General features: G+C 65.6%; 56 protein-coding genes (1 of these 56 running past the window's edge). 13 read left to right on the forward strand and 43 right to left on the reverse strand.

Annotation, left to right across the window (positions count from 1 at the left end; all coding sequences use genetic code 11):
• Nucleotides 1-218 precede the first annotated feature (218 nt).
• The 4 genes from ABJO18_RS16435 to ABJO18_RS16450 form a co-directional block, all read right to left on the reverse strand.
• Nucleotides 219-1238, reverse strand: coding sequence for a M48 family metallopeptidase (locus tag ABJO18_RS16435; RefSeq protein WP_348509281.1), 1020 nt, complete (start codon nt 1236-1238; stop codon nt 219-221).
• Between the two features lie 3 nt (nt 1239-1241).
• Nucleotides 1242-1793, reverse strand: a complete 552-nt coding sequence (locus tag ABJO18_RS16440; RefSeq protein WP_348509282.1) for a LemA family protein — start codon at nt 1791-1793, stop codon at nt 1242-1244.
• A gap of 46 nt (nt 1794-1839) precedes the next feature.
• Nucleotides 1840-4116 carry a DNA topoisomerase IV subunit A gene (gene parC / locus ABJO18_RS16445; protein ID WP_348509283.1) on the reverse strand — a complete coding sequence of 759 codons (2277 nt, stop codon included), beginning with the start codon at nt 4114-4116 and terminating at the stop codon, nt 1840-1842.
• 93 nt (nt 4117-4209) lie between these two features.
• Complete coding sequence (locus ABJO18_RS16450; protein WP_348509284.1) at nt 4210-4899, reverse strand: glutathione S-transferase family protein; 690 nt, start codon at nt 4897-4899, stop codon at nt 4210-4212.
• Between the two features lie 61 nt (nt 4900-4960).
• Between ABJO18_RS16450 and ABJO18_RS16455 the strand changes: the two genes are divergently transcribed.
• Nucleotides 4961-5401: a MarR family winged helix-turn-helix transcriptional regulator gene (locus ABJO18_RS16455; protein WP_348509285.1), complete on the forward strand. Its 441-nt coding sequence runs from the start codon at nt 4961-4963 to the stop codon at nt 5399-5401.
• 190 nt (nt 5402-5591) lie between these two features.
• Here ABJO18_RS16455 and recO read toward each other — a convergent pair whose 3' ends face one another.
• Complete coding sequence (gene recO / locus ABJO18_RS16460; RefSeq protein WP_348509286.1) at nt 5592-6320, reverse strand: DNA repair protein RecO; 729 nt, start codon at nt 6318-6320, stop codon at nt 5592-5594.
• 133 nt (nt 6321-6453) lie between these two features.
• Here recO and ABJO18_RS16465 point away from each other — a divergent pair, with 133 nt between their 5' ends.
• Entirely contained in the window at nt 6454-7353 is a 900-nt protein-coding gene (locus tag ABJO18_RS16465) for a hypothetical protein (protein ID WP_348509287.1), read from the forward strand.
• Between the two features lie 3 nt (nt 7354-7356).
• Here the strand turns inward: ABJO18_RS16465 and era are convergent, their stop codons facing one another.
• From era to folK, 8 genes are all read right to left on the reverse strand, one after another.
• Nucleotides 7357-8304, reverse strand: a complete 948-nt coding sequence (gene era, locus ABJO18_RS16470) for a GTPase Era (protein ID WP_348509288.1) — start codon at nt 8302-8304, stop codon at nt 7357-7359.
• On the reverse strand, nt 8297-8983 hold the full coding sequence (gene rnc / locus ABJO18_RS16475) for a ribonuclease III (protein WP_348516014.1): 687 nt from the start codon (nt 8981-8983) through the stop codon (nt 8297-8299). The genes era and rnc overlap by 8 nt, the downstream gene beginning before the upstream one ends.
• Nucleotides 8976-9404 carry a holo-ACP synthase gene (acpS, locus tag ABJO18_RS16480; RefSeq protein WP_348506920.1) on the reverse strand — a complete coding sequence of 143 codons (429 nt, stop codon included), beginning with the start codon at nt 9402-9404 and terminating at the stop codon, nt 8976-8978. Before acpS ends, rnc begins: the two co-directional genes overlap by 8 nt.
• Nucleotides 9401-10150 carry a pyridoxine 5'-phosphate synthase gene (locus tag ABJO18_RS16485; protein ID WP_348516015.1) on the reverse strand — a complete coding sequence of 250 codons (750 nt, stop codon included), beginning with the start codon at nt 10148-10150 and terminating at the stop codon, nt 9401-9403. Before ABJO18_RS16485 ends, acpS begins: the two co-directional genes overlap by 4 nt.
• On the reverse strand, nt 10147-10731 hold the full coding sequence (gene pyrE / locus ABJO18_RS16490) for an orotate phosphoribosyltransferase (protein ID WP_348508716.1): 585 nt from the start codon (nt 10729-10731) through the stop codon (nt 10147-10149). Before pyrE ends, ABJO18_RS16485 begins: the two co-directional genes overlap by 4 nt.
• The gene (locus ABJO18_RS16495) at nt 10732-12960 is read right to left on the reverse strand and encodes a bifunctional (p)ppGpp synthetase/guanosine-3',5'-bis(diphosphate) 3'-pyrophosphohydrolase (RefSeq protein WP_348508717.1); all 2229 of its coding nucleotides are present in this window, start codon (nt 12958-12960) and stop codon (nt 10732-10734) included. It lies immediately after the preceding gene.
• Nucleotides 12961-12966: 6 nt separating this feature from the next.
• Nucleotides 12967-13338 (reverse strand): DNA-directed RNA polymerase subunit omega, encoded by a 372-nt coding sequence (rpoZ, locus tag ABJO18_RS16500; RefSeq protein WP_291888384.1) that lies wholly within the window; start codon nt 13336-13338, stop codon nt 12967-12969.
• Nucleotides 13339-13413: 75 nt separating this feature from the next.
• The gene (gene folK / locus ABJO18_RS16505) at nt 13414-13944 is read right to left on the reverse strand and encodes a 2-amino-4-hydroxy-6-hydroxymethyldihydropteridine diphosphokinase (protein WP_348508718.1); all 531 of its coding nucleotides are present in this window, start codon (nt 13942-13944) and stop codon (nt 13414-13416) included.
• Nucleotides 13945-13978: 34 nt separating this feature from the next.
• On the opposite strand from folK, the gene ABJO18_RS16510 reads away from it, so the two are divergent.
• Both ABJO18_RS16510 and ABJO18_RS16515 read left to right on the forward strand, forming a co-directional pair.
• Entirely contained in the window at nt 13979-14518 is a 540-nt protein-coding gene (locus tag ABJO18_RS16510) for an NYN domain-containing protein (RefSeq protein WP_348508719.1), read from the forward strand.
• The gene (locus ABJO18_RS16515; protein ID WP_348508720.1) at nt 14515-15174 is read left to right on the forward strand and encodes a uracil-DNA glycosylase; all 660 of its coding nucleotides are present in this window, start codon (nt 14515-14517) and stop codon (nt 15172-15174) included. The genes ABJO18_RS16510 and ABJO18_RS16515 overlap by 4 nt, the downstream gene beginning before the upstream one ends.
• Here ABJO18_RS16515 and ABJO18_RS16520 read toward each other — a convergent pair.
• Nucleotides 15156-16589, reverse strand: a complete 1434-nt coding sequence (locus ABJO18_RS16520; protein WP_348508721.1) for a pyridoxal-dependent decarboxylase — start codon at nt 16587-16589, stop codon at nt 15156-15158. The genes ABJO18_RS16515 and ABJO18_RS16520 overlap by 19 nt on opposite strands.
• Nucleotides 16586-16783: a glutathione S-transferase gene (locus ABJO18_RS16525; RefSeq protein WP_348508722.1), complete on the reverse strand. Its 198-nt coding sequence runs from the start codon at nt 16781-16783 to the stop codon at nt 16586-16588. The genes ABJO18_RS16520 and ABJO18_RS16525 overlap by 4 nt, the downstream gene beginning before the upstream one ends.
• Nucleotides 16784-16865: 82 nt before the next feature.
• On the opposite strand from ABJO18_RS16525, the gene ABJO18_RS16530 reads away from it, so the two are divergent.
• Nucleotides 16866-17879 (forward strand): GlxA family transcriptional regulator, encoded by a 1014-nt coding sequence (locus ABJO18_RS16530; RefSeq protein ID WP_348508723.1) that lies wholly within the window; start codon nt 16866-16868, stop codon nt 17877-17879.
• 6 nt (nt 17880-17885) lie between these two features.
• Here ABJO18_RS16530 and smpB read toward each other — a convergent pair whose 3' ends face one another.
• Entirely contained in the window at nt 17886-18356 is a 471-nt protein-coding gene (smpB, locus tag ABJO18_RS16535; protein WP_348508724.1) for an SsrA-binding protein SmpB, read from the reverse strand.
• Nucleotides 18357-18367: 11 nt separating this feature from the next.
• Nucleotides 18368-19249, reverse strand: coding sequence for a 4-hydroxy-tetrahydrodipicolinate synthase (gene dapA / locus ABJO18_RS16540; protein ID WP_348508725.1), 882 nt, complete (start codon nt 19247-19249; stop codon nt 18368-18370).
• Between the two features lie 145 nt (nt 19250-19394).
• Here dapA and ABJO18_RS16545 point away from each other — a divergent pair, with 145 nt between their 5' ends.
• Entirely contained in the window at nt 19395-21587 is a 2193-nt protein-coding gene (locus ABJO18_RS16545; RefSeq protein ID WP_348516016.1) for a lytic transglycosylase domain-containing protein, read from the forward strand.
• Between the two features lie 49 nt (nt 21588-21636).
• Here ABJO18_RS16545 and ABJO18_RS16550 read toward each other — a convergent pair whose 3' ends face one another.
• Nucleotides 21637-22626: a threonine/serine dehydratase gene (locus tag ABJO18_RS16550; protein WP_348508727.1), complete on the reverse strand. Its 990-nt coding sequence runs from the start codon at nt 22624-22626 to the stop codon at nt 21637-21639.
• A gap of 165 nt (nt 22627-22791) precedes the next feature.
• Between ABJO18_RS16550 and ABJO18_RS16555 the strand changes: the two genes are divergently transcribed.
• The gene (locus ABJO18_RS16555; protein ID WP_348508728.1) at nt 22792-24435 is read left to right on the forward strand and encodes a long-chain-fatty-acid--CoA ligase; all 1644 of its coding nucleotides are present in this window, start codon (nt 22792-22794) and stop codon (nt 24433-24435) included.
• Between the two features lie 70 nt (nt 24436-24505).
• On the opposite strand, the gene ABJO18_RS16560 is transcribed toward ABJO18_RS16555, so the two are convergent.
• Nucleotides 24506-25273, reverse strand: a complete 768-nt coding sequence (locus ABJO18_RS16560) for an SDR family oxidoreductase (protein WP_348509305.1) — start codon at nt 25271-25273, stop codon at nt 24506-24508.
• 160 nt (nt 25274-25433) lie between these two features.
• Between ABJO18_RS16560 and ABJO18_RS16565 the strand changes: the two genes are divergently transcribed.
• Entirely contained in the window at nt 25434-26333 is a 900-nt protein-coding gene (locus ABJO18_RS16565; protein WP_348509304.1) for an AraC family transcriptional regulator, read from the forward strand.
• Nucleotides 26334-26487: 154 nt separating this feature from the next.
• Nucleotides 26488-26682, forward strand: coding sequence for a superinfection immunity protein (locus ABJO18_RS16570; RefSeq protein WP_291888338.1), 195 nt, complete (start codon nt 26488-26490; stop codon nt 26680-26682).
• A gap of 290 nt (nt 26683-26972) precedes the next feature.
• Here ABJO18_RS16570 and ABJO18_RS16575 read toward each other — a convergent pair whose 3' ends face one another.
• The 14 genes from ABJO18_RS16575 to hutI all read right to left on the reverse strand — a co-directional run bounded on the left by ABJO18_RS16575 (nt 26973) and on the right by hutI (nt 41717).
• A complete protein-coding gene (locus ABJO18_RS16575) occupies nt 26973-27647 on the reverse strand; it encodes a nitroreductase family protein (RefSeq protein WP_348509303.1) in 675 nt (224 codons plus the stop codon).
• A 231-nt stretch (nt 27648-27878) separates the two neighbouring features.
• Nucleotides 27879-28301, reverse strand: coding sequence for a hypothetical protein (locus ABJO18_RS16580; RefSeq protein ID WP_348509302.1), 423 nt, complete (start codon nt 28299-28301; stop codon nt 27879-27881).
• A gap of 2 nt (nt 28302-28303) precedes the next feature.
• Nucleotides 28304-29332, reverse strand: coding sequence for an L-threonine 3-dehydrogenase (gene tdh / locus ABJO18_RS16585; protein WP_348509301.1), 1029 nt, complete (start codon nt 29330-29332; stop codon nt 28304-28306).
• Nucleotides 29333-29351: 19 nt separating this feature from the next.
• Nucleotides 29352-30197 (reverse strand): hypothetical protein, encoded by an 846-nt coding sequence (locus tag ABJO18_RS16590; protein WP_348509300.1) that lies wholly within the window; start codon nt 30195-30197, stop codon nt 29352-29354.
• Between the two features lie 261 nt (nt 30198-30458).
• Nucleotides 30459-31568 (reverse strand): NAD(P)/FAD-dependent oxidoreductase, encoded by a 1110-nt coding sequence (locus tag ABJO18_RS16595; RefSeq protein ID WP_348516017.1) that lies wholly within the window; start codon nt 31566-31568, stop codon nt 30459-30461.
• The gene (locus ABJO18_RS16600; RefSeq protein ID WP_348509174.1) at nt 31565-32359 is read right to left on the reverse strand and encodes a hypothetical protein; all 795 of its coding nucleotides are present in this window, start codon (nt 32357-32359) and stop codon (nt 31565-31567) included. Before ABJO18_RS16600 ends, ABJO18_RS16595 begins: the two co-directional genes overlap by 4 nt.
• A 154-nt stretch (nt 32360-32513) precedes the next feature.
• Nucleotides 32514-33692, reverse strand: coding sequence for a hypothetical protein (locus tag ABJO18_RS16605; protein WP_348516018.1), 1179 nt, complete (start codon nt 33690-33692; stop codon nt 32514-32516).
• A gap of 189 nt (nt 33693-33881) precedes the next feature.
• Nucleotides 33882-34268 (reverse strand): membrane protease subunit, encoded by a 387-nt coding sequence (locus ABJO18_RS16610; RefSeq protein WP_348509259.1) that lies wholly within the window; start codon nt 34266-34268, stop codon nt 33882-33884.
• Nucleotides 34269-34746: 478 nt separating this feature from the next.
• Nucleotides 34747-34956, reverse strand: a complete 210-nt coding sequence (locus ABJO18_RS16615; RefSeq protein WP_348509260.1) for a hypothetical protein — start codon at nt 34954-34956, stop codon at nt 34747-34749.
• Between the two features lie 30 nt (nt 34957-34986).
• Complete coding sequence (locus ABJO18_RS16620) at nt 34987-36189, reverse strand: glycine C-acetyltransferase (protein WP_348509261.1); 1203 nt, start codon at nt 36187-36189, stop codon at nt 34987-34989.
• A 314-nt stretch (nt 36190-36503) separates the two neighbouring features.
• A complete protein-coding gene (hutU, locus tag ABJO18_RS16625) occupies nt 36504-38174 on the reverse strand; it encodes a urocanate hydratase (RefSeq protein WP_348509262.1) in 1671 nt (556 codons plus the stop codon).
• 1 nt (nt 38175) lies between these two features.
• Entirely contained in the window at nt 38176-38988 is an 813-nt protein-coding gene (gene hutG / locus ABJO18_RS16630) for an N-formylglutamate deformylase (protein WP_348509263.1), read from the reverse strand.
• On the reverse strand, nt 38989-40518 hold the full coding sequence (hutH, locus tag ABJO18_RS16635) for a histidine ammonia-lyase (protein WP_348509264.1): 1530 nt from the start codon (nt 40516-40518) through the stop codon (nt 38989-38991).
• On the reverse strand, nt 40509-41717 hold the full coding sequence (hutI, locus tag ABJO18_RS16640) for an imidazolonepropionase (RefSeq protein WP_348509265.1): 1209 nt from the start codon (nt 41715-41717) through the stop codon (nt 40509-40511). Before hutI ends, hutH begins: the two co-directional genes overlap by 10 nt.
• Nucleotides 41718-41795: 78 nt before the next feature.
• On the opposite strand from hutI, the gene ABJO18_RS16645 reads away from it, so the two are divergent.
• On the forward strand, nt 41796-43163 hold the full coding sequence (locus ABJO18_RS16645) for a formimidoylglutamate deiminase (protein ID WP_348509266.1): 1368 nt from the start codon (nt 41796-41798) through the stop codon (nt 43161-43163).
• A complete protein-coding gene (gene hutC / locus ABJO18_RS16650) occupies nt 43163-43900 on the forward strand; it encodes a histidine utilization repressor (protein ID WP_348516019.1) in 738 nt (245 codons plus the stop codon). Before ABJO18_RS16645 ends, hutC begins: the two co-directional genes overlap by 1 nt.
• Before the next feature lie 194 nt (nt 43901-44094).
• On the opposite strand, the gene ABJO18_RS16655 is transcribed toward hutC, so the two are convergent.
• From ABJO18_RS16655 to ABJO18_RS16665, 3 genes are all read right to left on the reverse strand, one after another.
• On the reverse strand, nt 44095-45288 hold the full coding sequence (locus tag ABJO18_RS16655; protein WP_348509172.1) for a serine hydrolase: 1194 nt from the start codon (nt 45286-45288) through the stop codon (nt 44095-44097).
• Between the two features lie 259 nt (nt 45289-45547).
• Nucleotides 45548-47536, reverse strand: coding sequence for a TonB-dependent receptor (locus tag ABJO18_RS16660; RefSeq protein WP_348516020.1), 1989 nt, complete (start codon nt 47534-47536; stop codon nt 45548-45550).
• 11 nt (nt 47537-47547) lie between these two features.
• A complete protein-coding gene (locus ABJO18_RS16665) occupies nt 47548-48348 on the reverse strand; it encodes a helix-turn-helix transcriptional regulator (RefSeq protein WP_348507579.1) in 801 nt (266 codons plus the stop codon).
• 112 nt (nt 48349-48460) lie between these two features.
• Between ABJO18_RS16665 and ABJO18_RS16670 the strand changes: the two genes are divergently transcribed.
• Nucleotides 48461-48865, forward strand: a complete 405-nt coding sequence (locus ABJO18_RS16670) for a hypothetical protein (protein WP_348516021.1) — start codon at nt 48461-48463, stop codon at nt 48863-48865.
• Nucleotides 48866-49031: 166 nt separating this feature from the next.
• Here ABJO18_RS16670 and hisIE read toward each other — a convergent pair whose 3' ends face one another.
• From hisIE to ABJO18_RS16705, 7 genes are read right to left on the reverse strand one after another with little or no spacing between them, the layout of a single operon-like run.
• The gene (gene hisIE, locus ABJO18_RS16675) at nt 49032-49664 is read right to left on the reverse strand and encodes a bifunctional phosphoribosyl-AMP cyclohydrolase/phosphoribosyl-ATP diphosphatase HisIE (protein WP_348507010.1); all 633 of its coding nucleotides are present in this window, start codon (nt 49662-49664) and stop codon (nt 49032-49034) included.
• A complete protein-coding gene (gene hisF, locus ABJO18_RS16680; RefSeq protein ID WP_348507011.1) occupies nt 49661-50428 on the reverse strand; it encodes an imidazole glycerol phosphate synthase subunit HisF in 768 nt (255 codons plus the stop codon). Before hisF ends, hisIE begins: the two co-directional genes overlap by 4 nt.
• Complete coding sequence (gene hisA / locus ABJO18_RS16685; protein WP_348507012.1) at nt 50410-51144, reverse strand: 1-(5-phosphoribosyl)-5-[(5-phosphoribosylamino)methylideneamino]imidazole-4-carboxamide isomerase; 735 nt, start codon at nt 51142-51144, stop codon at nt 50410-50412. Before hisA ends, hisF begins: the two co-directional genes overlap by 19 nt.
• Nucleotides 51141-51740, reverse strand: coding sequence for an imidazole glycerol phosphate synthase subunit HisH (gene hisH, locus ABJO18_RS16690; protein WP_348507013.1), 600 nt, complete (start codon nt 51738-51740; stop codon nt 51141-51143). The genes hisA and hisH overlap by 4 nt, the downstream gene beginning before the upstream one ends.
• Entirely contained in the window at nt 51737-53635 is a 1899-nt protein-coding gene (gene hisD / locus ABJO18_RS16695; RefSeq protein WP_348507014.1) for a histidinol dehydrogenase, read from the reverse strand. Before hisD ends, hisH begins: the two co-directional genes overlap by 4 nt.
• A gap of 8 nt (nt 53636-53643) precedes the next feature.
• Nucleotides 53644-54531 (reverse strand): ATP phosphoribosyltransferase, encoded by an 888-nt coding sequence (gene hisG, locus ABJO18_RS16700; RefSeq protein WP_348507015.1) that lies wholly within the window; start codon nt 54529-54531, stop codon nt 53644-53646.
• On the reverse strand, nt 54528-54845 hold the full coding sequence (locus ABJO18_RS16705) for a YerC/YecD family TrpR-related protein (protein WP_271185501.1): 318 nt from the start codon (nt 54843-54845) through the stop codon (nt 54528-54530). Before ABJO18_RS16705 ends, hisG begins: the two co-directional genes overlap by 4 nt.
• A 336-nt stretch (nt 54846-55181) precedes the next feature.
• Between ABJO18_RS16705 and ABJO18_RS16710 the strand changes: the two genes are divergently transcribed.
• Nucleotides 55182-55394: the 5' portion of a metalloregulator ArsR/SmtB family transcription factor gene (locus ABJO18_RS16710; RefSeq protein WP_271185500.1), read on the forward strand. Its footprint extends 90 nt past the window's final position; the window shows 213 of its 303 coding nt (coding positions 1-213); it begins with the start codon at nt 55182-55184; its stop codon lies off the right edge, out of view.

Genomic DNA, 55394 nt, shown 5'->3' on the forward strand with positions numbered 1-55394 from the left:
CGGCGAGGCCATCGGCAGGGACGACCGGCAAAAAGCTCGACCGGACCGTCCCCGCCGGTTTCGAGACGGGGCCCGCAAGGGACCCGGGTAAATCTCCGTGTGCGGGATGCCTCCGGCGCCACTCACACAAACACATAAAACTCCGGCTCCGGCCGGCATCCCGCACATCCTCATACCGCCAGGCGGAGACGCCGTGGCGCCATACCTGCTTGAAAAGGCTAGATTTCCGGAACGCTCGACCGGCCCAGCGACGGTGTGCCGCCGGCATATTTCACCAGCATCTCGATGCGTTTGGGGATTGGCGGGTGGGTGGCGAACAGGCCCATGAAACCGGTCTTCGGGTTCTCGATGAACATCTCTCGCACCTCGTCCGGCGCCGTCTCGATCTCGGAATGGCCGGAAATCTTGTTCAGCGCCGCGATCATGGCGTCCGGATTGCGGGTCAGTTCGACCGCCCCCGCATCGGCCATGAACTCACGGCGGCGCGACAGGGAGAAGCGGATCACGATGGCCAGAAGATAGGCGATCACCAGGATGGCCAGAGCCGCCACGATCACCAGCCCGCCCGAACGCCCGCCGGAGCGGCGATCGCCGCCCGAGCGCAGACCGAACCAGAAAATCCGCCGGAAGACGATCTCGGCAACAAAGGAAATGATCCCCACGAAGATGATCGCGATTACCAGCAGGCGCACATCCTTGTGCCGGATGTGCGAGAGCTCGTGCGCCAGCACGGCTTCCAGCTCGGCATCGTCGAGCCGGTCGATCAGGCCGCGCGTCACCGTCACGGTGTACTGCCCCTCCCGCAGGCCGGACGCATAGGCATTGAGCGCCGGTGTCTCGATCACCGCCAGGTGCGGCATGGTGAGACCGCGGGAAATGCAGAGATTTTCCAGGAGGTTCCAGACGCGGGTCTCGTCCTTGCGGGAGATCCGCCGTGCGCCGGTGGCGGCGTTGATCATGGACTGGTGGAAGAACCAGGCGATCACGAACCAGATCGCGGCAAGGCCCAGCGACCAAGCCGCAATGCCCGGCAGGCGGGCGAGTTCGGCGGCGACGAGATCGGGCTGGGCGCCCTTGCCGGCATAGCTGCCGGCATAAGGGTCTGCCAGGCCGACGGTGAGCCATGTCACCGCCAGCCCGAGCAGGATCAGGAGGATGGGAAACCCGGCCAGCAGCAGGACGGATTTGAGATTATTGTTCCAGATATGGGAGCGAAGTCCGGTCGCGCCCAGAAACATGGTCTAGAACTGCACCTTCGGGGCCGCGCGCTCGGCTTCGCCGACTTCGAAATACTCGCGCTGCTTGAACCCCATCGAGCCCGCAATGACGACAGCCGGGAATTGCTCGGTCGCCGTGTTGTACTCGTTGACCGCATTGTTGAAGAAGCGGCGGGCGGCGGCGATCTTGTTTTCCAGGTCCGCCAGCTCGTTCTGCAGCGACAGGAAGTTCTGGTTGGCCTTGAGGTCCGGATAGGCTTCGGACAGGGCAAACAGCTGGCGCAGCGCGCCGGAGAGCATGTTCTCGGCCTCGGCCAGGCCTTTCAGCGAGCTCGCATCGATGGCCTGCTGGCGCGCCTTGGTGACGTTTTCCAGCGTGTCCTTTTCGTGCGCGGCATAGCCTTTCACCGTCTCCACGATATTGGGCACCAGATCGTGGCGCTGTTTCAGCTGCACATCGATATCGCCCCAGGCCTGGTTACATGTCTGCCGCAGCGCGACGAGACGGTTGTAGACCATCACCAGGAAGATACCGATGCCGATCACAAGGATCAGAAGGATAATACCGGCGTCCATATGTCGTCTCCTGTCGGCAGGACGTTGAATGTCTTACGAGACTTACCTATTCCGCCTTCGCCTGTGAAGCGAGGAATTCCGAGCCGCGCGGCGCAAAGCGGAGCGAGCGCGGGAAGCCGCGCGGCGCCATCTTGCCGGCCTGCGCCCGTTTGGCGGTCCACAATTGCCAGTCTTCCAGATTGAAACGCCGCCCGGCCCCGTCGAGCCAGGTCAGGCCCTCTTCCGCCGAGAAAGTGGTGGCATCGGCGAGACGCGCACCCTTGCCGCCCATCAGCCGCACGCCCTTGCCGCGCGACATCTGGGGGATTTCCTCCAGCGGGAAGACCAGGAGTTTCTTGTTCTCGCCGATCAGCGCGCAGGTGTCGCCCATGGCCGGAATGCACAGCAGTGCCTCATCGCCTGCCATCAGGTTGAGGATCTGCTTGCCGCCCTTCTTCATGGCGACGCAATCCTTCTCCTGGATACGGAAACCGGTATTGCCGGTCGAGGCGACCAGCAGGGTGCGCTCCGGATCGTATTTGAACAGGCCGATCGGCGCGGCGTCCTCGGGCAGGTCGACATGCAGCCGCACCGGTTCGCCATGACCGCGCCCGCCCGGCAGTTTGGAGGCTTCCAGCGTGTAGAACTTCCCGTCCGTCGCGAACATCAGGAGCTTGTCCGTCGTCTCGCACTTCACGGCGAAGGCCGAGCGGTCGCCCTCCTTGAACTTCAGCTCGGTAACGTCGTTGATATGGCCCTTGAGCGCGCGCACCCAGCCCTTCTCGGACAGGACGGCCGTGATCGGCTCGCGTACCACAAAGGCCTCGATCGGGGCGTCGCCGGCAATGTCCGGCGCCTCGCCGAAAGCCGAACGGCGGCGGCCCAGCGGTGTGGATTGCGCATAATAATCGGCGACCTCGCCGATCTCCTGCCCGACCTTCTCCCACTGGCGTTCCGTGGAGCCGATCAGCTCCTTCAACACCTTGCGCTCGCCCCGGAGTGCTTCGTCTTCCTTGCGGATTTCCAGCTCTTCCAGCTTGCGCAGGGCCCGCAGGCGCATGTTCAGGATGGCTTCGGCCTGGCGCTCGGTGAGCGAGAAGGTCTCGATCAGCTTGGCCTTGGGCTCGTCCTCGAAACGGATGATACGGATCACCTCGTCCAGATCGGCATAGACGATGAGATAACCGGCCAGCACTTCCAGCCGGTCTTCCACCTTGGCCAGCCGCGTCTCGGCCCGGCGAACAGCCACCTCGCGGCGGTGCTCCAGCCAGATCTGCAGCACTTCCTTCAGCCCGATCACCCGCGGCGTACCGGTGGGATCGAGCACATTCATGTTCAGCGAAATGCGGGTTTCCAGATCGGTGAGCTTGAACACCGACTCCATCAGCATTTCCGGATCGACGAGCTTGGATTTCGGCTCCAGCACGAGGCGGATATCCTCGGCGCTCTCGTCGAGAATATCGTCCAGCAGCGGCAGTTTCTTGGCATCCATCAGCTGGGCGATCCGCTCGACCAGTTTGGACTTCTGCACCAGGTACGGGATTTCGGTGATCACCACGCGCCACATGCCGCGGCCGAGATCTTCCTTCTCCCACTTGGCGCGAACGCGGAAACCGCCGCGGCCGGTCTCGTAGGCCTCGCGGATCGATTCCGGCGATTCAACGATCGTGCCGCCGGTCGGGAAATCCGGCCCCTTCACATGTTTCAGGAGCGCGTCGGTTTCGGTCTCCGGATTGTCGATCAGCGTCAGTGCGGCCGCACAGATCTCGGCGACATTGTGCGGCGGGATAGAGGTTGCCATGCCCACGGCGATGCCGGTCGAGCCATTGGCCAGAAGGTTCGGGAAGGCACCGGGCAGGACCAGCGGTTCGCTTTCGGACCCGTCATAGGTCTCCTCGAAATCCACCGTGCCGTGCTCGATATCGCGCAAAAGGAGTTCGGCGGCCTTGGTCAGGCGGGCTTCAGTGTAACGCATGGCGGCCGCGCCATCGCCGTCGATATTGCCGAAATTGCCCTGCCCCTCGACCAGCGGATAGCGCGAGGCGAAATCCTGGGCCAGACGGACCAGCGCCTCATAGACCGACTGGTCGCCATGCGGGTGATATTTACCGATCACATCGCCAACCACGCGGGCCGATTTCTTGAAGGCCTGGTCCGGGTTCAGCTTGAGCTCGCGCATGGCGTAGAGCAGACGCCGGTGCACCGGCTTCAGCCCGTCGCGTGCGTCCGGCAGGGCCCGCTGGGTGATCGTGGAGAGCGCATAGGCGAGATAGCGCCGCGACAGCGCGTCCTCGAACTTCTCCTCGATAATGTGCCCGCCGTCCGGATCGAAATGATCGCCCATGCCTCAACGCCTCGTGATTCGGAGACGGTCAGTATAGCGGATGGGCGCAAGCGAGCAGGGTTCCGGCACAGGATTTACTGTGGGCAAACGCCGTCAGGCCACCGCGACCGGCGTCTCCAGCAAGGTCGAGACATAGCTTTGCTTCCTGAGGAGGAAGGCTCGCAGCAGTTCGGGATAATCCTCGGCGACAGCCCCGCGCACCGAAGCCCGCTCCGCCAGTGCCCGGCGCCAGTGCGCCACCTTGCCCAGCCCGGTGAAGATACCGAAATCGCCGATCGCATCGAACGTGTCGAAATATCGGAAGATCGGACCGTAGACGGCATCGACCAGACAGAAGGCCTCGCCGGCGAAATACGGCCCCTCGCCCAGCACGCCTTCCAGCCGGGCAAAACCGAGGGACAACGCATCGGCCTTGTCCTGGAAGCTCTTGCGATCCGGGGCGCTGTAAAGGCCGGCAATCAGATTGAGCTGGGCCGAACCGAACTCGATCCAGGAGCGGTGACGGGCGCGTTCGAGCGGGTCGCCGGGGTGCAGGGCCGGCGCGAGCGTATCCTCGAGATACTCCAGGATCACGGCGGATTCGAAGATCGGCGTGCCGTCCACCAGAAGAACCGGGACCTTGCCCAGCGGGGAGATGTCCAGGAACCAGGCCGGCTTGTTGGCCAGATCGATATCGACCCGTTCGAAGGGCACACCCTTTTCCGCCAGCGCAATGGCGGCGCGCTGGACATAGGGGCAGAGCGTGTGACTGATCAGGCGGAGCCGGGGGCGAGCGTCGGTCATGGGACTTCCCTTTTCATGCAGATGCATGAAAAATGGGATCCAGCAAACTATATGCAAGTGCATGGATCAGAAAATTTCCACCACCTCCGCCCAGATCCGCGCCTGGATCGCACTCAACCGGGCCTGGACCCGCGTGTCCGGACGTGTCGAGACGCGGCTGAAACAGGCCGGGCATCCGCCGCTGGCCTGGTACGACGTACTCTGGGAGCTGGAGAGGATGCGCGATTGCTGCCTGCGTCCTGTGGAGCTGGAGGCGCGCCTGCTGATCCGGCAGCACAACCTCTCCCGCCTCCTCACCCGGATGGAAACAGCCGGAATGGTGGAGAAGCTGCGTTGTCCGGAAGACGGGCGCGGCCTGCAGATACGGCTGACGGATACCGGCCGCGAAGCGCGCAAGGCCATGTGGGAGGTTTATCGCCCGGCGCTGGACGAAGCTCTGGGCCCTCTGTCGGTAGTTGAGGCCGAAGCGCTGGCCGAGCGATTGGATGGGCTGGGTGTATAGGCTTCGGCGGTCGCTCGTTGTCTGAAGCATCCCTTTTCAGTTTTCCCGGACTTGTTCCGGGACCTGGCGAACGTGAAGGCATTTCATCGATGCAGGAGGAATCATCGGTGCGCGCGCCTGGCCGCGTCGCTTCAACCCGGCCCCGGAACAAGTCCGGGGGAAGTGCGGGTGCGGAAGTAATCTCTCCCGGCTAGAGACGCCCGATCCGCTCCAGCTCGGCGATCAGCCGGGTGCGAGCTTCGGGCAGCTGACGGTCGACGGGCCAGAGGACGCGGCGTTCGAGGAAATAGCCGGTCAGTTCCAGCCCCTTCGCGACATCGCCTTCAGCAATCTCGCCGGAGCCGCGCATGAAACCCGGCAATTCCAGCAGCTTGGCCGCATAGGGCGCCGCTTCTTCGCGGCACACGGCGCGTCCGGTGCGCGGCGAGACATGACTGAGATCCCCGGTCTCGCCCGTCACGGCGCATTTCTTCAGATCGAGCCCGTAGCCCAGATCCGACAGCACGCCCGCCTCCCAGCGCACATAGAGCGCCGGCCAGACGTCCTCGTCCCCGAAGGCGGACAGCAAGAGCTCGAACCCGGCATGTACTGCCGGATGCGCCTCGCGCTCCGGCAGCGCCATCACGGCCAGCGCGCAGGCCGCATTGAGACCGGCCAGAGCGGCCCGGTCCTCCATCACGCCGCCGGCGCCGAGATGGTCGGCCTCGATCTGGAACATGCCCAGATGCTCGGCCAGCCGGGCACGCCAGCCGACGGTGACCTGATTGCCCGGCTGCAGGATCGGCCGCATGGATTTCGAGCGCGCCCCCTTGACCAGGCCGGCATGCCGGCCCTGGCTCTCGGTCAGGATTTCCACGATGGCACTCGTCTCGCCATGCGGCCGCACCGCGAGGACAATGCCCTTGTCACGCCATTCCATGGCGCATCCTTAGACGAGTCGGCGAATGGCCCGAAGGGCATATTCTCGCCGCACCGCGTCGGCTGCACGGCGGTTAATCTGCGGTTAGGCCAGCTATCCTAGCGTGCGCCCCGGGACAAATCGGGGGGTCGTCATGCGCGCATTCCATCTGCTTGCAGTTTTCGTGATTCTGGGTCTGACCGCTGGTTGCGCCAGCCGCGACGCCGTGGGCGCCCACCAGATCCCGGGCCCTTACTACGGCGCCGGCGTGCATGTCCCCACCACCTCGCCCTATTCCCGCCAGATGGCGCTGGGCGCCGTGACGGGCACTTCGCAATTTTCCTGGTTCCTGCCCGAACCCAACCGGACGGTCTTCCGTCCGCGTTTCCAGGCGGCTTTGGAATCAGCCGGGCTGGCGGCCCCGGATCCCGCGGCGGCGCGCTATATCGTCAGCTTCCATTTCACCGATATCGACGGCCCGGCAATCGGCTCGCACATGGATGCCGAGATGATCGGCCGGGTGACGGTGGTGGATCGCGCTCGCGGCATACGCATTTTCGACGAACCCGTCGCCGCCTATCGCGAAGCCTACTGGCCGGGCATTTTCGAGGATGACTGGCGCACCCCGGCTCCGCTGCATGTGCTCAACATCTTCCCCTTCTTCTTCGACAGCCCGTGGCTCAGTGTCGGTCCGCGCAGCGATACCGTCTATCCGCCCTATTCCGCTCCGGAATGGGTGCCGCTGGTGCCGATCCGCATGCGCGAAAGCGACGGCGTGCTGGTGCGCTCGGATACGGGACGCGTCTATGGTGCGCGGTCGGGGGCAGAGCGGGCCTGGCAGGTCAATGCCGCCGTATCAGACGCCCTCACGGCCGCCTTCCTGCGCGGCTTTGCCGATGCCGGCCATATCGAGGTGGCACGGGTCATTCCCTGCACCGGCGGCGCCGATCTGCGGGCACTGGAACTGGAGCTGATGCGCCGGGGCGAGACCTTCATCACCCGGCCGTGCGACGCCGAGTTCAGCGTCCGTCGCACCAATGCCGGCGGCTGGTAGTCCTCAGACGTCGAAATCCAGGCCGACATCCTTGTAGTGGGAGCGGCGGGCCATCCATTTCGGATCGACCTTCACATTGAGGAAGAGGTGGACCTTGCAGCCCAGCACCTCTTCCATTTCCTTGCGGGCCGCCTCGCCGATGGCCTTGATGGCGCTGCCGCCCTTGCCCAGCACGATGGGTTTTTGCGTATCGCGCTCGACGATGACGGACTGTTCCACCCGGATCGAACCGTCGCGCAGCTTCTTCCACACCTCGGTCTCCACCATGGAGGCGTAGGGCAATTCCTCGTGCAGGCGCAGATAGACTTTCTCGCGCGTGATCTCGGCTGCCAGAATGCGGGATGGCAGGTCGGCGACCTGGTCTTCGGGATAGTGCCAGACACCCTCGGGCATCAGGCCGGCGAGGAAGGTCTTGAGCTGTTTGACGCCGGAACCGGTCTTGGCGGAGATCATGAAGACGTCCGAGTAGACGCCCGTCTCGTAGAGCTCCTGCGACATGGCCAGCAGATAGTCCCGGTCGATCATGTCGACCTTGTTGAGCGCCAGGATCGCCTTGCGGCCGGATTTGTTCAGACCGTCGATCACGCGCTGGTCGTCCTGGACCATGCGCTTGTCGCCGCTCTTGGCACCACCATGTTCCAGCCGGGCCCGTGCACCGGCATCGATGACGTGCACGATGGCATCGGCATCCTCGGCACCGCTCCAGGCGGCTGCGACCATCGACTTGTCCAGCCGCCGCTTGGGCGCAAACACGCCGGGCGTGTCGACCAGCACGATCTGGCTGCCCCCCTCCAGCGCCACGCCGCGCACGGCGAAACGGGTCGTCTGGACCTTGTGGGTGACGATGGTGACCTTCTCGCCGACCAGGGCATTGACCAGGGTCGACTTGCCGGCATTGGGCGAACCGATGACCGCGGCAAAGCCGCAGCGGGTTTGGGGCGTATCAGACATGCTGTCCTTCGCGTTCGAGAAGTGCGGTGGCCGCAGCGCGTTCGGCGGCCTGTTTGGAACCGCCCTCGCCGATCGCCGGATCGAGCGGCGAAACGGTGACTTCGACGGTGAAGACGGGACGGTGATCCGGCCCCGAGCGTTCGGTGAGCTGGTAACGCGGCACGCCGCGCCCGGTGCGGGCCGCCCATTCCTGCAGGGCGGATTTGGGGTTTTCCGGCTTGGCCTTCAGCGCCTCGATGCGCGGCCCCCAGAAACGGTCATAGAAGGCCTGCGCCGCCGGGCGCCCGCCATCCAGATAGATCGCCGCGATCAGCGCCTCGCAGGCATCGCCCAGGATCGAGGTCTTGTTGCGGCCGCCGCCACGTTCCTCGGACCGGCCCATTTTCAACGCCTCGCCCAGATCGATCGACCGGGCGACATCGGCACAGGCATTCTTGTTCACCAGCGCATTGAGGCGCGGCGCCAGCGCACCTTCGCTGGCCTTGTCGAACAGGCGGAACAGGGCTTCCGCCGTCATCAGGCCCAGCACGCGGTCGCCGAGGAATTCCAGGCGCTCATAGGAGCGCACGCCCTTGCGGCCATCGCCATAGCTGGCATGGGTCAGGGCGCGGTCGATCAGGCTCTTGTCCTTGAAGGCATAGCCGATCCGCGCTTCCAGTTCGCTCTGGGCGTCAGCCATGGAGCATGCCGTCCAGATGGTGGCCCAGCGGACGGGCCTCGATCACCACGAAGGCCTGGGCCCAGGGATGGTCGTCGGTGATGGTGATATGGGCATGGGCCTCCATGCCCTGCGGCGTCAGCATGCGCAGCCGGTCCAGCGCCCGGCCGGTGAAGGCGAGCGTCGGTTTGCCGCCGGGCAGGTTGACGACACCGATTTCCTTCCAGGATACGCCGCGCGCAATCCCGGTGCCCAGCGCCTTGGCCCCGGCCTCCTTGGCCGCGAACCGCTTGGCATAGCTGGCCGCCCGCATGCGCCGCGCCTCGGATTTCGCCTGTTCGATCTCGGTAAAGACACGCTGCACGAAACGGTCGCCGAACCGGTCGAGCGACTTCTCGATCCGGCGGATATCCATCAGGTCGGAGCCAAGGCCGATGATCATGAAGACGGCTCCGCCCGCGCTTCGGCGATCAGGCCGCGCATGGTCTCGACCGTCTCGCGCAGACCGCGGAAGATCGCCTCGCCGATCAGGAAATGGCCGATATTCAGCTCGGCGATCTCGGGAATGGCGGCGACCGGTTTCACCGTGTCATAGGTCAGGCCGTGGCCGGCATGGACTTCCAGGCCGCGGCCATGGGCGATGGCGGAGGCCTCGGCCAGCCGCTCCAGCAGGCGTTGCTGCCCGGCCGTATCGCCGGCCAGCGCCGCCTCGCAATAGGCGCCGGTATGCAGTTCGACCACGGCGGCGCCCATCGCCTCGGCGACGGCAATCTGCACCGGGTCCGGCTCGATGAAGAGCGAGACACGGATCCCCGCCTCGCCGAGCTGTCGCACGAAGGGCGCGATATGATTATGGCCGGCGGCCACATCGAGACCGCCCTCGGTCGTCCGCTCCTCACGCTTTTCCGGCACGATGCAGCAGGCATGCGGCTTGTGGCGCAGCGCGATCTCCAGCATTTCCGGGGTCGCGGCCATTTCCAGGTTCAGCGGCAGTTCGATCTCGGCCATCAGCCGGTCGATATCGGCATCCGTGATATGACGGCGGTCTTCGCGCAGATGCGCCGTAATCCCGTCCGCCCCGCTCTCGGCCGCTTGCCGGGCCGCACGCACGGGATCGGGATGAGCGCCGCCGCGGGCATTCCGGATCGTCGCCACATGGTCGATATTGACGCCGAGACGCACCGTCATGCCAGTCCGCGGCTCCCGGGCTTGATCGCCGGAATGGCTTCCAGTTCCGGCGGCAGCTGGTCGGCCGGATAGGCCGGCACCTTGTATTCGGTCAGCGCGATCAGCGGCACGCCGACATCGGCCTCGCCGCCCGAGCGGTCTACCAGGCACGCCTCGGCCAGCACGGTGGCGCCGGTCGCCTGGATCGCCTCGATACACTCGCGGGAGGAAAGCCCCGTGGTGACGATATCCTCGACCACCAACACCTTGTCCTCGGCGGAGAGTTCGAAGCCGCGGCGCAGGGTGAATTCGCCGTTCTCGCGCTCGACATAGAGGGCTTTCAGCCCCATCTGGCGCGCGGTCTCATAGCCGGGGACAATGCCGCCGACGGCCGGAGAGACGATCACGGTCGGCTGTTCGGAGAGTTCGGCCTTCACCTTCCCGGCGAGCGCGCGGCACAGTTTTTCCGTCCGCGCCGGATCGGCGAACACCTTGGCCTTCTGCAGGAAGACCGGGCTGCGCAGGCCCGAGGACAGGATGAAATGGCCTTCCAGCAAAGCACCGGCAGCGCGGAATTCGGCCAGGACCTCGTCGCGTGTCATCTATTCCTCGCTCTCTTCGTGTTCGGCGCGCTTGCGCTCGGCGGAAACGACCGACGGGCACATGCGCAGCGCCGCCAGGATATTGGCCAGGTGCCGCGTGTCGAACACCTCGACGTCGAATTCCATGTCGAAAAAGTCGGTCGAGCGGCGACGCGTCTTCACGCTGGCGATATTGCCGCGATTCTCGGACACGGTTTTGGCGATCTCGGCCAGCACGCCCTGCCCGTTGTGCAGCACCGCCTCGATACGGGCCATGGACACTGCATTGTCCTCGGCCTCGGCCGTCCAGGCCAGGTCGAGCCAGCGATCCATCTCGTCTTCTTCGTGATCGGCCAGCGTCTCGCAGTCGATCGTGTGGATCTCGACGCCCTTGTCGGGGATCAAAAGGCCGACAATCCGGTCGCCCGGCAGCGGCGAACAGCAATCGGCAAAGTGCAGCGTCACGCCCTGTGTGAGGCCGCGGCCGCGCACGAAGAGGCGCGCCTTGTCGTCCTCGATCAGTTCGCGCTCGGTGACATCGCCGCGCTCGTCCAGGCGCCCCGGGAAGACCGCATCGAGCAGATCGCCGGAAGAGACCCGGCCGCGGCCGAGCATTTCGTAGAGCTCTTCGGCATCCTTCAGATCGAGCCGTGCCAAGGCATCGCCCAGATCGGTCTCGACCAGCTGGCGGCCTTCACGGCGGAAGGCATGCTCGGCCATGATCTTGCCGATGCGCTGGAATTCGTCGCGTTCGCTTTCGCGGATCAGGCGGCGGATCGCAGCCCGGGCGCGGCCAGTGATGGCCAGGTTTTCCCAGCCCTGCGGCGGCTGGCGCACGCCGCCCTTCACGATCTGCACGACATCGCCATTGCGCAATTGCGTGCGCAGCGGTCGTTCGCGGCCATTGATCTTGGCCGCCACCGTTGTGTGACCCAGCTCGGTGTGGACCGCATAGGCAAAGTCCAGCGGAGTCGCGCCGGCCGGCAGGGAGATCAGATCGCCCTTGGGCGTGAAGCAGTAGACCTGGTCGGCGAACATCTCGAGCTTGGCGTGCTCGAGGAATTCGTCCGGATCGCCGCCCTGGTTGAGGATTTCCACGAAGGGCCGCAGCCGCTCCAGCGGATCGCCACCGGCGGCCTGGGCCGCGGCGGGGTCGTATTTGTAGGTCGAGTTCTTGTAGCGCCAGTGCGCCGCCACACCGCTTTCGGCCACCGCCTCCATGTCCTCGGTGCGGATCTGCAGCTCGACGCGGACATTGTGCGGGCCGATCACCGTGGTGTGCAGCGAGCGGTAATTGTTCGGCTTGGGCAGCGAGATGAAGTCACGAAACCGCTCGGGCATGCAACGCCAAGCCTGGTGGATCACGCCGAGGGCGCGATAGCACTCGTCCGGCGTCGTCACGATCAGACGGAAGGCATAGATGTCAGCGATTTCCTCGAAGGTGAGCCCCTTGCGCTCCAGCTTGCGCCAGATCGAATAGGGCCGTTTCTCACGTCCGAAAATCCGCGCCTCGATCCCCGCCTGCTCCAGCCGGTCGGTGATCGCCTGCGAGACGGCAGAGACTTCCTGGGCGTGCTCGTCGCGCAGGAGTTTGAGACGCTTGTTGATCGACTCGTGGGCGGCCGGGTTGATGTGTTCGAAAGCCAGATCTTCCAGCTCGACGCAGACCCGGTTGATGCCGATCCGCCGCGCCAGCGGAGCGTAGATTTCCAGCGTTTCGCGGGCGATCCGCTCGCGCTTGTCCGGCCGCGGAATGGCGCCCAGCGTACGCATATTGTGCAGCCGGTCGCACAGTTTCACGATCAGCACACGCACATCGGCCGAGATCGCGACGACCAGTTTCTGCAGGTTTTCGGCCTGTTTGGTGCGCTTGGAGCGCAATTCCATCTGGCCCAGCTTGGTGACGCCATCGACCAGGCTGGCAGTCTCCTCGCCGAATTCGCGGGTGATGTCTTCCAGCGTCGCCGGTGTGTCCTCGACCGTGTCGTGGAGCAGCCCGGTGCACACCGTGGCCACGTCCATGCGCAGGTCGGCGAGGATCATCGCGACCTGTGCGACATGGGCAAAATAGGGTTCGCCCGACTGGCGCCGCTGCGGCCGGTGTGCTTCCTCGGCAAAATCATAGGCGCGCCGCACATAGTCGGCGTCCACCTTCGGAAAATACCGATGGATGCGTGCGACCAGCTCGTCCGCACTGGGAATGGCGGGCGGCGGCGATGCCAGATCGGGTGACGTCGCGCCGTGGTTCAATTCGCTCTACAGACGGCCGTCAGGCGCGCCGTCCCTGTCGTTCTGGAGCGCCTTGAGCATTTCCGCTTCGTCGAGCTCGACGGGCGGAGCCGGCAGGGCTTCCATGTCCTGCTTGGCGTCTTCCTTGGCGGCGTCTTCCTCGTCCTCGCTCGGCAGCACGCGCTGAAGGCCGTGCACGAGGCTTTCCTTCAGGCTGTCCAGGTCGAGGGTCTCGTCGGCGATCTCGCGCAGCGCCACGACGGGATTCTTGTCCCGGTCGCGATCAATCGTCAGCGCCGAACCGGCCGAAATGTTGCGGGCGCGATGCGCCGCCATCAGGACGAGGCGGAAACGATTGGGGATTTTATCGATGCAATCTTCGACGGTGACGCGAGCCATGCGCGCGATCTCCTTGAACCAGCGCTGGAGTTGGAACCGCGTTTCCTAGCTCTGCCGCCCTGCAAAAGCAAGGCTTCAAGGCGCTTTCTGCGGAACCGTTTGCAGCTTTGACATGGCGTCGCGGTCGCCGCGGGGCAAGGCCTCGACCAGATCGTCGATGCTGCGGCCGCTCACAGGATCGTGCCAGCCGGGTGCAATCTCCTGCAGCGGCAGGAGAACAAAGGCGCGCTGCGTGGCCCGGGGATGGGGAATTTCCAGCCCGTCTTCGGCCTTCAGAACAGCGCCGCGATAATCGATCAGATCGAGATCCAGCGTCCGCGGCGCATTGCGCCGGCTGCGCTCGCGGCCGAACCGCGCTTCCACCCGGTGGAGAAGATCCAGCAGTGCGCGGGGCGAAAGCCCTGTCCCGATTTCGGCGACGGCATTCACATAGGGCGGATCGCACGGATCCGGCCAGGCCGGGCTCGACCAGTCCGACGAGCGCGCCACGACGGACACGTCCTCGCCCGCCAGCGCCTCGAGCGCCAGGGCCAGCGTTTCCTGCGGCGTGCGGCCGCCTTCTGGAAGGTTGGCGCCAAGCGCGATATAGATGGCCGCAGCAGACATTTTCGATCCGTGATTTTTTAAAGGATACAATCAGATGGCATTTTATCCCGACGAGCGCATCGGTCTTTTCATCGACGGCGCCAACCTGTTCTCCACCACCAAGGCGCTGGATTTCGACATCGACTTCAAGCGGCTGCTGGATGAATTCCGCAAGCGCGGCAAGCTGATCCGCGCGAATTACTACACCGCCCTCCTGGAGCATGAGGATTACAATCCGCTGCGCCCGCTCGTCGACTGGCTGGACTATAACGGCTTCTCGGTGATCACGAAGCCGGCACGCGAGTTTACCGACGATAGCGGCCGCCGCCGCATCAAGGGCGATATGGATATCGAACTGGCGATCGACATGGTCGAGGCCGCCACCTATCTCGACCACATCATCCTGTTCTCCGGCGATGGCGATTTCCGGCGCGCCATCCAGGCCGCCCAGTCCCGCGGTGCCCGGGTGAGCGTGGTCTCCTCGCTGAAGACCCAGCCCTCCATGGTCTCCGACGATCTGCGCCGGGCCGCCGACACCTTCATCGAGCTGGCCGATCTGGAAGGCATGATCGGGCGCAACGGAGGCGGTTCGTGAGCGCAGCCTATCCGGCCGAGGCCCCGCTCGACTGCCCGCTCTGCCCCCGCCTCGTCGCCTTCCGCGAAGCGACGGCGCGCGACCATCCGGACTGGCACAATGCGCCGGTTGAATCCTTCGGCGATCCGCAGGCGCGGCTTCTGGTCGTGGGGCTGGCGCCCGGGCTGCGCGGCGCCAACCGCACCGGCCGCCCCTTCACCGGCGACTGGGCGGGCGATCTGCTCTACGCCACGCTGGGCAAGTTCGGTTTCACCCGCGGCACCTATGACAGCCGGCCCGATGACGGGCTGACGCTTGTCGATGCGATGATCACCAATGCCGTGCGTTGCGTGCCGCCGGAGAACAAGCCCGTCGGTGCGGAAGCCAATGCCTGCCGCCCCTTCCTCACGTCGCGGATTGCGGCCCTGCCCCGGCTTCAGGCTGTGCTTTGCCTGGGCAAGATCTCGCACGACAACACGCTGCGCGCGCTGGGCCACAAGATGAAGGACGCCACCTTCGGTCACGGCGCCCGGGCGAAGCTGGACGGTCCCAACGGCCCGCTGCAGCTCTTCGACAGCTATCACTGCTCGCGCTACAACACGAATACCGGCCGGCTCACCGAAGCCATGTTCGACAGCGTGTTCGCCGACATCCGCACCTATCTCGACGCCGGCTGAACCGCCGCCCGGGCCGCATCCAGTCGATCGAGCAGAACCTCGATATCGTCGGGGCCGGTCAGATAGCTGGTGATGCAGGCCCGCAGCGCCGTTCGCCCTTCAAAGACGACATGTCCCAGCCAGGCCTGGCCATCTGCTTCCAGCCAGGCCGCGAGGGCTGCACTTTCGCGGCCGTCGGGATCCTCGAACAGCACGACGGGCAGCGGCGAGGCATTCCGGATGTTCCAGCCGCGCGCCGTGAGCCCGTCACGCAGCGCATCGGCCAGCGCGAACTGGCGATCGAACATGGCGCGATAGCCCGCAACACCGATCGTGCGCAGCGTCATCCACAGCCGCAGACCGATGAAGCGCCGCGACCACTGATAGCTGGTCACATAGGCATCCACCCCGTCGCCGGCGGGCATATAGCTCGTCGCCACGGCAAAGGCGCGGGACAGGGCCTCGGCATCGCGCACAAAGACCATGCCTGCCCCCATCGGCACGGCGAGCCATTTATGGGCATCGACGGTCACGCTGTCGGCCCGTTCGATCCCGTCCAGCAGCGGACGGCGGGTCTCGTCAACGATCAGCGCCCCGGCCCAGGCTGCATCGACATGAAGATGCAGACCCGTCTCTGCCGCGATATCCGCACAGGCATGCAGCGGATCGATCAGGCCGGCATTCGTGGTGCCGGCCGTGGCGGCGATCATCACCGGCGCCGCACCGGCGGCCCGGTCGTCCGAGATCGCCCGGCGCAAGGCATCGGGATCGAGCCGCCCGGATCCGTCCGTCGGGATGAGCGAGACCGCGTTGCGTCCCAGCCCCGCGGCCCGCGCCAGCTTGATCCAGGCCAGATGACTATCGGCAGAGGCATAGAGACGCGCCGGGCCCGGCAGGGCCGCGGCCCCGTCCGCGTCATAGCCAGGAAAAAGCCGCGCCAGCGCCACCTGCAGGCCCGTCGCATTGGCTTCCGAACCGCCGGAGGTGAAATGACCGGTCGCGGTCGCCGGAAAGCCGAGCGCCTCGTTCAACCACGCGATCAGCTTGCGCTCCATCATCACCGAGGCCGGCGCATGACTGACGACGCACAGTTGCGGATTGCGCACGGCAGAAAGAAGATCGGCCACAACGCCGGGCCAGGCCGGCGTCGGGTTGAAATAGCCGAAACACCGCGCGTGCGCCGAAAGAAGATCGCCGTCGGCCATCAGCGATGCCGCTTCGTCGACCGCACTCTGCAGCCCTTTGCCTGCAGACAGATCGATCCGCGACAGGCGTTCGCCGATCGTGGCGGCAGGCACCGCCGGGGCGACCGGACCGTTAACCATGGCAGAAAACGCGGCCTCTACAGACCTCGAGACCCACGCCAGGTCGGCGCCGACATCCTTTTGAACCAAGGCGTTGAGCGGAGCCTCCTCCGGCTTGTCCACAGATTTCATGTTTTGTTAACCCTCTCACTGACACCGCTGACCGGTGTCTTCATCAAGCCGTCAAAAAACTGCAGCGCCACCCGGAACTTGTCGCGACATCCGGGGTTACAGAAGCCGACAGTGTGTCCGCGATAATCCGTCAGACTGTCGGCCGCCACCGGCTTGCCCGACCAGGGGCAGGTCTCGTTCAGGACCGTATCCATTCGCCCAGATTGCATCGCTCTCTTCCTTCCCGCGTCGCTTTGCGGTTTGATATTTCGAAGAAGCGATGGCACAAATGACGTTATGCCCACATTTCCTGCCAAACCCGAACACATCGAACGCCACATCGCCTTCCTGACCTATGACCGGGTCAAGCTGCTGGACGTGACCGGTCCGCTGCAGGTGTTTTCCGATGCCAACGAGCTGCTCGGCCGGGATGCCTACAACACCACCCTCGCCTCGCTGTATGGCGGTCCGGTGACGACCGACACGGGGGTCGCGCTGAACACGCGGCGCCTGGCCGGTGTCGGCCTGGACACCAGCGACACGCTGATCGCGTGCGGCGGGGACGGGGTCTATGCGGCCAGCCGCGACAACCGGCTCGTGGCCGGTATCCAGCGCGCGGCGGAAAAGTGCGGACGCGTGGCCTCGACCTGCACCGGCGCTTTCCTGCTGGGCGCCGCCGGACTGCTCGACGGCCGGCGCGCCGTGACCCACTGGCAGCGCTGTAGCGATCTGGCCCGGATCTGCCCCAGGGCGGATATCGATGCCGATCCGATCTTTATCGAGGACAAGGGCGTGTGGACATCGGCCGGTGTGACCGCCGGGATCGACCTCGCACTTGCACTGGTCGAGACCGATCACGGCCGCGACCTGGCTCTCGAGCTGGCGCGCAACATGCTGGTCTACGTCAAGCGGCCCGGCGGCCAGTCGCAATTCTCCGAAGCGCTGAAACAGCAGACCCAATCGGCCACCGGTAAGTTCGACGCCCTGCATTTCTGGATGAAGGACAATCTGACGGCCGACCTGCGGGTCGACGCCCTCGCCCATCGCAGCGGCATGAGCCCGCGCAATTTCGCCCGGATCTATACCGAGGAAACCGGCATGACACCGGCCCGCGCCGTCGAGCAGATGCGCGTCGAGGCGGCCCGCGCCATGCTGGAAAATCCCGGCGTCAGCATCAAGACCATCGCCATGCGTACCGGGTTCGGCAATGACGAACGCATGCGGCGCAGCTTTGCCCGCCAGCTGGGCATCACGCCGCAAGCCTATCGGGACCGGTTTGCCGTGGAAGTCGTGGACAGCGTCGCGGGCTGACGCGGGTCAGCCGTAATTCTTCAGAAGACGGGACTTCTGCTTGTCCCATTCGCGGCGCTTGATCGTCTCGCGCTTGTCGACGGTCTTCTTGCCCTTGGCCAGGCCGATCTGGAGCTTGGCGATCCCGCGATTGTTGAAGAAGAGCCGCAGCGGGATGATCGTCCGCCCGTCGCGGGTCACCGCGCCGGCCAGTTTCTCGATCTCGTTGCGCTTGAGCAGGAGCTTGCGATGGCGGCGCGGCTCATGGTTGAAGCGGTTGGCCGGTCCGTAGGGCGGAATGTCGGCATTGACCAGCCAGATCTCGCCGCGCTCCGGGCTGACATAGCTCTCGGCGATATTGGCCCGGCCTTCGCGCAGGGATTTGACCTCCGAGCCCATCAGCATCAGGCCGGCTTCGAACGTCTCCTCGATCTCGTAGTCGAACCGGGCGCGCCGGTTGACGGCGACGGCGCCGGTCTCTGTCTTGGGTTTGCTCATGGGCGCATCATCTAGGCCGCGTCCAGCAGTCCGGCAATGACCATCGCCTCGCGGACTGCAGCCTTCGACGCCTCGTTCGGCTCGGTCAGCGGCAGGCGCAGCTCGGTATTCATCACGCCGAGCAGCGACATCGCATACTTGGTCGGGCCGGGGCTGGCCGAGGTGAACAAGGCATGGTGCAGCGGCAGCAGCCTGTCATTAATCTCGCGCGCCGTGTTCCAGTCACCGGCCAGCGTGGCCGCCTGGAATTGCGCGCACAGGGCCGGCGCCACATTCGAGGTGACGGAGATCGCGCCGACACCGCCTGTCGCATTATAGCCCAGTGCGGTCGGATCATCACCGGACAGCTGCACGAAATCCGTGCCGATCAGGCGGCGGTGCTGGGTCACGCGGGCGACATCGCCCGTGGCATCCTTGATGCCCACGACATGTTCCAGCGTGGCGATACGGGCCACGGTATCGGCCTGCATGTCGATGACGGTCCGGCCCGGCACATTGTAGACGACGATCGGCAGATCGACGGCGTCATTGATCGCCTTGTAGTGCTGGAACAGGCCTTCGGCATTCGGCTTGTTGTAGTAGGGCGCGGCAATCAGGCCGGCATCGGCACCGAGTTCCTTCGCACGGATCTGGTTCTGGATCGCGACGGCGGTATTGTTCGAGCCCGTGCCGGCGATCACCGGGACGCGGCCGCGCGCCGTCTCGACGACGATCTCGACGACACGCATATGCTCCTCGAAGGTCAGCGTCGCGTTCTCGCCGGTGGTTCCGCAGGGCACCAGGCCGTGCGAACCGGCCTCGATCTGGCGTTCGGCCAGCGCGGCAACGGCCGCCTCGTCGACGGCACCATTCTTGAACGGCGTGACCAGCGCAGTGATGGACCCTTTGAACATGTTTCAATCCCGGAAACCGAAAAGCGAGCGCGCGACCATATCGGCGGGCACAGAAACGGCCAAGTCTTGTTGTCAAGTCTGGACAGTGAGCCGGTCTTGCAGCGATGATGTCATGCCCCTTCGGTCAGAAAGTGTCCTACGATCCATGATCGCTCGTTGCCTTTCCGCGCTGGCACTCATTGCCCTTGCCGTGCCGGCCTCTGCCCAGATTCCCACGCCGCGCATGCGGCCGGATCCGGTGAATTTCTCGCAATACCTCTCGGACGCCGATTTCACGCGCTTCCAGCGCGGTCTCGACGCGGCCGACGATGAGGACTGGATCCGCGTGCGCGAGATCCGCGATGAACTCACCGACACCTCGGCCCGCGATGTCCTGCTTTGGCGCATCGCCCTGGGCGATGCCCGCGCGAGCTTCCTCGAACTCGACATGGCGCTGAACGAGCTGGACAACTGGCCGCGGGACAGCTTCATCCGCTCGGAAGCCGAGTCCAAGATCGATGAAAGCGGCATGACCGCGCCCTTCATTGTCTCCTGGTTCGAGAACAATCCGCCGACGACCGGACGCGGCGCTGTTGAATACGCCGAAGCGCTGATCGAGACCGGTCGCGTCGAGGAAGGCGAGACCCTGCTGCGCGAAACCTGGCGCAATGAATTCCTGCCCCTTTCGGTGCAGAGCGAGACCTATCAGGCCCATCGCGACCTCTTCACCGAAGACGATCACATGGCGCGGATCGACTATCTGATCTGGTCGAACCAGCGTACCGCAGCGCGCCGGGTCCTGCCGCTGCTGTCGGGCAATAATCACGACCTGGCCGATGCCCGCCTGCGCCTGGCCGGCCGTCAGAGCGGTGTCGACCGCGCCGTCGATCGCGTGCCCGCCTCGCTGTCGAACGATGCCGGGCTGGTGTTCGAACGCGCCCGCTGGCGCCGCCGGGCCGGTCTCACCGACACCACGCTGCCGCTGCTGCTGCAATTGCCGGACAGCTACGGCAATACCGATGCGCTTGAACTGATGTGGACCGAGCGCAAGCTCATGATCCTCAACCTGGTGCGCGATCGCGATTACGAAACAGCCTATGCCCTGGCCCGTGCCCATGGCATGAGCGAAGGCGCCGATTTTGCCGATGCCGAATTCGTCGCCGGCTGGCTCGCCCTCGTCCACCTCGACCGTCCCGAAGAGGCCCTCGCCCACTTCACGCATCTGCGGGACAATGTCTCCACGCCGGTCTCGCGCTCGCGCGGTTCCTACTGGATGGCCCGTGCTGCCGATGCACTTGGCCGCCACGGGGAAGCTGCCGCCTATTATGCCGAAGCCGGCGAGCACTCGACCGCCTTCTACGGCCAGCTCGCCCTGGCGCAATTGCCGGATGCCTCCGGTGGCGGCGTCATGGCGCTGGAACGCGAGCCGGAGCCGGACGAAGCGACCCGCGTGCGCTTCGAAGCGCGACCGCTGGTGCGGGCGATGCGGCTTCTGGCCGAGCAGAATGAGGAATACTATTTCCGCCTGCTCTCCTACCGGCTGGACGACCAGCTGAGCGATCCGGCGGAATCGGTGCTGCTGGCCCGTCTGGCGAGCGAATATCTCTACATGCGCCAGTCGGTGCGCGCCGCAAAGGCGGCCCGCCAGCGCGGCATCATCCTGCCGCAAAGCGCCTATCCCACGATCACCCTGCCCCAGAGCGCGGCGCTGCGTCCCGAGGACGCCCTGACGCACTCGATCATCCGCCAGGAGACCGAGTTCGGACAGCACGCGGTGTCCGGCGCCGGTGCCCGCGGCATGATGCAGATGATGCCGGCCACAGCCCGGCAGACCGCGCGTCAGGTCGGCGTGCCCTATCGCTTCAGCTGGCTGACCGACGATCTGGACTACAATCTCACCCTCGGCATGCATCACCTGGCCGATGTGGTGGAGGATTTCGACGGATCCTACGTGCTGGCACTGGCGGCCTACAATGCCGGTTCCCACCGCGCCCGCCGCTGGATCCAGGACTATGGCGATCCGCGCGACCCGGATGTCGATCCGGTCGACTGGGTGGAGAGCATCCCCTTCTCCGAGACCCGCAATTACGTCCAGCGCGTGATGGAGAATCTGCAGGTCTATCGCTCGCGTCTCGATGACGATGCGGCCGTGCCGCTGCTGATCGAGGAGGATCTGCGCCGCGGTTCCGAACCCGTCCTGATCTTCACGGACGAGGCGGGCATGGCCCGGCCGGCGAATGTGGAAACGGACGAACTCGAACCCGGTGAAGCCGGTCTCGACGACGAGGGCTCCGAACCCGGCGACGAACCCGGTTTCGAGGACGAGAATTACGAGCAGACCGACGAGTCGGATCGTTAGGTAGACGCTTGCGGGTAAAGGCCGGCGCGGCGGCGCCGGCGGCTGCCGTCTAGAGGCTTTCCAGGGCGCGGGTGAACATGGCGCGGTCGACATTGCCGCCGCTGGCAATGACGCACACCGTCTTGCCACGCGTCTCGACCCGGCCGGTCAGCACGGCCGCCAGGGCCACCGCACCGCCGGGTTCCACCACGATTTTCAGATGTCGCCAGGCAAAGGCCACGGCGGCCAGGGCCTCGTCATCGCTGACGGCTGCACCGCCCGCCAGCTGGCCGGAATTGATCGACCAGGTCAGCTCACCCGGTGTCGGCGTGATGATCGCGTCACAGACCGAACCCGTCAGCCGCTCGTTGACTTCCCGCTTGCCGCTGGCAAGCGAGCGGCGGAAATCGTCGAACCCGACCGGTTCGGCTGCCCACACCTGGACGGCCGAGTGATGGTGCAGCATCGCCATGCCGGTCCCGGCGATCAGACCGCCACCGCCAGCCGGACAGATCACGATATCCGGCACGGCCCCGGCTTCGGCCATCTGTTCGCTGGCTTCCAGCGCAGCCGTGCCCTGGCCGGCAATGATGAAGGGGTCTTCATAGGGCGGCACCAGGACGCGGCCCTCGGCCTCGGCAATGGCGCGGCCCATCTCCTCGCGATTCTGGGTGCCGCGATCGTACTCCACGACCTCACCGCCCCAGAATTTCACACCCTCGACCTTCGAGCGCGGCGCGTCGGCCGGCATCAGGATCTTGGCCGTCGTGCCATTGATCCGCGCCGCCGCCGCAACACCCTGGGCGTGATTGCCCGAGGAATAGGCCATCACGCCGCGCGTCTTTTCATCTGCATCCATGCGCGAAATGCGGTTGAACGCGCCGCGGAACTTGAATGATCCCGTGCGCTGCAGGCATTCCGCCTTCACGAACACCCGGGCGCCGGTGCGCTCGTCGAGCACGTCATTGCGCAACAAGGGCGTTCGGACTGCATGTCCTGCCAGGCGTTCCGCTGCGTCGGCGATATCGGAATAGGACGGCGGGGTCAGCGGGCTGGACATCGGAACTCTCCCGGTATGAGACGCAGATTTGGCTGGCGAAAGCCGTCAGGACCCCATAGGCAATTCACATCGATTGAGCAAAGGGATTGCGCCGCAGCCCGGGAATTCGTTTGATGGGAAAAACACCACAACAACGCAACGGTTGACCAGTTAAGGGGAGAGAGCATGACATTCCGCGCACACATGATGGATTGTCCGTTGATGATTTCGGACATTCTTGTCCACGCGGCCAAATGCCATGGCGGCCAGGAGATCGTGACACGCCTGCCGGAGACGGGCGAGATTCATCGCGAGACCTATGCCGAAGCACATACGCGTACAAAACAGCTGGCGAATGCGCTCAAGAAGAAGCTGAAGATTCGCGAGGGCGACCGGGTCGCCACCATCGCCTGGAACTCGCATCGCCATTTCGAGCTCTATTACGGCATTTCCGGCATGGGCGCCGTGGTGCACACGGTCAATCCGCGTCTCGATCCCAAGCAGATCGTGTGGATGCTGGAGCACGCCCAGGCCAAGGCGGTCTTCTTCGACAAGCAGTTCGCACCGATCGTCGACGGCATCTCGAAGATGTGCAAGTCGGTGAAGAACTGGGTGCTGATGACCGACAAGTCGCACGCCGATGCGGTCAAGACCAAGTGCAAGACCTATGAGGAACTGATCGCCGAACAGTCGTCCGATTTCGACTGGCCGGTGTTCGACGAGTACACCGCGGCCGGCCTGTGCTACACTTCCGGCACGACGGGCGACCCCAAGGGCGTCCTTTATTCCCACCGCTCCAACGTGCTGCACGCCATGGCCTGCTCGGCCTCGGACGTGATCGGCGTCGGCGCGCGCGGCACCCTCCTGCCGGTGGTGCCGATGTTCCACGTCAATGCCTGGGGCATTCCCTATGCCGCACCGATGAACGGCGCCAAGCTGGTCATGCCCGGCGCGCAGATGGACGGGAAGAGCATTCACGAGCTGATCGAGGGCGAGAAGGTCAATTATGTCGCCGGCGTGCCGACAGTGTGGCTGGGCCTGCTCAACTATCTCGAACAGGAAGGCAAGCGCATCGACTCGATCGATCGTGTGCTGATCGGCGGCTCGGCCCTGCCCGAAGCGCTGCTGCGCGCCTATGAGGACAAGTATGACGTCGTCATGCAGCAAGGCTGGGGCATGACCGAGATGAGCCCGCTGGGCACGGTCAATGCCTCCCTGCCCAAGCATGACGCGCTGGACCGTGAAGAGCAGATCAAGATCAAGCTCAAGCAGGGCCGTCTCGTCTTCGGTGTCGGCATGCGTATCGTCGACGATGAAGGCAAGGAACTGCCCTGGGACGGCAAGTCCTCCGGCCATGTTCAGGTGCGCGGTCCGTGGATCGCCTCGGCCTATTACCGCGGTGCAGGCGCCGACAGCTTCACCGAGGATGGCTGGTTCAGGACCGGCGATGTCGCCTATCTCGACGGCGATGGCTATATGACCATCACCGACCGTTCCAAGGACGTTATCAAGACCGGCGGGGAATGGATTTCCTCGATCGATCTGGAGAACGCCGCGATGGGCCATCCGGACGTCGCCATGGCGGCTGCCGTGGGCATGCCGCACCCGAAATGGCAGGAACGCCCGCTGCTCGTCGTCCAGCCCAAGCCGGGCATCACGCCGGACGCCGGGTCGATCCTGGACTATCTGCGCGGCCAGGTGCCCAAATGGTGGGTGCCGGATGCGGTGGAATTCATCGACGAGATGCCGATCGGCGCCACCGGCAAGATCCTCAAGACGAAGCTGCGGGAAATCTACAAGGATTATGAATTCCCGACGGTCGACGCCTGACCGGTCCTCATCCGCAATGACGGATTATGTGGCGCCCGCCCCTCTTGGGGGCGGGCGTTCACGTATGGTGTTACAGCCCCTGGCCGCCGGAGACCTCGATCCGCTGGGCCGTCAGCCAGCCGAAATCGCCGGTCAGCAGGCTGGAGATCGCGCCACCGATATCGTCGGGCTGGCCGACCCGGCCCAGCGCCGTCACCGAGGCGATTTCGGCATTCATCTGCGCATTGTCGCGCACCATGCCGCCGCCGAAATCCGTCTCGATCGCGCCGGGCGCGACCACATTCACGCGGATGCCGCGCTCGCCCAGTTCACGGGCCTGGTATCGGGTGAGCGCCTCGATCGCGCCCTTCATCGCGGCATAGGCGGCAAAGCCGGGCAGCGTGATACGGGTCAGACCCGAGGAGATATTCACGACATGCCCGCCATCGCGGATCAGCGGCAGCAACGTCTGGGTGAGGAAGAAAACGCCCTTGAAATGGGCATTCACCAGCCCGTCGAACTCGGCCTCGGTGACTTCGGCGAACGGCTTGTAGACGCCATGGCCGGCATTATTGACCAGGAAGTCGATCCGGTCGCACTGCCAGCCCTCGGCCAGGACGGATTTCACGGCCTCGGCAAAGCCGGCGAAGCTGGCAATATCGCCGGCGTCGAGCTGCAGGATCGCCGCCCGGCGTCCCAGCGCCTCGATCTCGGCCATGGCGCTTTCCGCCTCCGCGCGATTGCCGCGCCAGGTCAGGATGACATCGACGCCCTTGCGGGCGAGATGCATGGCGGTATTGCGGCCCAGCCCGCGGCTGCCGCCGGTGATCAGGGCGATGGGGGTGGTTGATTGGGTCATGGGAAAGGCTCCGGTGTTCAAGACGCCCCTCATCTAGCGGCCGCACCGATGCCCGGCCTGCCGCATGCTCCGGAAAACTTGCCCGATCCTCCGGAACTCCGGCTCGCCCGGCTTGCGCGGCAAACGCCCCGCGCGTAGTCCATACCGGCAGGAGCACCGCATGACCGACCTCGACACCCTGAAACACGACATGACCCGGCATGCCGACCGCATGGGCTTTGACGCCCAGCCGAACGCGACCGGTGTGCCCGGACTCGACCTTGTGCGCAGCCGGGCACCGACGCCGCTCGATATCGTCGACTACCGGCCGATTTTCTGCCTGGTCCTGCAAGGCGCCAAGCAGACCGTGATGGGCGATACCGCGCTCACTTTCGCCGCCGGCCAGACCCTGATCGTCGGCCTCGACCTGCCGACCACGGCGCGCATCGTCACGGCCAGTGCCCAAGCGCCCTATCTTTCGCTCGGCCTGGAGATCGATATCGCGCTGCTGCGCGAACTCATGGCCGGACTGCCACAGGACGCGCTGCCGCCACCGCGCGAGCAGTATCGCTGCTCCGCGATGACGGTGACCGCCGCCGACCCGGCCCTTGTCGATGCCATGGCGCGTCTTTACCGCCTGCACGACCAGCCGGACGATCTACCGGTCCTGGCACCGCTGACGATCCGGGAAATCCACTATCGCCTGCTGCGCAGCCCGGAGGCGCCACTCCTCGCCAGCCTGACCCGGCCGGACAGTCATGCCAGCCGCATCGCCCGCGCCATCGGGCGCATCCGCCGCGAGTTCGACACGGCCCTTCCCGTCGCCGATCTGGCGCGCGAGGCGGGCATGAGCGCCTCGGCCTTTCACGAGCATTTCCGCAGCCTGACCGGCACGACACCGCTGCAATACCAGAAGACGCTGCGCCTGATGGAGGCCCGCCGCCGGCTCACGGACACGGCCGAAAGCGTCTCGGCCATCGCCTTTGCCATCGGCTATGAAAGCCCGACCCAGTTCTCGCGCGAGTACAGCCGCCAGTTCGGCCGCCCGCCGCGTGCGGAACGGGCGCTCAGGACCGCCTGAAAGAGCCGGTTCCCCGGACATTCCCGAGGCCTCCAAAGAGAGGCGGGACGAAAATCCGTCCAATCCCCCCTTCCCCGCTATTGCGCTCTTCCGGGGGCGCTCATACATTCATATCGAAATTCGATATGAAGTGGAAACGGAGATGGAGATCGTCATGATGGGTGGAGCGGAGTTCGGCATCATCGCCTTGCTGCTGATGTTCCTGCCGACGCTGATCGCGCTCTTGCGCGGTCACGACAACACCTTTGCGATCTTCCTCACCAACCTGCTTCTGGGCTGGACGGTGATCGGCTGGGTGGTCGCACTGATCTGGTCGTTCACGGCAATCCGCCGGCGCATGCGGGCCTAGGGTTCCCCCAACCCCGAACGGGAAACCGGTTCCCTCACTCCCGGTTTCCCTGGCAAAAGCGCCCCGATCAGATAACGGTTGGTCGGCAAATCTAGCGCCCGGATCCTCCCCCGATCCGGGCGCTCTGTTTTTTTGAGGGTGATCAGTTGTGTGTTTCCCCCTCATCCGCCGCTTCGCGGCACCTTCTCCCCAGGGAGAAGGGGTGTTCTTGCGACACGCGGGATCGAAACTCCCTCTCCCTGGGGAGAGGGTTGGGGAGCGGGGGAAGACACCGCCATCGGCGGGTTCGCTCACAACCAGGTCGTGATCTCGTCCAGCGACTTCTTCACCAGCGCGTGTTCCGGCACGGTCGCGCCGTCGGCCGGATAGCCGCCGACGATCAGCATGTAGGGCTTTTCGGTCACCGGGCGCTCGCAGACCTCGTTGAGGAAGCGCATCGGGTTGGGTGTGTGGGTGAGCGTCACGAGCCCGGCCTCGTGCAGCGCCGCCAGCAGGAAGCCGCAGGCGATGCCGACGCTCTCATTGATGTAGTAATTCTTCTTGTCCTGCCCCGCGCGCTCGCCGCCGCGCTTCTGGGCGAAGACCGCGATCAGCACGGGCGCGGTTTCGAGAAACGGCTTGTCGGCATCCGTGCCCAGCGGCGCGAGCGCCTCGAGCCATTCCTCCGACGCCTTGCCGGCATAGAAGGCGCGTTCCTCGGCCTCGGCCGCCTCGCGCAGCGCCTTGCGGCGTTCAGCGTCGGTCAGAACGACGAAATGCCAGGGCTGGTGATTGGCACCGGACGGCGCCGAACCGGCGGCCAGGATGGCCTGTTCGACAATCGCGCGATCGACCGGACGGTCCGAATAATCGCGCACCGTGCGGCGGCGGCGGAGATTTTCCGTGAAGGCCGCAACCCGGGACGACATGTCCTCGGGCGCATATTCGACAAACCCTTCCAGCGGAACGCGTTTCTCGGCACCCATGATCAGCTCCAGTCCAATACTATATTGCCCGCCGTGAGGCTGGCTTGTGCGGTGATTTCGCGGGGCTCGGGCCGGTCGGAAAACCGCGAACCGTGTGGCGCATGTGCATTGAACCATATGACGCCTGCGAACGCCTAGGCGCATCAGTTTCTCGCAGACCGGGAAAGGCGAGTGGCGCGATCCGATGCCTCATGGGAAGGGTTTAACCGGTTCGGCGAGTATCTGCATGCGCTAAGCCGTCAGTGAAAGATGGTAAAACGTCAAAATGCCATACCAGGCGCCGCCATAGGGCAGCGCGGCGGCGGCGGACCAATGGCTCAGACCGGCTGAGTCTGCAGCTTTCAGATCAGCCGTCAGACGCGACAAGGGTATTGAGCTTGCGATCGCGAGAGCAACAGGCGGGAGGAAAAGGATCAGACCTGGCAGGATCCGATCAACAAGCGGCGCCTCCCCAGCTACAAAGATTTTCCAACCCAGAGCAAGAATAACCGCAACGGGCAAAAGCAGGATGCTGGACATCCCTTTCAGCGCCAGCCCGACGTGGATCAGGCCTGCGCGGAGAACCAGAAAGAAAAACAGAAAACTGATTGCCCCCATCATCAGTCCGGACACGAGCGCGACGGAACCTGTTTCTATCGCGTCCGCGACACCCATGATCACCCCCAGTCCAGGACCACCTTGCCCGACTTGCCCGCGCGCATGGCGTCGAAACCTTTCTGGAATTCGTCGGCGGCATAGCGGTGGGTGATGATGCGCGAGACGTCCAGACCGCTTTCGAGCATGGCGATCATCTTGTACCAGGTCTCGAACATCTCGCGGCCATAGACGCCCTTCAGTGTGATGGCCTTGAGGACGAGCTGGCCGAAATCCACCTCGATCGGCTTTGACGGCAGGCCGAGCATCGCGATCTTGCCCCCCATCACCATATTGTTGAGCATCGAGCCGAAAGCCTGCGGCGCGCCGGACATTTCCAGGCCCACATCGAAGCCTTCGGTCATCTTCAGCGCCTTGCGCACATCGCGCAGGTCTTCCTTCGAGACGTCGACCGTGCGGATATTCGGTGCGACCTGGCTGGCCAGGTGGAGACGATGCGTATTGATGTCGGTGAGCACGACATGGCGGGCGCCGACATGGCGCGCGATCGCCGCCGCCATGATGCCGATCGGTCCGGCACCGGTGATCAGCACGTCCTCGCCGATCATGTCGAACTGCAGCGCCGTGTGCACGGCATTGCCCAGCGGGTCGAGAATGGCGCCCATCTCGTCGGGCACCTCTTCCGGCAGCGGCACGACATTGAAGGCCGGCAGTTTCATGTATTCGGCAAAGGCGCCGGGAATGTTCACGCCGACGCCGCGCGTGTCGGGGTCGAGGTGGAAACGGCCTGCCCGCGCCGCGCGCGATGTGGCGCCCACGACATGGCCCTCGCCGGACACACGCTGGCCCACTTTCACGCGGGTCACATTGCCGCCGACCTCGACGATCTCGCCGGCATATTCATGGCCCACGACCATCGGTGTCGGCACATTCTTCGCGGCCCAGTCATCCCAGTTGTAGATGTGGATGTCGGTGCCGCAGATCGCGGTCTTGGTTATGCGGATCAGCACATCGTCCGGGCCGATCTTGGGCATCGGCACATCGTCCATCCAGATGCCTTCTTCCGGCTTGGCCTTGACCAGGGCTTTCATGACGTTTCCTCGACCTTTGCTAGCGGGTGCCCTTCTTGCGGGACCCTTTGGGCTTGGCGAGAAAATACATCACCGCAGCGGCGGGAAAAGTGAGCATGAATGGAATGAGCAGTATGCTCATGATTTCCGCGACATGCCCGTTCGAACCGGTCAGCCAGGTGAGGCAGATGGCGAAAGCGGCCAATGCAGGCGGCACCGCCAGCCAGCGCCGCCACTCATGCCAGACCGGCCGGCCGGAGAACCATAACAGGGCCGACAGCAGCACCGCATAGGTCGCCATCAGCGCCCATTTGATCCAGGTATCCTCGCGCAGGAATTCGATCCGGATCGGCAGGAAGCTGTCGAACACGAAGGAGGCCAGCTCCAGCGCCGGCGGAGCATTCTCGAACACTTCGTCCGACAGGCAGTCGCGCAGGACCGGATCCCCGGCCTGATCGTCCGGCACGGTCTGGGCGTTGCAATGCGGGTTCTCGACCTCGTCGAGAATATCGTCGATCGTGGCGTTCTCCTGCCAGTCCGCAACGATAGTCGCCACGGCCAGGCCGACGCCGAGAACGGCGAAGATATTGCCCCGCATCGCCATGCCCAGGAAGAGGCAGGCGGCCATGCCCGCATAGGCGATGGGGAAGAAGACATCGATGAACTGCACGTGCCGGATATAGTCGCGCATCTCCGCGCCGGCCTCGCCCTGCAGGAAGTCGAGATGCGCCACCTGCGTGGCGAATTCCAGGGCCAGGATGGGGGTGCTGAAACCGGAATGCAGCGGCACGGCCGGTTCCGGCGGCGTGCCGAAGGCCAGCGTCAGCAGGGTCGTTGCCAGCGCAAACAGGATGCAAAGCCCGAAGGCCCAACGCGATGGTGTCATGTCAGCCTCCCCGTCCCCGGCAGGATTTGGGCATGATCGGCGCGCCGCGACAAGGACTGCGTTTGCCGTTCAAAATTTTGTCATCCCGGCGGGATGGCCCGCGAAGGCGGGCCGCAGGGCCGGGAGCCATAGACTCGATATTGGCCAAAAGCGGGTTCGATAGCGGAGTCTGTCAGGCGTGAACCCGGATTATGGGTCCCGGACCTGCGCCAGCCCGAGGCCGGGCATTCATCCGGGATGACAGGGCTGCCGGTTCTGCGGCTACCCCTCTAGCATCCCGGCGACATACTCGCCGATGGCCAGCGAGGCCGTGAGCCCCGGGCTTTCAATGCCGAACAGCGTGACCAGGCCTTTCATGCCGTGCTGGCCGGCGCCGTCGATGCGCCAGTCCGGGTGCGGCTCGCCGGGGCCGTGCAGTTTGGGGCGGATACCGGCATAGTCGGGCACCAGAGCACCGTCGGGCAGGTCCGGCCAGAAACGGCGGATCGTGGCGTAGAAGGCCTCGCCGCGGGCCGGGTCGACGCTGTAATCCTCGGTCGCGACGAATTCCAGATCCGGCCCGAACCGCGCCTGCCCGCCCAGATCGCGGCGGTAATGCGTGCCCAGCGCGCCGGGAATGGGCAGCGGATAGACGAGGTGCCTGAACGGCGCCTTGCCGGCCATGGTGAAATAGACGCCCTTGCCCAGATGCAGCGGCGGGATCGCATCGGCCGGATAGGTCTCCACCGTGCCGGCCGCCGCCTGGGCACCCAGACCGGCCGCGATCACCAGATGGCGCGCCGTGACCTCCGTCGCATGATCGCCGCCCGTACGGATCGCAAAACCGCCGACCTCCAGCGGCCGGGCGCCTGCGAACGACGTGTTGACCGCAATCGCCCCGCCCCGGGCAGAAATCTCGCCGGCCAGCGCATCCATATAGCCATGGGCATCCATAACGCCGCTGGTCTGCGAGAGAAGCGCTGCCTCGGCCCGCAGCCCCGGCTCCAGCGCCCGCGCCTCGGCGCGGGTCAGGCGCTGCATGCCCTCCACACCGTTCGCCTCAGCCTGGTCGAGGATGGCATCCAGCCGCTCGATCTCGTGCGGCTCGGTCGCCACGACCAGCTTGCCGCAACGTTCATGCGCTACATGATGGCTGGCGAGGAAATCATGGAGCTTGCGGCGCCCCTCGACGCACAGCCGCGCCTTCAGCGAACCCGTGGGATAGTAGAGCCCGCCATGGATCACCTCGGAATTGCGCGAGGAGACGCCCTGCCCGATCGCCTTTTCCTTCTCCAGCACGATCGTCTCGAAACCGCGCTGGACCAGGGCATAGGCACAGGCCAGCCCGACAGCCCCGGCCCCGATGATGATGGCGTCCGTATCGTGGGTCATGCGGTTTCTGGCGCAAGCGATGAACCGGCGCGCCAGCCGTGAAGGCTCAGCACTGTGAATGTCGACACCGTCAGGACCAGTACGGCGAGTCCCGTGACAAGACTCCACCCCGCTATCGCTGCAGCCGCCACTGTCAGGGCGAGCATGGCCGGCGGGACAGGCGCCCAGACAGGCAAGGCCGTTCGCAGGAGGTTGAACAGCGTAATCTGCGACAGCGCGATGCCGAAGAAGAACCAGAATGCGCCGGGCTGGCCTAAAACAGACCGGACGAGAAACCCGTCAAGACGCGGCTGATAGCGCGCCGCGATATTGACCCGCCCGTTTGCTCCCAGACAGGTTTCCGGTTCGCTGCGCGCCATTTCGACATTGCAGGGCCGCGGCTTCAGGGCGTTCGCCGTCGCCTCGATACTGCTTTCGGCGAGCAAGGCTCCGAAAGAAGTCATCGCCCAGGTAGCCAGGATCACCACCCACGGCAGACAGGCATCCCGAAAGCGCCAGGCTCGCTCGCGGTGGAGCAATGCCAGCAAGGCGAGCGGCAATGCGATGATGGCGGGATATAGCAGGCCGGCCCTAGTCTCGAAGCCCGCCAGAACCTGACCGGCTGCCGCGGAAAGCCCCGGCCCTGTGCCGTCATCGCCCGCAAAGAAGGCCTGCGCCAGCGGGAGCCATATCTTTTTCCCGGCACCGTCGGCAGAGAGCGGAAAAGCCAGCAGGACAATGAGCAGCGCGCCTGCCGCAGGCGGCAGCAAACGCCAGAGCCAAACAAAAGTGCGTGCCTGTTGCGGCTGCATATCCCCTCCCGAATCCGGCGCATTGGCCGTCCTCGAAAGAAAACTAGATGACGCAGCGCGCCTTGCCCACCTCGACCATCGTCCGCGGCCAGAAAAGCGAAAGGCCGCCCCGCTTTCACGCAGGGCGGCCTCATTTCTGTGTCGACGCGGGCGGTCAGCCTTCGGCGGCGCTGACCGGCGGGAAGATGCGGCCGAGGGGGCCGTCCTGCGGAATGGGCAGCAGCAGGATCCGGCGCACCGGGTTCCAGGCCGCGCCCAGCAGGACAACGATCCCGCCCAGCACCAGCAGCGTCACGGCGACGACCACGCCGGCGCCCAGATCGGTCGAATTGACGATGACGCCGATCGACACGCCCGCAGTGACCAGACCGGAGACGATCAGCGCACGCCGGTTGATCAGCAGCGAGACCAGCGCGAACAGGCCGATCACCACCAGAGCGGTCACCGCAAGGCGCATCGCCTCGGCACTGTCGGCCGCCAGCGCGGCAAACAGGTTGATCGCGTCAGGGTTCGCGAAATCGCTCTCGTCGAGCGTGAGGCCGACCTGCGCCATGTTGAGCACGGCGCCCAGCAGGATCGGCGCGGCGAAGAAATGCAGCCAGAAGGCCGTGCCGGACAGGCGCGTTTCACGGCCCGGGTCGCGGGCATCGAACAGGATCCCGGTCGCCAGCAGGGCGGCACCGGCGGCGACATTGATCGCCGGCATCCAGACGATGGCCGTATAGGGCTCGATGACCAGCAGGGTCAGCACGGCCGTCATCACCGCGCCCGCCCCGACCAGACCTCCGGCAAACGGCAGGCGGTAGACGCGATAGTAAGCGATCATCGGCAGCACGAAGGCGAGGCCGAACACGACCGGCATGACGCGCACCGAAAGCGGGATCTGCGACACGACCGCCATCACCGCTTCGCGGCCGAAGGCCATGTTGTCGGCGCTCTCGCTGCCCAGCTCGAAACTGCTTTCGGAAATGCCCGTGACGTGGATCAGGAACTGCGCATAGCCCCAGACCAGCACGATGGCGGTCGCAACACCGAACACGCCCGACAGGACGATGCCCGGCAGGATGCGGCGCTGTTTGCCGACCAGAAGCGCGGAGAGGAACCAGGCGAACACGGCGATACCGCCGATCAGCGCCATCAATATGTTCTGCCAGGCCTGGCTGCCTTCGGCCATGTCGAGCCCGGCCATCACCTGGCCGGCGCCGACGCCGAGCCCGCCCAGCAGGATCAGCACGCCGAGCGTGGTGAAGATGTCGTGGAAATTATTGAGGAAGGGCAGCATCTCGTCGGAAGGACGGGCGCTGCTGGCGCGTATTTCGCTGGTATCCGTCATATCGGTCCCCTGTGTCACCGTTACCCGTGTGATGCCCCCAAGCGATCATTCGGATGCAGGAATTCGCCACAAGGGCGAAACTGCCGGACAATACTAGCGCCATTCGGGCAAAGGGGCAGCGGGAAACCGATGGCGCCCGTCCCCTCAGCAAGACGCCGGCACCGCTGCAACGGTACCGGCGTGTCCGGCCTATTCGGCCAGGTGACGGCTGGCTTCCAGGATCGGCAGCCCGGCCTCGGTCGGGATGTAGATCACATCCTGGCCGTTCTCGCCCAGCGACTGGATCCACAGATAGCGCAGATAACCTTCCGGACCGCCCAGGCCCTCGGCCACGATGGCATTGGCTTCGGCGACACCATGGGCGCGCGCAATCTCGGCCTGGGCATTCAGCTCCTCGGCCTCCAGGCGCGCCTGGGCCTCGAGCACGGCGATACGGCGGTTCTGCTCGGCGCGGACCAGTTCGGCCCGGCCGGCCAGTTCCTGCTGCCAGACACCATACTGGGGCAGCCCCCACATCAGGGCACCGACAGACACGGCAAGGATGGCAGCACCGCTAACAAGCAGACTGAGTTTCATACGTCCCTCCATTCCAGCTAAACTCTTGAACACCAAGACGTTAGCCGGAAAACCCATAGGGAATTAGAGGGATTGCGCCCCGCCGAATCCGGGAGGGATTGGCGGGTCTGGAATCCGGGGTCAGATCTATTCGGGCGGGTCAATACGCTCGATCTGGACATTTCCGGGACCAGTTATCGTGAACTCCGTTGTATTCGAAGAGTCTTCAACAACCAAGAAATTCATTACAAAAAACGCAACAACACAAACAAAAAACACAAAACCGAAAAGAGCTGACAAACTTATTCTATACATTTGCTGAACAGCCATGAAAGTTTTAATTACAAAATTCTTGCGTTCATAAATTTTGAAATACGGACTGACTCCAAATTTTAGCGGGTCTCGATCACTGTATCCTGAAAAGTCCTCGAACTCATCTTTTCCGTCAATTCTAACGGCTATATCTCTGGATCTCATAATATAATGATTCTGAAATGTTTTATAAACTCCAGCGCAATACCAAAATGCTATAACCGCCAAAAAACGCTAGAACAATAATTGCAGGCTCCTTTGCTTGCATTGCAACAGCCAATATTGCTGTAACAGAAACAACGGCCCAATTCTTTATCTGCACGATAAACGCGTCGTACGACTGTATCTGGGCTTCAGTAACCTTGTACTCCTCCAAGAGGACATCATTCTCGCTCATGTTCCCCCCAAAAACCGCTACAACAGAATGCTAGATCACCCCCATCGCCTTGCCCACCCTGGTGAAGGCGGCGACGGCACGGTCGATCATCTCCGGCGTGTGGGCGGCGGACATCTGGGTGCGGATGCGGGCCTTGCCCTTGGGCACCACCGGATAGAAGAAGCCGATCACATAGACGCCCTCCTCCATCAGTTTCGCCGCCATTTCCTGGGCCAGTTTCGCATCGCCCAGCATCACCGGAATGATCGGGTGCTCGCCCGGCAGGAGATCGAAACCGGCCTCGCTCATGCCGGCGCGGAAGCGTTTGGCATTGTCGAACAGGCGCGCGCGCAGATCGTCGCCCTCAGCCACCATATCCAGCGCCTTCAGCGAGGCGCCTGCAATCGCCGGTGCCAGAGAATTGGAGAAGAGATAGGGCCGCGAGCGCTGGCGCAGCATGTCGACGATTTCCTTGCGCGCCGCGGTGAAGCCGCCCATCGCCCCGCCCAGCGCCTTGCCCAGCGTGCCGGTGACGATGTCGATCTCGCCGAAAACACCGCAATGTTCCGGCGTGCCGCGGCCTTGTGAGCCCATGAAGCCGTGGGCGTGGCAATCATCCACCATGGTCAGCGCGTCATACTGTTTCGCCAGCCGCACGATCTCCGGCAGATTGGCGATGTAGCCGTCCATGGAAAAGACGCCGTCGGTGACGATCAGGATGTGGCGCGCGCCATCGGCCCGCGCCTGTTTCAGCTGGGTCTCCAGGTCGGCCATGTCCGAATTGGCATAGCGATAGCGCTTCGCCTTGCACAGGCGCACACCGTCGATGATGGAGGCATGGTTCAGCGCGTCGGAGATGATCGCATCCTCCGGCCCCAAAAGCGGTTCGAACACGCCGCCATTCGCGTCGAAAGCCGCCGCATAGAGGATGGCGTCCTCGCAGCCGGCGAATTCGGCGATCTTTGCTTCCAGCTGTTTGTGCAGATCCTGGGTGCCGCAGATGAAGCGCACCGAGGCGACGCCGAAACCATGACTGTCCAGCGTCGCCTTCGCCGCCTCGATCAGCTCCGGCCGGTTGGCCAGGCCGAGATAGTTGTTGGCGCAGAAATTGATGACATGGCTCTCATCGCCATTCGCCCGCACATCGATCTCGGAGAATTGCTGCGAGGTGATGATCCGCTCGCGCTTGTAGAGCCCGTCCGCCTCGATGTTTTCCAGCTCGGCACGAAGATCGGCAAAAAAGGCGTCGGACATTGTGGGGCTCCTTGAGGATTCGTTGCCTTGTTTCTATTGCTCCCGATTTCCATTGTCATCCCGGCCTATGGATCGTCACCCTGACGAAAGTCAGGGCCCAGATCACAAAGCGCGATCGCGCCAATCGGGTTGTCGCTGCGCTCTACGATCTGGGTTCCGGCTTTCGCCGGAATGACGGTGGTGGACGTGGACTATTCTACCAATTCCCCCGGACGTGTTCCGGGGTCTGGCGTTGTCGACAACTTCGCATGACGGCCCACGCCGCCGGGCCCCGGAATTCGCTCTGCTCCTCCGGGGAAAGTGGCTGTGTAAGTTTACACCACGCTCGGCAGATCCAGCCCCTGCTCCTTTGCGCAATCCTTCGCGATGTCATACCCCGCATCGGCATGGCGCATCACGCCCGTGCCCGGATCGTTCCACAGCACGCGGCCGACGCGTTCGGCGGCTTCCGGTGTGCCGTCGGCCATGACGACCTGGCCGGAATGCAGGGAATAGCCCATGCCGACCCCGCCGCCATGATGCAGCGAGACCCAGGTGGCGCCGGAGGCGGTGTTGAGCAGCGCGTTGAGAAGCGGCCAGTCGGCGACGGCGTCGGAGCCGTCCATCATGCCCTCGGTTTCCCGGTTGGGGCTGGCGACCGAGCCTGAATCGAGGTGGTCGCGGCCGATCACGACGGGCGCCGAAAGCTCGCCCTTTGCCACCATCTCGTTGAAGGCCAGGCCCAGCTTGTGCCGTTCGCCCAGCCCGACCCAGCAGATCCGCGCCGGCAGACCCTGGAAGCGGATGCGCTCGCGCGCCATGTCGAGCCAGCGATGCAGGTGCGGATTGTCCGGGATGAGTTCCTTCACCTTGGCGTCGGTCTTGTAGATATCCTCCGGATCGCCCGACAGCGCCGCCCAACGGAACGGGCCGATGCCGCGGCAGAAGAGCGGGCGGATATAGGCCGGCACGAAACCGGGGAAATCGAAGGCGTTCGCAACGCCCTCATCCTGGGCCATCTGGCGAATATTATTGCCATAATCGAGCGTCGGGATGCCCATCTCCCAGAAGTCGAGCATCGCCCTTACCTGCACGGCCATCGAGGCCTTGGCGGCTTTCTCGACGGCGGCGGGATCGCTCTCGCGCTTCTCGTCCCATTCGGCCAGCGTCCAGCCGGCGGGCAGATAGCCATTGACCGGATCGTGGGCCGAGGTCTGGTCGGTGACCATGTCCGGCCTGATGCCGCGCCTGACGAGTTCCGGGAAGACCTCGGCGGCATTGCCCAGCAGGCCGACCGAGACGGCTTCCTTCTTCGCGACGGCCTCGTTGATGATGGCCATGGCCTCGTCCAGCGTGTCGGCCTTGCGGTCGAGATAGCCGGTCTTCAGACGCATCTCGATCCGGCTCGGCTGGCATTCCACGGCCAGCATGGAGGCGCCCGCCATGGTCGCGGCAAGCGGCTGGGCGCCGCCCATCCCGCCCAGACCGCCGGTCAGGATCCAGCGGCCGGCCAGATCGCCGTCATAGTGCTGGCGGCCGGCCTCGACGAAGGTCTCGTAGGTGCCCTGAACGATGCCCTGCGAGCCGATATAGATCCACGACCCGGCCGTCATCTGGCCGTACATCATGAGCCCCTTCTTATCGAGCTCGCGGAAATGGTCCCAGTTTGCCCAGTGGGGCACGAGATTGGAGTTGGCGATCAGCACGCGCGGCGCGTCCCTGTGGGTGCGGAACACGCCCACCGGCTTGCCGGACTGGACCAGCAGCGTCTCGTCTTCCTTCAACCGTTTCAGGGTCGCAACGATCCGGTCGAAACTCTCCCAGTCGCGCGCGGCCCGGCCGATCCCGCCATAGACGACCAGTTCTTCCGGCTTCTCGGCCACTTCAGGGTCGAGATTGTTCATCAGCATACGCAGCGGCGCCTCGGCCGCCCAGTGGGTGGCGTCGAGTTCGCTGCCGTGCCTGGCGCGGATGATGCGGGAATTGTCGCGGCGGGTCTGGGTCAACTTACTTTACCTCTCCGGAATAGAGCATCGCGGCCGCCTTCAGGGCCGCCTTCATTGTGTCCTTGAGCGCCAGGCGCAGCCTGCCCGCCTTGTCTTCGCTGAATGTCCAGGGCTCGCCCTCGTCCATGTAGGCCGACTGGGCGAGTTCCATCTGCAGGGCATGCACGTTGAGCCCCGGGCGGCCATAGGCGCGCGTGATCCAGCCGCCCTTGAAGCGGCCGTTGACGATGGAGGCATAGTCCTCGTGATCCATCATCGCCTTCACCGCCCAGCGCTCGATGGTCCGGTCGCAGCTCTCCCCGCCATTCGTGCCCAGATTGAGATCCGGCAGCACGCCCTCGAACAGGCGCGGCACTTCATCGAGGATGGAATGCGCGTCCCACAGCACGACATAGCCGTGCTCCATGCGCACCTTGACGATCATCTCGGTCAGGGCGCGGTGGTAGGGATCGTAGTACTCGGTGCGGCGCTGTTCGATCTCGTCCTCGTCCGGCTCCTCGCCCGGCCGGTAGACCGGCGACCCGTCGAACAATGTCGTCGGCACCAGTTCCGTCGTGGCCTGGCCGGGATAGAGCGAGGCGCCCGTCGGGTCGCGATTGAGATCGATGACATAGCGCGAATGGGTGGCTCGGATCGTGCTGGCGCCGAGTTCGTCGAGAAAATCGTAGAGTTCCGGCACATGCCAGTCCGTGTCCGGCAGGCCGCGTGCCGCCCCGGTCATCCGCTCGGCCATTCCGTCGGGCAGATGGGTTCCCGAATGCGGCATGGACACGATCAGCGGCGAGCTTCCGCGTTTCTCGAAGAAGACATTCATCTAGGCAATCCCGGGCAATTCACCCGCTGCCGCGACGAGCCCCCTGCCCGTCACCAGGCGGCGGGCACTGGCGATATCGGACGCAAAATAGCGGTCGTCGCCGTAGGCGGGAACCGCCTCGCGCAAACATCTCCGCACGGCCTCGAGCCGCGGCGATGAGGTCAGCCCGTGGTGGAACTCCATCCCCTGCACGGCGGACAGCGTCTCGATCGCCACCACATTGTGCAGGTTCTCCGCCATTTTCAGGAGGCGGAAGGCGCCATGCGTGGCCATGGAGACATGGTCTTCCTGGTTGGCCGAGGTTGGAATGCTGTCGACCGAGGCCGGATACGCCTTCTGCTTGTTCTCCGAGACCAGCGCCGCGGCCGTGACATGGGCGATCATGAAGCCGGAATTGATGCCCGGATTGGGCGTCAGGAAAGCCGGCAGGCCGGAAACGGCCGGATCGGTCAGCAGCGCCACGCGCCGCTCGCAGATCGAGCCGATCTCGCAGGCCGCCATGGCGATCTGGTCGGCGGCGAAAGCCACCGGTTCGGCGTGGAAATTGCCGCCGGAGATCGCTTCGCCGGTATCGGTGAAGACCAGCGGATTGTCGGTGACGGCATTGGCTTCGCGTTCCAGCACCTGGCCGGCCTGGCGCAGAAGGTCCAGCACGGCGCCCATCACCTGTGGCTGGCAGCGCAGGCAGTACGGGTCCTGGATCTTGTCGCAATTCTCGTGGCTGGCGAGGATGCCGGACCCTTCGAGCAAACCGCGCAGCGCGCCCGCCACATCGATCTGGCCGGGATGACCGCGCAGCTGGTGGATGCGCGGATCGAACGGCGCCACCGAGCCCTTGGCCGCCTCGACCGACAGCGCGCCGGACAGCAGCGCCGCCTGGAAACCGCTTTCCACCTCGAACAGGCCGGCCAGTGCCAGCGCCGTCGAAGCCTGGGTCCCGTTCAGAAGCGCCAATCCTTCCTTGGGGCCCAGCCGGACCGGTTCCAGCCCGGCCTTTTTCAGCGCGTCCGCAGCCGGCAGGCGCTCGCCCTTGTACGTCGCCTCGCCGGCGCCGATCAGGGCGGCGGACATGTGGGCCAGCGGTGCGAGATCGCCCGAGGCCCCGACCGAGCCCTGGGACGGGATCACCGGCAGCACGCCGGTGTCCAGCATCGCCTGGATCGCCGCGATCGTGGTCCAGCGCACGCCCGAGGCACCGCGGGCCAGCGACGCCATTTTCAGCGCCAGGATCAGGCGTACGACCGGTTCGGGCAGCGCATCGCCGACGCCGGCGGCATGCGACAGCACCAGTCTTTCCTGCAGCGTCGCCAGTTCCTCATTGGCGATCCGGGTCTGGGCCAGCTTGCCGAAACCGGTATTGAGCCCGTAGACCGCCCGGCCCGAAGCGATGAGATCGTCGACAGTCTGCGCAGCGGCATCGACATCCGCTTTCGCGGCCGGATCGATGGTCACGCCGGCACCGCGCCAGATTGCGGCCCAGTCGGCCAGGGTCATCCTGCCGGGGGTTACGGTCACCGAACTCACAGCCATTCTCCTCCCAGGATACGGCCATGCAGGGGCCGTTTTCCGATCCATTGAACCAGTTCCGCCGGACGCTCGATGTCCCAGACAGCCAGATCCGCCACCTTGCCGGCCTCGATCGTGCCGATCTCGCCGGCTAGACCCAGCGCCCGTGCGCCCTCGCGGGTAATGCCGGCGATCGCCTCCTCCACGGTCAGGTGGAAGAGCGTGCAGGCCATGTTGGCGGCCGTCAGCAGCGAGACGAGCGGCGAGGTGCCCGGATTGGCGTCGGTCGCCACGGCCATCGGCACACCGGCCGCGCGCATCGCCTCGACCGGCGGTCTTTGCGTCTCGCGCAGGGCATAGAAGGCGCCGGGCAGCAGCACGCCCACCGTGCCCGCCCTGCCCATCGCGGCAATGCCCGCCTCATTCGTGTATTCGATATGGTCCGCCGACAGGCCGCCGAACTCGGCGACCAGCTGGCCGCCGCCGGTATCGGAGAGCTGGTCGGCATGCAGTTTCACCGGCAGGCCGGCCGCCTTGGCGGCAATGAACAGGCGGCGCGTCTCTTCCGGCGAGAAGGCAATGGCCTCGCAATAGGCGTCGACCGCATCGGCCAGACCCGTCCGCGCGGCCTCGCGCACCAGCGGGATGCAGACCTCGTCGATATAGGCGCCCGAGCGGCCCTCATACTCCACCGGCACGGTGTGCGCCGCCAGCAGGGTCGCGGAAATGCGCATGCCTGAGGCCAGGCCGACGCCGCGCGCCGCCTTCAGCTGCGCCAGCTCGCTGTCATGCGTGAGGCCATAGCCCGACTTGATCTCGACCGTACCGACACCCTCCTGGGCATAGGCATCCAGCCGCGACAGCGCCCCGGCAGCCAGCTCGGCCGCACCGGCCTTGCGCGTCGCCTCGACCGTCTTGCGGATCCCGCCGCCCGCGCGGGCGATGGCGGCATAATCCTCGCCCGCCAGCTTGCGCTCATACTCGTCCGAGCGGTCGCCGGCGAAGACGAGATGGGTGTGACAGTCGACCAGGGCCGGCGTGATCCAGCGCCCGTCCATATTCTCGGTGACAGCGGCCTCGCCCGGCACTTGCGACATGGGCCCGGCCCAGGCGATGCGGTCGCCAGAAATCCCGATCGCGCCGCCCTCGATAGCGCCATAGGCGGCACCGCCCGGCACCATTGTCGCCAGGCGCGCATTCGTGAGAAGACGGTCGAATTGCATGGGACGGCCTTTGCATGCGGCTAATTGTCTATACAATAAAATCCTCAAACCGAGTCTGTCCAGCGGGGTCATGCCGCCATGGCTGAATTTTACTGCCAGTCCGCCCTCCTGCCCGATGGCTGGGCCGATGGCGTTACGATCCGTGTCGACGAAGCCGGCCTGATCGCCGATATCCGTCCCGGCACATCGCCCGCCAAGGACGCGACCCGGCTGGGCACTGTGGTGCCGGGCCTCGCCAATCTGCACTCGCACAGCTTCCAGCGCGCCATGGCCGGCCTCACCGAGCGCCGTGGCGAGGGCGAGGACAGTTTCTGGTCCTGGCGGCAATTGATGTACGCCTTCAACGACCGCCTCACCCCGGACCATGTCGAGGCGATTGCCGCCTGGGTGCAGGTGGAGATGCTGGAGAGCGGTTTCACCTCTGCCGGCGAGTTCCACTATCTCCATCACGGCCCCGACGGCACGCCCTATGACGACCGCGCCGAGATGGCCGGGCGGATCTGCGCCGCCGCCGCCTCAACCGGTATCGCCCTCACCCTGCTGCCCGTCTATTACCGCTATAGCGGTTTCAACGCCGCCCCGGCCAGCCATGGCCAGCGGCGCTTCCTGCACGATCCGGACAGCTATGCCGCCCTCATCGAGGCTGCGCGGAGGCATGTCGCAGCCCTGCCCCATGCGCGACTGGGCCTGGCGCCGCACTCCCTGCGCGCCGCCCCCGTTAAGGATATTTCTGCCATTCTGCCACTTGTGGAAAACGCCCCGCTCCACATCCATATTGCCGAGCAGACACAAGAGGTTGAGGACTGTCTCGCCGCGACGGGACAGCGCCCGGTCGCCCATCTGATGGACCATGTCGCGGTTAACGCCGACTGGTGCCTCGTCCACGCGACCCATATGGGCGCCGATGAAACAACCGCCCTCGCCCGCTCCGGCGCCGTGGCCGGCCTGTGCCCGCTCACCGAGGCCAATCTGGGCGACGGGCTCTTTCCGGCGCGGGCCTATCTCGAGGCCGGCGGCCGGATCGGTATCGGCTCGGACAGCCATATCCGCATCGATCTTGCCGAGGAGCTGCGCCTGCTGGAATACGGCGTCCGCCTGACCGCCCGCCGCCGCAATGCCCTCGCCGCCCCCGGCCGCTCGACCGGCCGCACCCTGTTCGAGGCCGCCCTCGCCGGCGGGGCCCGGGCCCTGAAACAGCCCGCCGCCGGTCTCACCCCTGGCCAGCGCGCCGATTTCGTCGAACTGGACACGGAAAATCCGCATCTGACGGGACGATCTGCGGACGCCTTGCTGGACAGCTGGATATTCTGCGGCGACAAGGGGTGTGTCCGCTCGGTGCATGTCGGAGGGCAGGCGCAGGTGACAGCAGGCCGCGCCCGGGCGCGCGAAAGCGCGCTCGCCGCCTATCGCACCGCCATTGCGGACCTGCTGCACGGAGGGGGCTGATGCCGCAGATCGAGGCCATCGAACTGGACGGACACGGACCGGTCTACGACCAGATCAAGCGCGCCGTGACGGCGCAGATCCGGTCCGGGGCGTGGAAGCCGGGCGACCGCCTGCCCTCGGAAGCCGACCTGTCCCGATCGCTCGCCACGGCCCGCATGACGGTCAACCGCGCCCTGCGTGAGCTGACCGAGGACGGCCTGCTGGTCCGCCGCCGCCGCGCCGGGACCTTCGTGGCCCAGCCAGACGCCCCCGCCGCCCTGCTGAAGATCGTCGACATGGCCAAGGCCATTCCCGCTCGCGGCCAGGCCTATGGCTATATCTGCGAGACCGACGATACGGTGCCCGCCTCGCCCGGGATCGCGAAAGCCATGCGCCTGCCGCCCGGCGCCCGCCTGCAGCATGTGGAATGCCTGCACACGGCCGATGGCGAGATCGTCGAGTTCGAGGAACGCTGGATCAATCTCGCCCTTCTGCCCGGCGCCGCCCAGGCCGGTTTCGACACGGAAGGCCCCGGCGGCTGGCTGCTGCGCGCCGCACCCTGGACCGAAGCCGAACACACGGTCTCCGCCGTCAATGCCGATGCAGACCTGGCCCGCCGTCTCGGCGTCGAGCCCGGCGCGGCCTGCCTGGTGCTGGAACGCCGCACCTTCCAGGGCCAGGACGTCGTCACCTATGCCCGCCTCACCCATCCCGGCTCACGCCACTCGATGACCGAACGCTTCAGCCCGCAGGGATGAGGCGCACCACGCTGTCATCCCGGATGGATGCCCGGCCTTGAGCCGGGCGCAAGTCCGGGACCCATAATCCCGGTGCTCGCTAGCCTGTCTCAACTGTCGAGCCTGCTTCGGCCGCCAGCGCGCGTATAGGCCCCGGCCCTGCGCCCCGCCTGCGCGGGGCATTCGGCCGGGATGACAAGGCTGAGGCTCTGCCCCTACTCCTGCACCGCCTGCATCAGCTGGCGGATGAACTCGCCGCGCTGGCCGGCATCGATCCAGCGGACGACGGCGACGATGTTGTGTTCGGGATCGATGAAGATCATGTTCGCGCCGGCGCCCAGATAGGTAAAGCTTCCGGCCGGCGCCTCCTCCACCGCGATCGCCGCGCGCTCATCGCCCGGCGTGTTGAGGAAGAAGTTCATATAGCCATAGGACGGCATCACATCGGTCGGCGTCAGCGAACGCTCATACCAGCCCTCCGACAGCAATTGCTCGCCATCCCAATTGCCGCGATGAAGCCCCAGCAGACCGAAGCGCGCCTGGTCATAGGCCGAGATCATCATGCCGCCGCCCCAATGGCCGCCGCCGGACACCGACCACATCGTCTCGCCGCCGATCTCGACATGACTGTTCTCATAGCCGTGCCATTCCCAGGTGCCGGACGATCCGATCGGGTCCATGATCCGCTCGGCCAGCACATCCGGCAGCGGACGCTGCCAGACATGCAGTGCAGCGAGCGCCAGAGCATTCACGCGCACATCATTGTATTCCCACGCAGAACCCGGCTCGGGCGGACCGGCAACAAGGTCGCGCGCGGGATTGTCGCGCGCCGGACGGTCGGCCCAGGCCGGCTTGTCGAACAGCGTGCCCCACCAGCCCGAGGTCTGGCGCAGCATCTGGTCCCAGGTGATCGGCGCATTGTGGTCCGTGCTGAAGCGCCCGTCCGCGACATAGCCGGAGACGGCGTCGTCGACGCTGGCGATCAGCCCGTCATCCACCGCCAGCCCCACCGTGTGCGACAGGAAGCTCTTGGAGATCGAGAAGGTCATGTCGACCCGCTCCAGATCGCCCCACTCGGCGACGATATAACCATCGCGCAGGATGATCCCCGCCGGACCGCCACGCGGCCGCAACTCGCCCACCGGGCTGGAGAAGGGCTCGAACGCCCAGGTCAGCGGCACCATGACGGACAGGTCGCGCACATCGACCCCCGTCCAGCCTTCCGGCGGCGCGGTCTCGTTGGCGATGGCGAAATCCACGGCGGCCTGCAGGGCAACGGGATCCAGCCCCATCTCCACCGCCTCCCGCCGCTCCCAGTCCGCATCCCCCCGCGGCGGGAAATAATCCTGGGCGGTCGCCGTGGCCGTGAGGGCCAGGGCGGCTGTGGCGGCGGTCAGAAAGTGTTTCATGCGGTTCTCCCGGTTGGCGACCTGATTGTGCCGACGCCCGCCATCCTTCCCCTTGATGGGGAAGGGGGACCGCGCCGAAGGCGTGGTGGATGGGGTGGCAGCGAGGTATCGGAAGTTTCCAGCAAGCCTGTCGGCGCCGGGATTCACCCCTTCCGACCCCTCCTTCGCCAAGGCTACGGAGGGCCCACCTTCCCCATCGAGGGGAAGGATGGCGCTGTGCTCCATCAGGCCCTTCCTTTGGTGCACCACGCCCCTCCTCCTACCCCGTCACCCGAATACCCACAGTGACACCGCGCGGTTCGCCGGGGAAGTAGCGGGGGTTGCCGAAGGCGTAGTCGGCGCGGTTGGCGTAGGCTTCGCCGGTGAGATTGCGGATGGCGCCGTAGAGGGTGGTGCGACCGGTGACGCGGTACCGCGCGCGCAGGGTCAGAAGATCGTGGCCCTCATAGGCGTTGAGATTGCCGGCATCGGTGAAATACGCGCCGACATGGGTCCATTCCAGCGACACGTCCGCCCGGGCCACAGGCGTCCAGGCCAGGCGGCCGGTCCACAGCCAGCGCGGCGCCGTGTCGACATCATTGCCCTTTGCGATGCCCTCGCTGGCCGCGCTGACGGGACGGTCGAAGGCATAGGTATGGCGCGCCCAGGTGCCGGTCAGGCCCGCTTCCAGCGTGCCGGTCAGCGTCCAGGCGATGTCGAACTCGACACCGTGATGATCGGTGGCCCCGTCGGTGACATTGAAACCGTCGGCATCGCGGAAGAAGACGTTGGACTTTTCCATTGCGAAGGCGGTGATCTCGATCCGCCCGGCGCCGAGATCCTGGCGCCAGCCCAGCTCCGCACTGTCCAGGGTTTCCGGCTCGATCCCGGTAATCGTCTGACCGGGCTGCAGCCGGTAAAGCTCGGCAGTCTGCGGCGCCCTCACCCCGCGCGCAACACGGCCGAATAGTGACGCGTTTTCTGATGCTTCAAACAAAAACCCGAAGTCTGGTGCGAAGGTGGAAAAATCATCGCTGCGGTCGGGAAGGCGCAGATAGCGGCCCACCGATCCGTCCGCCAGACGGTTGTCATAATCAAAACGCGTCGCCTCCCAGCGGGCACCGGCGATCAGGCTCAACCGCTCGCTCGCCTGCCAGCGGGTCCGGGCATAGAACGCGGCCACGCGGGCATTGACGGCATAGTCGTAGTGATCGCCCTGGACGAAGGAGAATTGCGTCGGGTTTTCCTGGGTTTCCGACAGCCAGCCGCGCGTCCATTCCAGATCGCTGCCCAGTATGATCCGCCAGGTACCGCGCTCGCGATGCAGCGCGCCCTGCACGCCCGCCGAACGGTGCCCGCTTTCCTCCAGCGGATCGGTGGGGAAGAAATGCATGCGGAAGTCCATCGCATTGGCGCGCCAGTAGGGCGTCAGCGACCAGGTCCAGCCCTCCGACGCCTGACCGCGCAGGGCGAGGCTCATCCGGCCGGCGATGGCATCGCGAAAGGCCTCCGGATCGCCATTGGCCCGGGCGAGAGCGCGGTCGCGATAGTCTGCGGCATAGCCCGCCGTCTCCTGGTTCAGCTGCACCAGGGCGGCGGTAAAGCGCCAGTCGATGCCGCGCGTCTCGCCGTCGGCCCGCACCAGGGCGCGCACATGATCGAGACCGGCCGCCTCGCGCCAGCCATCCTCGTGGCGGGCAGACACCGCGATGAGGGAGGACACCGCCTCGCCCGGCCGCGCCAGCACGGCCTCGCCGCGATAGCGTCCGAAACTGCCGGCCTCGGCAACAAGGCGCGAAGGCGTTGCGGCCGGATCGGGCGTGCGCGTATTCACCAGCCCGTGCAGCGCGTTGGAGCCATAGAGCGACGGCCCCGGCCCGCGCAGCACTTCCACCGCACCGGCGAGCGGGCCGATATCCTCGAACAGCCCGTTCACATTGGCAAAACCCGGTGCGCGCAGGGCAATCCCGTCTTCCAGATAGAGAAAACCGCCCGCCCCGGCCCCGCCCGTCAGGACAGGCGAGCGGATCGCGGTGAGATGCTCCGCACCATTGCCGCGATGGATGAAGACCCCGGCTTCCCGGTTGAGCAGTTCGGCCGGATGCTGGGCGGCGATTTCAGCGATCTCGACCGCACCGATCACGCCGATCGACAGTGCCGCCGCATCCCGCACCTCGCCGGCCCGGTCGCCGGTGACGACGATTACGTCCTGGGCGCTGGCCGTCCCCGACAGCGCCAGGGCCGTCACCATCATCGCTCTTGCCAGCATGATCCCGCCCGTCAGCCTGCGTCGGCCGCCATCGCCTGCAACGCCCCGGCGGTCGCCGGATCGGCCGGAAAGAAGGCTTCGATGGCGAGTTCCGACAGGGTGATATCGATCGGCGTTCCGAACACCGTCGTGGTCGACAGGAAGCTCATGATTCCGGCCGGACCGACCACCTGCAGCGGCACGAAGACATCGCTGTGCCCGCCCGATGGCGGCGCCGGCTGTCCGGCCGGGACGGGCAGCGCCTGCAGCTCGGCCAGCAGCGCTTCGAGCACCGGATCGGCCGTCGCCGCAATCTGCGCTTCCAGCCGGGCGAAGAGATGGTCGCGCCATTCCGCGAGATTGGCGATACGCGGCGCCAGCCCGCGTGGATCGAGGCTCAGCCGCAGCACATTCACCGGCGGTTCCAGCAGTGCCGGATCGACGCTCTGCAGGAAGAAGCCGATGGCCGTATTGGCCGAAACCAGCGTCCAGTGCCGATCAATCGCGATGGCGGGAAAGGGTTCGTGACCGGCCAGTACCCGCTCCACCGCCGTCCGGGCGGCGTCCAGGGCCGGGTCGTCCAGGCAGCGCCCCGGATAGGCCGGCGCAAATCCGCCGGCGACCAGCACGCGGTTCCGCTCGCGCAGCGGCACGTCGAGCGTCTCGCACAGATGCAGGATCATGTCGCGGCTGGGCGAGGAGCGTCCGGTTTCCACGAAGCTTAGATGTTTCGAGGAAATCTCCGCTTCGCAGGCCAGGTCGAGCTGGCTCATGCGGCGGCGCATGCGCCAATCGCGCAGCAACTCGCCCGGGCTTCTGTTCGTGGTCAGCATGGCGGAAACCTGCACCGGCACGGGACCGGGTTCAATAACCTCGCAGGTAATTGATCCGGGTAGGTCCGGCGTAAAGGCTCAGGGGCATCGCAACAGCCAGGGAGATATCCTCATGACCGCGATCCGCTCTTATTCCTTCCTCCGGGGCGCCCTGCTCCTCGATGCCGTGGCCACCGGTGCCACGGCGCTCCTCGCCGTCATCGCCGCCGGGCCGCTGTCCGGCCTGCTTGGCCTGCCGTCCGAATTGCTGCGGGGCGCCGGCCTGGTGCTGGTGCCCTTTGTTCTGCTGGTCGCCTGGAGCGGCAGCCGGCAACAGGCGCCGGCCCTCGCCGTCAATGCGATCATCGCGCTCAATGCGGCCTGGGTGGTCGCCAGCCTGGGCCTGCTGGCCTCCGGCGCCGTCAGCCCGACCCTGCTGGGCTATGCCTTCGTGATCGGCCAGGCCCTCGTGGTCGGCGGCTTCGCAGAGCTCCAATTCATCGGACGCCGCAAGGCGCGGACCCAGCCGGCGCTGTAGGCTTCCCCTGCGAAGCGGGGGAAGTGGCCGAGCCCGGCCCTTGGGCCGGGTGAGGTCGAAGGGGGTGAGTCCCATGCGCGCTGCGCGCTGACGCGCTCCGCGGCGCTTTGCGCCGCCCCCTCAGTCCGCTTCGCGGACAGCTCCCCCGCAGGCGGGGCGAGCCCTTCTAGCTCCGCCCCGTCTTTTCCGCGCGCACGGCATGGCGTTTGCGCAGGACGCCGACGACATCCTCAAGCGAGAGGTCGCGGCTTTCCAGCAATACCATGAGGTGGAAGAGCAGATCGGCGGCTTCGGCCTTCAGCGCGGCCTTGCTTTCCGAGACCGCAGCCATGGCCACTTCCACGCCCTCTTCGCCGACTTTCTGGGCCGGGCGTTTCGGCGCCCGCGCCATCAGACCGCCAACATAGGAGCCCTTGGGATTGTCCTTCTTGCGCTTGCGGATGATCGCGCGCAGATGCGCCAGGAAGCCCAGGCCCGGCGCCGGATCGTCGCCAAAACAGCTCACCGTGCCGGTGTGGCAGGCCGGGCCTTTCGGCTTCACCTCGACCAGCAACGTGTCCTGGTCGCAATCGGCGGCAATGGAGATCAGTTTGAACGTGTGGCCCGAGGTTTCGCCCTTTTTCCACAGGCGCTGTTTGGAGCGCGAGAAGAAGTGCACCTTGCCGGTCTCGACCGTCTTCGCCAGCGCCTCTTCATTCATATAGCCCAGCATGAGGACCTGGCGCGTGGCATGATCCTGGACAATGGCCGGAATGAGCCCGTCGGACTTCTTCCAGTCCAGGGTGTTCGCTTCAATCATGGTCTGACCCTGATTCCCTCGGCGGCAAGATAGGCCTTCAGATCGCCTATCTCCATGACCCCTTTATGAAATACGCTGGCCGCCAGCGCGCCGTCGACATTGGCCAATTCGAACACGGATTTGAAGTGTTCTTTTCGGCCGGCCCCGCCCGATGCGATCAGGGGGGTCGAACAGATCGCCCTCACAGCAGCGAGCTGCTCGATATCATACCCGTCGCGAACGCCATCCATGTCCATGCAGTTGAGCACGACCTCGCCGGCGCCGCGGTCGAGGCCCTCGGCGATCCAGTCCAGCGTGCGGCGTTCATCGGTACGGGTCTTGTCCGGGTCGCCGGTATACTGGTGCACCCGCCATTCGCCCTCGATCTTGCGGCTGTCGACACCCAGCACAACGCACTGGCTGCCGAATTCATGCGCCAGCCGGTCGATCAGGTCCGGGCTTTCCAGCGCCGGGGAATTGATCGAGATCTTGTCGGCGCCGGCGAACAGGCGCGCGCGGGCATCGTCGACACTGCGTATCCCGCCGGCGACGCAGAAGGGAATGTCGATCTCCCGCGCAACCCGGCTCACCCATTCCGGCTCCACTGTCGCGCCGCGGGCCGAGGCGGCGATGTCGTAGAAGACCAGCTCGTCGGCACCGGCAGCGGAATAGCGGCGGGCGAGATCGACGATCGCGCCGACATCCTCGTGGTCGCGGAATTTCACGCCCTTGACGACGCGGCCGTCGCGGACATCGAGGCAGGGGATTATCCGTCTTGCGAGCATATCAACGCCTCCGCAAGAGAAAACCGGCCTTCATACAAGGCCTTGCCGGAAATCGCCCCGGCAACACCCGCATCCCGCACCGCCGTGATATCGTCCAGGGACGCGATGCCGCCGGAGGCCTGCCAGGCAATGTCACGGAATTGGGCACTTATGTAGCGGTAAAGTCCCACATTCGGGCCAGAAAGGTCACCGTCACGTCCGATGTCCGTGACAAGTGCGTGACGCAATTTCGCCCCGTCATACGCTCTGACGACATCGTCCAGCGTGGTGTCCGCCAGGTCCGTCCAGCCCTTCAGGGCCGGCCGGTACTGCCCGCCAACCGCCCGCACATCCAGCGCCAGCGTGATGTGTTCGCTGCCATAACGGGCCAGCCATCCGGACACTTTTTCCGGATCCGTTACCGCCAGCGAACCGACGATCACCCGCTCGACATCCATCGCCAGAAGATCTTCCACATCCTCGGACGAACGCACCCCGCCGCCGGTCTGCACCCGCAGCCCCGTACGGCAGATATCGCGGATCGTATCGCCTTGCCGGCGCTGGCCGTCGCGGGCGCCGGACAGGTCGACCACATGGATCCAGCTGGCACCCGCCTCGCCGAACTTTTCGGCCACGGCAACAGGGTCGTCGCCATAGTCGGTGACGGCGTCGAATTCACCCTTGTGCAGCCGCACCACGCGGCCGTCGAGAAGGTCGATGGCTGGATAGAGGATCACGCCTTGATACTCGCAAAATTGGAAAGAATACGCGCGCCCACGGCTCCGGAGCGCTCGGGATGGAATTGACAGCCGGAGACCTGCCCCTGACGCACAATCGCCGAGACGGGAACGCCGTAATCGCACTGCGCCTGCGTCACCCGGCCGGCGGGAACGTAGTAGCCATGGACAAAATAGGCATGGGATCCGGCCGGAATGCCGGTCAGCAGCGGCTCGCCGACAGCGAACCCCTCCAGTGCATTCCAGCCCATGTGCGGCCAGACCAGCCCATCCGGCCGCGGCAGGCGCTCGACCCGGCCCGGCAACAGTCCGAGCCCGTCGACATCCCCCTCGGCCGAGTGCTCGAACAGGAGCTGCATGCCCAGGCATATCCCCATCAGCGGACGCCCGTCGCCAGACAGCGCCTCGGCCCAGCCGCGCGCCCTGAGACGCTCCATCGCCGGTCCTGCCGCGCCAACGCCGGGCAGGATGATGCGGTTGCAGTCCGCCGCGCCGGCCGGTTCGGTGACCACGACATGGTCCAGCCTTGCCCGGTCCAGCGCAAACCGCACCGAGGCGATATTGGCGCAGCCGGTATCGATCAGGGCGATGGTCATGCCAGCATCCCCTTGGTCGACGGCAGCGCGTCGCCCTCGACCCGTACGGCCTTGCGCAGGGCGCGGCCGAAAGCCTTGAAACAGGCCTCGACCATGTGGTGGGCATTCTCGCCCTCGACTTTCACATGGATTGCCGCCCCAAGGCTCTCCGCGATGGACCGGAAGGCATGCGCCGTCATCTCGACCGGAAACTCACCCACGCTCTCGCCGGGAATCTCGCCCTCGAATTTCGCAAACGGCCGGCCGGACAGATCGATCCAGACCGCAGCCCGCGTTTCGTCCATCGGCAGTTCGAACCCGAAGCGGGCAAGACCGCGCTTGTCGCGCAGCGCCTCACGCAGTGCCTCGCCGAAGGTCAGGCAGACATCCTCGATCGTGTGATGGGCATCGATGTGAAGATCGCCCTCCACCGCCACGTCCAGCGCAATGCCGCCGTGCCGGGCGACCTGTTCGAGCATGTGATCGAAATAGCCCACGCCCGTGGCGATGCGGCTGGGACCGTCGCGATCGAGATTGACGGTCACGGTGACATCCGTCTCGGCCGTCTTGCGGCGTTTCGTGCCCGCACGCGGACCGGATGCCGCCGACACGGCCGGCTGGGCTTCCGCCCGCTCGCGGCGCAGACGCATCGCCGTCGCGTGAGCCTCCAGTCCTTCCAGCGCCGCCAGCCGCTCGACGGCGGGCGCCATCGCCGCCGCGCCCTCGGCCGTGGCGCGCAGAATGGTCGTGGTTTTCTGGAAAGCCTCCACCGTCACCCCGCCATAGGCTCGCGCGGCTCCGCTCGTCGGCAGGGTGTGATTGGGACCGGCGGCATAGTCTCCCGCCGCTTCCGGCGTGAAGGCGCCGACAAAGATCGAGCCGGCATGCCGGACCAGACCGACCAGGCGCTCGGCCGCATCGGCCTGCAGGATCAGGTGTTCGGGGGCATAGGCGTTGGCGACCTCGGCCGCCGCCTCCAGCGTGTCGCAGATCACCGTGCAGGAGTTTGCCAGCGCCACCCGCGCGATCTCCGCCCGGGGCAATTGCGCCAGCTGCATCTCGGTTGCCGCGATCACGCGGTCACGGGTCGCAGTATCGAAGCAGACCAGCACGACCTGGGCGGAGGGATCGTGCTCGGCCTGGCTGAGCAGGTCGCTGGCAACGAGTTCCGCATCGGCACGCTCGTCGGCGATGATCATCACCTCGCTCGGTCCCGCCGGCAGGTCGATCGCGGGCCCGCCCGGCAGTCCGGCAACATAGGATTTGGCCGCAGCGACATAGGCATTGCCGGGCCCGAAAATCTTGTCAGCCCGCGGCAGGCCCGCCGAACCGGTCGCCAGGGCCGCAATCGCCTGGGCCCCGCCGATCGCATAGACCTCGTCAATCCCGAGAATGTCGGCCGTCGCCAGGAGCGCCGGGTTCACCCCGCCCTCGCCAGCCGGCGGCGCGACGACGACACTCCGCGGCACACCGGCCAGCTGGGCCGGCACGGCCAGCATGATCAGTGTCGAGACAAGCGGCGCACTGCCGGCGGGCACATAGAGCGCCGCCACGTCGACCGGCGTCGCCCGGCGTGACGCCATGACACCCGGCCAGGTCTCGACGGAATACCCCGAATAGCCCTGGCGAACGTGGAAACGCCGTACAGCGTCCGCAGCCGCCTTCACGGCTTCCACATCAGCCGGATCCATACTCTTGCGCGCTTCACGCAGCGCCTCGGCCGGCACGCGAAAATCGTCCGGCGCATAGCCGTCCAGGCGGGCAGCATTGGCGCGGACCGCTTCGTCGCCACGCGCCCGCACGGCGTCGACAATCTCGCGCGCGGCCGCATCGGCGGTGCCGGTCTCAGCCGGACGCGCCAGCGCCTGACGCCGTTGTGCCTCTGTGGCATCTTTCCAGATCAGCGTGTCGAGCATGACGAACCTCAGGCCAGCATTTTCTCGATGGGCAGAACGAGGATGGCGCGCGCGCCTTCCGCTTCCAGGGCTTCCAGGGTTTCCCAGAACACCCGTTCACGGCAGACCGCATGCATGGCCACCACATCATCCCGTCCGGCGACCTGCGCAATGGTCGGCGCATCGGCGCCCGGCAGGAGGGCCCGGATCGCCTCCAGCCTGTCCTTGGGTGCGTTGAGCATGATGTATTTGGTCTGCGAGCTGGCGATCACACCCTCTGCACGGCGCATCAGCACATTTGCCACCGCATCGGTCTGGGCATCGCGGCCTGCGCTGCGCCGGATCAGAACGGCCTCGCTCTCCAGCACGGTCTCGAAGGCCGCCAGCCCGTTCGCCTGCAGCGTCGCGCCGGACGAAACGAGATCGCAGATCGCGTCGGCAATACGCAGGCGCGGCGCGACTTCGACCGAACCGCGCATCTCGACGATTTCAGCCTCAATCCCCCGCTCGCGCAGATACTGTGCCGTCAGCGCCGGATAGGAGGTCGCAACCGCCTTGCCCGCCAGATCGGCAGACGAGCGGATCTCCCCGCCCTGTGCGGCCGCCAGCTTCAGCGTGCAGCCGGCAAATCCGAGCCGTAGCGCCACATCCAGCTCGCGGGCCCGGCCGCCGGCAGCCTGTTCCTCGCGCAGCACATTCTCGCCGACAATGCCGTAATCGCACGCCCCGGACGCCACGAAATTGGGAATGTCATCATCGCGCACAAGCATCAGATCGACCGACATGTTCTCGGCCCGCTGGTGCAGCTTGTCCCGGCCATAGGCGAAGCGGAGGCCACAGCGCTTCAACAGGTCCATACCGCCCTCGGCGAGGCGGCCCTTGCTTTGAACGGCGATACGCAAACGCGGGGAGGTCACGATTTCGGCTCCTTGAGGCGGTCGAGAATGGTGCGGTAACCCTGCCAGGGCTCCTGGCTAAGAAAACGGGCGACCCGGGTCACCGTCGTGGTGGAAGCGCCGGTCATTTCGGCAATCTCGCGATAGGAATGACCGCCCTCATCCAGCAGCCGCGCCACGCGCCAGCGTTCCACGAGCGTGCGGATCTCGCCCGGCGTCAGCAGGTCGCGCAGGAAGCGGTCGGCCTCGCGCTCATCGCGCAGGGCCAGCAATGCCTCGCAAAGCGGCGCCAGATCCGGCGCCGAAGCGCGCGTGTTTTCAGACAGGTCGTCCATAGGTTCGATCTCCTTGGAAGCCGATATAACGTGTTAGCGCGCTAACACAATAGCTCAGCTCAGCTGGGGTGCAGTGCAGCTTTCTTTCTTCCCCGCATCGCGGGGAAGTGGGCCGAGGCAAAGCCTCGGGTCGCCACGTTTTTTTGGGGGGTCGCGGCCGCAGGCCGCGAACGACCGTCGGGCGAGGCACCGCCATTCCGCCGCGTATCGCGGCGGCCCCTCCCCCGTTTCACGGGTCCCCCTCCCCACGCCGTGGGGAGGAAAGAAAGCCGCTCTTCCCCCACACCCCGCAATCACCTACACATATCCGTAGCTACAAATTGCTGCAGGTAAGCCATGCAATACGACGACATGCGGCCGGTCGCCGAGGAAGTGTCCGAGATCATGAAGACCCTCGCCCACCCCAACCGGCTTCTGGCCATGTGCGCCATGGTGGAAAAGGAGCGGTCCGTCGGCGAGCTCGCCGAGGCGCTCGACATGCGGGCCCAGGCGATGTCGCAGCAATTGGCGATCCTGCGCAACAAGGGGCTGGTGCGAACGCGGCGCGAC

The organism is Maricaulis sp. (assembly GCF_039978735.1).
GTDB lineage: Bacteria > Pseudomonadota > Alphaproteobacteria > Caulobacterales > Maricaulaceae > Maricaulis.

Bases quoted from the DNA above. Each gene is read 5' to 3' on its own strand.
- hisF (WP_348507011.1), bottom strand. From the start codon at position 50,428: ATGCTCGCAAGACGGATAATCCCCTGCCTCGATGTCCGCGACGGCCGC.
- ABJO18_RS16435 (WP_348509281.1), bottom strand. From the start codon at position 1,238: ATGTTTCTGGGCGCGACCGGACTTCGCTCCCATATCTGGAACAATAAT.
- ABJO18_RS16610 (WP_348509259.1), bottom strand. From the start codon at position 34,268: ATGAAACTCAGTCTGCTTGTTAGCGGTGCTGCCATCCTTGCCGTGTCT.
- ABJO18_RS16645 (WP_348509266.1), top strand. From the start codon at position 41,796: ATGGCTGAATTTTACTGCCAGTCCGCCCTCCTGCCCGATGGCTGGGCC.
- ABJO18_RS16580 (WP_348509302.1), bottom strand. From the start codon at position 28,301: ATGGGTGTCGCGGACGCGATAGAAACAGGTTCCGTCGCGCTCGTGTCC.
- ABJO18_RS16465 (WP_348509287.1), top strand. From the start codon at position 6,454: ATGCGCGCATTCCATCTGCTTGCAGTTTTCGTGATTCTGGGTCTGACC.
- ABJO18_RS16605 (WP_348516018.1), bottom strand. From the start codon at position 33,692: ATGACGGATACCAGCGAAATACGCGCCAGCAGCGCCCGTCCTTCCGAC.
- ABJO18_RS16615 (WP_348509260.1), bottom strand. From the start codon at position 34,956: ATGAGCGAGAATGATGTCCTCTTGGAGGAGTACAAGGTTACTGAAGCC.
- ABJO18_RS16525 (WP_348508722.1), bottom strand. From the start codon at position 16,783: ATGGATACGGTCCTGAACGAGACCTGCCCCTGGTCGGGCAAGCCGGTG.
- ABJO18_RS16555 (WP_348508728.1), top strand. From the start codon at position 22,792: ATGACATTCCGCGCACACATGATGGATTGTCCGTTGATGATTTCGGAC.
- ABJO18_RS16665 (WP_348507579.1), bottom strand. From the start codon at position 48,348: ATGCTGACCACGAACAGAAGCCCGGGCGAGTTGCTGCGCGATTGGCGC.
- ABJO18_RS16530 (WP_348508723.1), top strand. From the start codon at position 16,866: ATGCCCACATTTCCTGCCAAACCCGAACACATCGAACGCCACATCGCC.
- ABJO18_RS16660 (WP_348516020.1), bottom strand. From the start codon at position 47,536: ATGCTGGCAAGAGCGATGATGGTGACGGCCCTGGCGCTGTCGGGGACG.
- folK (WP_348508718.1), bottom strand. From the start codon at position 13,944: ATGTCTGCTGCGGCCATCTATATCGCGCTTGGCGCCAACCTTCCAGAA.
- ABJO18_RS16440 (WP_348509282.1), bottom strand. From the start codon at position 1,793: ATGGACGCCGGTATTATCCTTCTGATCCTTGTGATCGGCATCGGTATC.
- dapA (WP_348508725.1), bottom strand. From the start codon at position 19,249: ATGTTCAAAGGGTCCATCACTGCGCTGGTCACGCCGTTCAAGAATGGT.
- recO (WP_348509286.1), bottom strand. From the start codon at position 6,320: ATGGAATGGCGTGACAAGGGCATTGTCCTCGCGGTGCGGCCGCATGGC.
- ABJO18_RS16520 (WP_348508721.1), bottom strand. From the start codon at position 16,589: ATGAAATCTGTGGACAAGCCGGAGGAGGCTCCGCTCAACGCCTTGGTT.
- ABJO18_RS16600 (WP_348509174.1), bottom strand. From the start codon at position 32,359: ATGCAGCCGCAACAGGCACGCACTTTTGTTTGGCTCTGGCGTTTGCTG.
- hisIE (WP_348507010.1), bottom strand. From the start codon at position 49,664: ATGATTGAAGCGAACACCCTGGACTGGAAGAAGTCCGACGGGCTCATT.
- hisH (WP_348507013.1), bottom strand. From the start codon at position 51,740: ATGACCATCGCCCTGATCGATACCGGCTGCGCCAATATCGCCTCGGTG.
- ABJO18_RS16590 (WP_348509300.1), bottom strand. From the start codon at position 30,197: ATGACACCATCGCGTTGGGCCTTCGGGCTTTGCATCCTGTTTGCGCTG.
- ABJO18_RS16705 (WP_271185501.1), bottom strand. From the start codon at position 54,845: ATGGACGACCTGTCTGAAAACACGCGCGCTTCGGCGCCGGATCTGGCG.
- parC (WP_348509283.1), bottom strand. From the start codon at position 4,116: ATGGGCGATCATTTCGATCCGGACGGCGGGCACATTATCGAGGAGAAG.
- ABJO18_RS16545 (WP_348516016.1), top strand. From the start codon at position 19,395: ATGATCGCTCGTTGCCTTTCCGCGCTGGCACTCATTGCCCTTGCCGTG.
- era (WP_348509288.1), bottom strand. From the start codon at position 8,304: ATGTCTGATACGCCCCAAACCCGCTGCGGCTTTGCCGCGGTCATCGGT.
- hisD (WP_348507014.1), bottom strand. From the start codon at position 53,635: ATGCTCGACACGCTGATCTGGAAAGATGCCACAGAGGCACAACGGCGT.
- hutH (WP_348509264.1), bottom strand. From the start codon at position 40,518: ATGGCTGTGAGTTCGGTGACCGTAACCCCCGGCAGGATGACCCTGGCC.
- ABJO18_RS16595 (WP_348516017.1), bottom strand. From the start codon at position 31,568: ATGACCCACGATACGGACGCCATCATCATCGGGGCCGGGGCTGTCGGG.
- ABJO18_RS16450 (WP_348509284.1), bottom strand. From the start codon at position 4,899: ATGACCGACGCTCGCCCCCGGCTCCGCCTGATCAGTCACACGCTCTGC.
- smpB (WP_348508724.1), bottom strand. From the start codon at position 18,356: ATGAGCAAACCCAAGACAGAGACCGGCGCCGTCGCCGTCAACCGGCGC.
- hutI (WP_348509265.1), bottom strand. From the start codon at position 41,717: ATGCAATTCGACCGTCTTCTCACGAATGCGCGCCTGGCGACAATGGTG.
- hutG (WP_348509263.1), bottom strand. From the start codon at position 38,988: ATGAATGTCTTCTTCGAGAAACGCGGAAGCTCGCCGCTGATCGTGTCC.
- ABJO18_RS16575 (WP_348509303.1), bottom strand. From the start codon at position 27,647: ATGGGTGCCGAGAAACGCGTTCCGCTGGAAGGGTTTGTCGAATATGCG.
- rpoZ (WP_291888384.1), bottom strand. From the start codon at position 13,338: ATGGCTCGCGTCACCGTCGAAGATTGCATCGATAAAATCCCCAATCGT.
- pyrE (WP_348508716.1), bottom strand. From the start codon at position 10,731: ATGACACGCGACGAGGTCCTGGCCGAATTCCGCGCTGCCGGTGCTTTG.
- tdh (WP_348509301.1), bottom strand. From the start codon at position 29,332: ATGAAAGCCCTGGTCAAGGCCAAGCCGGAAGAAGGCATCTGGATGGAC.
- ABJO18_RS16550 (WP_348508727.1), bottom strand. From the start codon at position 22,626: ATGTCCAGCCCGCTGACCCCGCCGTCCTATTCCGATATCGCCGACGCA.
- ABJO18_RS16670 (WP_348516021.1), top strand. From the start codon at position 48,461: ATGACCGCGATCCGCTCTTATTCCTTCCTCCGGGGCGCCCTGCTCCTC.
- ABJO18_RS16565 (WP_348509304.1), top strand. From the start codon at position 25,434: ATGACCGACCTCGACACCCTGAAACACGACATGACCCGGCATGCCGAC.
- ABJO18_RS16510 (WP_348508719.1), top strand. From the start codon at position 13,979: ATGGCATTTTATCCCGACGAGCGCATCGGTCTTTTCATCGACGGCGCC.
- ABJO18_RS16570 (WP_291888338.1), top strand. From the start codon at position 26,488: ATGATGGGTGGAGCGGAGTTCGGCATCATCGCCTTGCTGCTGATGTTC.
- ABJO18_RS16560 (WP_348509305.1), bottom strand. From the start codon at position 25,273: ATGACCCAATCAACCACCCCCATCGCCCTGATCACCGGCGGCAGCCGC.
- ABJO18_RS16620 (WP_348509261.1), bottom strand. From the start codon at position 36,189: ATGTCCGACGCCTTTTTTGCCGATCTTCGTGCCGAGCTGGAAAACATC.
- rnc (WP_348516014.1), bottom strand. From the start codon at position 8,983: ATGGCTGACGCCCAGAGCGAACTGGAAGCGCGGATCGGCTATGCCTTC.
- ABJO18_RS16485 (WP_348516015.1), bottom strand. From the start codon at position 10,150: ATGACGGTGCGTCTCGGCGTCAATATCGACCATGTGGCGACGATCCGG.
- hutC (WP_348516019.1), top strand. From the start codon at position 43,163: ATGCCGCAGATCGAGGCCATCGAACTGGACGGACACGGACCGGTCTAC.
- ABJO18_RS16455 (WP_348509285.1), top strand. From the start codon at position 4,961: ATGGATCAGAAAATTTCCACCACCTCCGCCCAGATCCGCGCCTGGATC.
- acpS (WP_348506920.1), bottom strand. From the start codon at position 9,404: ATGATCATCGGCCTTGGCTCCGACCTGATGGATATCCGCCGGATCGAG.
- ABJO18_RS16655 (WP_348509172.1), bottom strand. From the start codon at position 45,288: ATGAAACACTTTCTGACCGCCGCCACAGCCGCCCTGGCCCTCACGGCC.